Consider the following 57,671-nt stretch of genomic DNA (forward strand, 5'->3'; position numbering starts at 1 on the left):
TTCATTATTATTAACAATTTTTAATGTTGGAATCAAATTTTTATTTCTCACTTCTGTTATTACTTTTTCTTGAAAACCAGTTTGTTCATCTATTTCAACTTGAAAAGTAACACCTTGTTCTAAATGTTGATAAGATATGATACCAGAAAATTCTGAAACAATAACTGCATTATATAAATCCCATTTACAAATGACATCTCCTGACTTTAATTTATCTCCATGATGTACATATAAAGATGCTCCATAAGGAATATTATTTACCATTAGAATTGATGACCTATCTGTACTAAAAAGTTTCATTTCTGTAGATCTAGATACTACTATTCCAATCTCATTAGAATCTATTTTTTTTGTTTTTACAAATTTAAGATCTTCAAATTCTATAATACCATCATATTTTGCTCTTATTTGTGAAGATTCTGTTATATTTCCTGCCGTTCCTCCAACATGAAAAGTACGTAATGTCAATTGAGTACCAGGTTCTCCAATAGATTGCGCAGCAATAACTCCAACAGCTTCTCCCTTTTTTACTATCTTTCCTGTAGAAAGACTTCTACCATAACATTTAGAACAAATACCCATTTTAGCTTCACAAGTAAGAGGAGATCTTACTTCAACAGTTTCTATACCTGATTTTTCTATTATACCTGCTATTTTTTCATCAATCATTTCTCCAGATGAAACTATCAATTTTTCATTATTTTTTGCATAAAAAATATCATTCAATGATATACGACCTAAAATTCTATCAAATAAAGTTTCTACAATTTCTTCGTTTTTCTTTAAAGCTGATATTTTCAATCCACGTAATGTATTGCAATTATCAATTTTTATGATTACATCTTGTGCTGCATCTACTAAACGTCTTGTAAGATAACCAGCATCAGCTGTTTTTAAAGCTGTATCAGCTAGTCCTTTACGTGCACCATGAGTAGATATAAAATACTCTAAAATGGACAAACCCTCTCTAAAATTAGATAAAATAGGATTTTCAATAATTTCTCCTCCTGTGGATCCAGTTTTTTGTGGTTTTGCCATTAAACCTCGCATTCCAGAAAGTTGACGAATCTGTTCTTTAGAACCTCTAGAACCAGAATCTAACATCATATAAACCGGATTAAATCCTTCTCTATCCTCACGCATATGTTTCATTACTTTTTCTGTAAGCATAGTATTTGTATTTGTCCATACATCAATTACTTGATTATAACGTTCGTTATTTGTTATTAAACCCATGTTATAATTTATCTTGATATTGTCAACTTGTTTAATAGCATCATTCACCATTTCTTTTTTATCTTTCGGAATAATAATATCTCCTAAACCAAAAGATAATCCTCCTTTAAATGCATTATAAAAACCTAATTCCTTAATATCATCTAGAAATTTAGCTGTAGTGGGTACATCTGTAAGATATAATATTTTTCCTATGATTTCCCTTAATGATTTTTTTGTAAGAGATTTATTAATATAACCTACTTGTTTAGGTATAACTTGATTGAAAAGAACTCTACCTGTAGTTGTATCAACTAATTTTTCATAAAAATTATCTTCTTCCCGAATAGATACTTTGACCTTAATAACCGCATGTAAATCTAACATTTTTTGATTATATGCTATTTCAACTTCTTCTGAAGAATAAAATTTAAAACCTTCTCCTTTTACTTTTATACTTGAATTTGATAATAATGGTTTTGTCATATAATATAATCCCAATACCATATCTTGTGATGGTACAGTGATAGGAGATCCATTTGCAGGATTCAATATATTTTGAGAAGCTAGCATTAAAATTTGAGCCTCTAAAATTGCTCCATTAGATAATGGTAAATGAACTGCCATTTGATCCCCATCAAAATCAGCATTAAATGCAGCACATACTAAAGGGTGTAATTGAATTGCTTTTCCTTCTATTAACTTAGGTTGAAATGCTTGAATTCCTAACCTATGCAAAGTAGGTGCTCTATTTAATAATACAGGATGACCTTTTAGAACATTTTCAAGGATATCCCATATTATGGAATCTCTTTTATCTATTATTCTTTTAGAAGATTTTACTGTTTTTACTATTCCTCTTTCAATTAATTTTCTTATAATAAAAGGTTTATAAAGTTCAGCTGCCATATCTTTTGGTAATCCACATTCATGCAATTTTAAATGTGGTCCTACAACAATTACAGATCTTGCAGAATAATCCACTCTTTTTCCAAGAAGATTTTGTCTAAAACGTCCTTGTTTTCCTTTTAGTGAATCAGATAAAGATTTTAAAGGACGGTTAGCATCTGATTTTACCGCAGAAACTTTTCTAGAATTGTCAAAAAGAGAATCCACTGCTTCTTGTAACATTCTTTTTTCGTTTCGTAAAATAACTTCAGGAGCCTTTATTTCTATAAGACGTTTTAAACGATTATTTCGTATTAATACTCTACGATATAAATCTGTCATATCAGAGGCTGCATAACGTCCGCCATCCAAAGGAACTAATGGTCTTAACTCAGGTGGAATAACAGACAAAACATGAATAACCATCCATGAAATTTTTCCACCATTTTTTTTACCTTCTCTAAAAGATTCAACTACTTGCAATCGTTTTAATGCTTCAATACGTCTTTGTTTAGATGTTTCATTATTAGCTTGTTTTCTCAATTCAGATGATAATGTATCTAAGTCTAGAAGATTTAGTAAATCTTCTAGACTCTCAGCACCCATTTTAGCAATAAATTTATTAGGATCAGAATCTTCTAAATGTTGATTTTCTTTTGGAAGTCTATCTAAAATATGTAAATATTCTTCTTCCGTAAGAAAGTCTCCTATTTGAAATGGTAATCCATCTGATTTAATGGCTTTTCCTACTTGTATGACAACATATCTTTCATAATAAATAATCATTTCAAGTTTTTTAGAAGAAAGACCTAATAAATATCCAATTTTATTTGGAGATGTTCTAAAACACCAAATATGAACGACAGGAACTACAAGAGTAATATGCCCCATACGTTCTCTTCTTACTTTTTTTTCAGTTACTTCTACTCCACATCTATCACAAACAATTCCTTTATAACGGATTCTTTTATATTTACCACAAGCGCATTCATAATCTTTTACTGGACCAAAAATACGTTCACAAAAAAGACCATCTCTTTCTGGTTTATGTGTGCGATAGTTTATTGTCTCTGGTTTCAATACTTCTCCATGAGATTCTCTTAAAATTACTTCAGGAGAAGCTAATCTTATAGTTACTTTATTAAACTTAATATTTTTTTTTTTATTCATTTCTTTGATAAATAATGAATGAATTTATTCTTCTAACTTTATATCTAAACCTAATCCTTTCAATTCATAACATAGAACATTGAAAGATTCCGGATTATTAGGTTCAGGCATAGGATCTCCTTTGACTATAGCTTCATAAGTTCTAGCTCTACCAGTTACATCATCTGATTTAACAGTAAGAATTTCACGTAATAAATTAGATGCTCCAAAAGCTTCTAATGCCCAAACTTCCATTTCTCCAAACCGCTGCCCTCCAAATTGTGCTTTTCCGCCTAAAGGTTGTTGAGTAATTAAAGAATAAGGACCTATAGAACGTGCATGCATTTTATCATCTACCATATGTCCTAATTTTAACATATATATTACTCCTACCGTAGCAGGTTGATCAAACTTTTCTCCTGTTCCTCCATCAAATAAATGAGTAGATCCAAGACAAGGGATACCAGATTTATTTGTGTAAAATTCTATTTCTTTTATAGAAGCTCCATCAAATATAGGAGTTGAAAATTTTACGTTTAATTTATATCCAGCCCATCCTAATACTGTTTCATATATTTGACCTATATTCATCCTAGAAGGAACACCTAAAGGATTCAAAACAATATCAACTGGAGTTCCATCTTCTAAAAAAGGCATATCTTCTTGTCTAAGAATTCTTGCTACTACTCCTTTATTTCCATGTCTTCCTGCCATTTTATCTCCTACTTTTAATTTTCTTTTTTTAGCAATATATACTTTTGCCATTTTAATAATACCAGATGGTAACTCATCTCCAACAGTAATAGAAAACTTTTTATGTTTCATAATACTATTTAAATCATTAACCGCTATTTTATAATTATGTAATATTTCTGATACTAAATTATTAGTATCTTCACTATCTGTCCAACTATCAGAATAAATGCCTATATAATTTTGTATTGTATTTAGTAATTTTTCTGTAAATTTTTCACCACTTTTTATAATATTTTGTTTTTTTTCATTAAAAATAGGACTATGACATTTTTTATCAGATAAAATAATTTGTAATTTAGATACTAGTAAATTTCTTAAATTTGAAAATTTTTTTTCGTATTCTATTTCCAAATTTTCTATTCTTGTTTTATCTAAAATTCTAGTTGTTTTATTTTTGATACTTCTAGTAAAAAGTTTTGTATCTACTACAATTCCAAATAAAGAAGGTTCTGCTCTTAATGAAGCATCTTTTACATTTCCAGCTTTATCACCAAAAATAGCTCTTAATAATTTTTCTTCTGGAGTAGGATCAGATTCTCCTTTTGGAGTTATTTTACCTATAAGAATATCTCCTGGTTTCACTTCAGCACCTATTCTTATAATACCATTTTCATCCAAATCTTTAGTTGCTTCTTCGCTGACATTTGGAATATCATTTGTCAATTCTTCCATTCCTAATTTTGTATCTCGAACTTCCAAAGAGTATTCATCTATATGAATAGAAGTAAACCAATCTTCACTAACCACTTTTTCAGAAATTAAAACTGCATCTTCAAAATTATATCCATTACATGGAATAAAAGCAGCTTTTAAATTTCTACCCAAAGCTAAATCTCCTTTCTCTGTAGCATATCCTTCACATAAAATTTGTCCTTTGAATACTTGCATTCCTTTTTTTACAATAGGTTTCAAAGTAATACATGTATTTTGATTTGTTTTTCTGAATTTAATTAAATTATAAACTTTTCTTTCTGAATAAAAACTAACTAGAGATTCTCGATATGTTCTATTATAACAAATAATAATTTTTTTTGCATCTACATATTCCACTATCCCATTTTTTTCTGCATTAATTAGAATTCTAGAATCATTTGCTACTTGTTTTTCTAAACCTGTACCTACAATAGGAGATTCAGGTTTTAATAACGGTACTGCTTGACGCATCATATTGGATCCCATTAGTGCTCTATTCGCATCATCATGTTCCAAAAAAGGAATCAATGATGCAGATATCGAAGCAATTTGGTTGGGTGCTACATCAACATAATCCACTTGTTCTGGTTTAACTATTGGAAAATCTCCATCTTCACGAGCTATAATTCTATCTGAAAAAAAATTTCCTTTTTTATCAATAGCGTTTGCTTGTGCTATAATTTTTCCTTCTTCCTCTTCAGCACTTAAATATTGTACTTTAGATTTTAAATCAATTTTTCCATTTTTTACTTTTCGATATGGAGTTTCAACAAATCCCATATTATTAATTTTAGCAAATACAGACAAAGATGATATTAATCCTATATTAGGACCTTCTGGAGTTTCTATTGGACATAATCTTCCATAATGAGAATAATTAACATCTCTAACTTCAAATCCTGCTCTTTCTCTAGATAAACCACCAGGACCCAATGCTGAAAGTCTTCTTTTATGAGTAATTTCTGATAATGGATTGGTTTGATCCATAAATTGAGATAATTGGTTAGTACCAAAAAAAGTATTAATAACAGATGATAATGTTTTTGCATTGATAAGATCAACTGGCATAAATACTTCATTATCTCGTACGTTCATTCTTTCTCTTATAGTTCTTGCCATTCTAGCTAAACCAATACTAAATTGTGTATATAATTGTTCTCCTACTGTTCTAACTCTTCTGTTAGATAAATGATCAATATCATCTACTTCTCTTTTAGAATTGAATAAGGCATTTAAATGTTCTACTATTGCAATAATATCTTTTTTAGTTAAGACTAAATGTTCTAAATCTATATTTAATCCTAAACGTTTATTTAAACGATATCTTCCTACAGGCCCTAAACTATATCTTGTATCAGAAAAAAACAATTTATCTATAACTCCCCTAGCAGTTTCTTCATCTGGTGGTTCTGTATTTCTAAGCTGTCTATAAATATATTCTACAGCTTCTTTTTCAGAATTTGTAGGATCTTTTTGTAAAGTATTATATATTATAGAATAATCATTTTTTCTCCCCCCTCCTTTATGTAAAAGAATTATTTTTATTTCATGTTGAATAATTAAATCAATATGTTCTTCTTTTAGTAAAGTATCCCTATCTATAAGTATTTCATTTTTTTCTATAGAAATTACTTCTCCAGTATCTTCATCTACAAAGTCCTCATGCCATATTTTCAAAACCCTAGCAGCTAGAGTTCTATTGATAATATGTGAATATTCTTTTTTTTCTTTTATTTCTACTTCTTCAGCTAAATCAAATATTTCTAATATATCTTTATCTCTTTCATATCCTATAGCACGTAATAAAGTAGTCATAGGCAATTTTTTCTTTCTATCTATATATGCATACATAACATTATTAATATCCGTTGCAAATTCTATCCATGAACCTTTAAATGGAATTATTCTTGCTGAATATAATTTTGTTCCATTAGCATGATGAGATTGACCGAAAAAAACACCTGGAGAACGATGTAGTTGAGAAACAATTACTCTTTCTGCACCATTAAATATAAATGAACCAGAAGGCGTCATATATGGACATGTACCCAAGTATACATCCTGATATACCGTTTCAAAATCTTCATGTTCCGGATCTGTACAATATAGTTTTAATTTAGCCTTTAAAGGAACGCTATAAGTTACACCTCTTTCAATGCATTCTTCTATAGAGTATCTAGGAGAATCAATAGAATATCCTTTAAATTCTAAAACAAAAGAATTTCTAGCATCAGATATAGGAAAATTTTCCATAAAAGCTTTGAATAAACCTTCATTTTTTCTATCTTCTGGTTTTGTTTCTAATTGAAAAAATTCTTTAAAAGATTTTATTTGTATATCCAAAAAATCAGGATACTCTACTTGCTTTGCTACTGAAGAGAAAGTAATTCTTTCTGATGTATTATCTGTATTCACCAATTTATTTAATTGATATTTATTGTTTATTTTCAGTTTTAAAATGTATTTTTATTTCAATTCAATTTCTGCTCCTATTTGTTCAAATTTATTTTTGAAATCTTCTGCATCTTTCTTATTTACAGATTCTTTTATAACACTAGGTACATTATCTACTAAATCTTTAGACTCTTTAAGTCCTTTTCCAGTTACTTCTTTTACTAGTTTTACTACAGATAGTTTAGAATTTCCAGTAGATTTTAAAATAATATTGAATATACTTTTTTCCTCTTTTTCTGATTTTTTTTCTACATTTTTAGAATTATTATCACCTGGGCTTAATAATGATAAACCAGATGGCTCTATACCATATTTTTTTTTTAGAATATTAGCTAAATCAGTAACTTGTTTTACTGTTAGATTAACTAATTGTTCTGCTAATTTTTCTATCATTTTATTATTAATTATTTTTTTAATTATTATCTATTTTTTCATCAAAATTTCCAAAATATTATATATGTTATCCTTCAATGAATTTAAAGATAAAATCACATTCTTCATTGGAAATTGAAGTATATTTATAATTTCTATAATGATTTCTTCTTTGGATTTAATATTAATTAATAAATCCAAATCTTTATTGCCAAAATAAAAAGAATCTTGAAAATAAGCACATTTCATGTACGGTTTTTCTGATTTTTCTTCAATATGAAAATTCTTTATTATTCTAGAAATAATGTTTCCTTTACTTGGATTTGAATATAAAACAGTAGTATTTCCATTTAATACAGAGATAAATGTATTTAATTTATTATTTTTTTCCAAAGCTTTTTTTAAAAGAGTATTTTTTACTACTTTCATTTTGATATTTTCTTTATGAAAATTTTTTCTGATAGTAGATATTTGATTAGAATTTAAATTAGATATATCAACTAGATATATTGTATCATTATTATTATCATTCAATAATGAAATCAATTTTGATAATTCTTTTTTTTTTACTTCTTTATTATTATTTTTTTTACTCATTGATTTTTTAATCAAAGTTTTTTATATCTAGTGATACGCTACCACTACCCATTGTAGATGATAAACATACATTTTTTATATATGAACCTTTAGAAGATGATGGCTTACTTTGAATAATTTTTCTCATAAATTCCTTTATATTTTCTAATAAATGTTGATTTGAAAAAGATATTCTTCCTACCGAAGAATGAATAATACCATAACGATCAGATTTAAAAAATACTTTTCCATATTTAAATTCCTCTATAGATTTTTTTATATCTGTTGAAACAGTATCCATTTTAGGATTAGGCATTAATCCTTTTGGTCCTAGTATCTTTCCAAGAATACTTAATTTATTCATAACTGAAGGAGTAGCAACTATTACATCAATATTATCAGTCCATCCAGATTTTATTTTTTCAATATAATCTAATCCAACATAATCTGCTCCAGATTCTTTAGCTTCTAATTCTCTTTCTTGATCAACTAAAGCTAATACAATAGTATTTTTTCCTATTCCATTAGGAAGTTTTATTGATCCTCTAACCATTTGATCTGGTAAACGAGGATCTATTCCAAGACAAATAGCAATATCTACAGAAGCATTAAATTTAACAAAATTTGTTTTTTTAATGATTTCTATAGCTTTTTCTAAAGAATATTTCTTATTATGAGAAATTTTATCTCTATATTTTTTTTTATTTTTAGTTAATTTTTTTGACATATATCAATCTATCACTTCAATTCCCATAGATCTTGCTGTACCAGATATCATGGATATAGCAGATTCTATTGAAAAACAATTTAAATCTTCCATTTTTTCTTCTGCTATTTTTTTTATTTCATCTAAACTAATTTTTCCAATTTTTTGTCTATTAGATTCTTTCGATCCTTTCTCTTTTTTTAAAAAAGATAATAATTGTATCGATACTGGCGGTTTTTTTATTACAAAAGAAAAAGATTTATCTTCATATACTGTAATTAAAACAGGACATATTTTTCCTTGTTTTTCTTTAGTACGAAAATTATATTGTTTACAAAATTCCATAATATTCACTCCAACACTTCCTAAAATAGGACCTATTGGAGGTGCAGGAGTTGCCTTTCCTCCATTTATATTTTGAATTTTTATTTTTTTTATTACTTTTTTCATAAAATTCAAATTTTTTCTATTTGAGTAAAATTCAATTCTAAAGGAGTCTTCCTTCCAAAAATTAAAACTGCTAATTCTAATTTTCTTTTTTCCTCATTAATTTTTTCAATTGTTCCATTAAATCCACTGAAAGGTCCATCAATGACTTTTATTGTTTCTCCTACAACAAAAGGAATATTTATATCATAACTTTCGTATAATTTATCTATAGTGCCTAACATTTTATTGACCTCATCTTTTCTCATTGGAATAGGAACGGCAGAATTTCCTTTCCCTTCACTCAAAAAGTTAATAACTCCAGGTACGTTTTTAATTGCATGAACTGCTTCTCCATCTAAATTAGCTTCTACCATAACATATCCAGGATAATGAACTTTTTCTCTATGGACTTTTTTTCCTTTTCTCATTTGTATTACTTTTTCAATAGGAACTAATATTTTACCTATATATTTTTGAAATCCATTATCTCTAACTTCATTTTCAATATATGATTTTACTTTATTTTCTTGTCCACTAATGGTTTTAATAACATACCATTTTTTTTCTAAATCATTCATTATCCAATTTTTATAGAAAATAATTTTTTAATTATAAAAATTAAAAAACCATCTACCCCATATAAAAATATGGAGAAAAATATAGAAAAAAAAGTAACAATTATAGTTGACGTTTTCAAATTTTTCCATTTTGGCCAAGTTATATAATAAAAAAATTCTTTATAAATTTCTGTAAAAAAACTATAAATTCTATTATTTATCATAAATCCTAAAAGTATATTTGCACGGATGGTAAGAATCGAACTTACGACCTTCGGTTTTGGAGACCGATGCTCTACCAAACTAAGCTACATCCGTAAAATAAATTATTTATATGATAATATGAGTTACTTGTCCAGCTCCAACTGTTTTTCCACCTTCACGAATAGCAAAACGTAAATTTTCACTTAATGCAACAGGTTGATGTAAATCAACTTCCATTGACACATTATCACCCGGCATTACCATTTCTACTCCATCTGGAAGATGGACTTCTCCTGTAACATCTGTTGTTCTCAAATAAAATTGAGGACGATATTTATTATGAAAAGGAGTATGTCTACCACCTTCTTCTTTTGTAAGAACATAAACTTCTGCTTTAAATTTTTTATGTGGACTTATAGAACCTGGTTTTCCTATAACCATTCCTCTTCTAATATCTTTTTTTTCTATACCACGTAATAAAAGTCCAACATTATCTCCTGCTTGTCCTTTGTCTAATATTTTTCTAAACATCTCAACTCCTGTTACTGTAGAAGTTAATTTATTATTTCCCATTCCTATAATATCTACTAAATCTCCTGTATTAACAATTCCACTTTCTATACGACCTGTAGCCACAGTACCTCTACCAGTTATAGTAAAAACATCTTCCACTGGCATTAAAAATGGTTTATCTATTTCACGTACAGGTTCTGGAATATATTCGTCTAATATATTCATAAGATCTTTAATTTTTTCAATCCACTTTTTTTCACCATTAAGAGCTCCTAATGCAGATCCTTGTATAACAGGAATATTTTCTCCGTCATATTCATATTTTGTAAGAAGTTCTCTAATTTCCATTTCTACTAATTCTAATAATTCTATATCATCTACTTGATCTACTTTATTCATAAAAACTACAATTTTAGGAACTCCTACTTGACGTGCTAATAATATATGTTCTCTAGTTTGAGGCATAGGGCCGTCTGTAGCAGCAACAACTAATATTGCTCCATCCATTTGCGCAGCGCCAGTTATCATATTTTTAATATAATCGGCATGTCCAGGACAATCAACATGAGCATAATGTCTTTTTACAGTTTCATATTCTACATGAGATGTATTAATCGTAATACCTCTAGCTTTTTCTTCTGGAGCATTATCTATGGCATCAAAACTTTTTTCTTCTGCTAAACCTACCTCTGATAATACTTTTGTTATTGCAGCAGTAAGTGTTGTTTTTCCATGATCTACGTGACCAGTAGTTCCTATATTTAAATGTGGTTTATTTCTTTTAAATTTTTCTTTTGCCATGATAATAAATTAATAATAATTAATTAGTTTCTAAATTTTTTTATAGAAAAAAGCCAATGGCGGGAATTGAACCCGTGACCTCTTCCTTACCAAGGAAGTACTCTTCCACTGAGCTACATTGGCACTATTTTTATTCACTCGTATAATAGAGCGGAAGACGGGATTCGAACCCGCGACATTCAACTTGGAAGGCTGAAGCTCTACCAACTGAGCTACTTCCGCAAAAAAAATGGGGAGAGCAGGATTCGAACCTGCGAAGGCATAGCCAACAGATTTACAGTCTGTCCTCGTTAACCAAACTTGAGTATCTCCCCCCCATAAAGGAGCCGGCGGAGGGATTCGAACCCACGACCCCGAGATTACAAATCACGTGCTCTAACCAACTGAGCTACACCGGCAATAAAATTTGTTTAATTTTCGTTGATTAAAAAAATAATATTTCGTAACGATGAAAATCAGACGGATACAAATCTATAGAGATTTTTATAATTAAAAAAATAATAAATATCACAAAAATTTTATATTTTGAATTCTTTTTCTAAAGAATAACAATAAAACAACTCCTATAAATATAACCATATCAGATACATTAAAAACAGGTTTAAAAAATTGAAAATTTTTACCTCCAAAAAACGGAATGTAATTAGGAAAAAAAATATCTATTATAGGAAGATGAAATATATCTACTACACATCCTTCCATAAAAGAAGCATAACCATTATTAATACTATCGAAATTAATTTTTGATATTCCAGAATAAGGAATCCAATTTTTACATTCTTTACTATAAGTTGTTCCTGTATTAAATAAAAAACCATATAATGCACTATCTAAAAAATTTCCTATAGCTCCTGAAAAAATAAACATCATTGGAATAACTAAATAATTAGAAGATTTATTTTTTACATTTTTATAAATAAAAAATAATATGAAAGAAATTAAAAAAAATCGAAAAAAACTTAATAAAACTTTTCCAAAGTATCCAGGAGCAATATGAATTCCATAAGCCATTCCTGGGTTTTCAATCAATATAATGCAGAAAAAGGGAGATATACAAAAACCGTCTCCCAATCTAAAATGAGTTTTGATATAAATTTTTAAAAATTGGTCTATTAATAAAATAGGAAAAGTAATAAAAAATATTTTTTTCAAAAAATAAAATTTATTGTTGTTATTTTCTAATATTCAATATTATAACATGTAAAACAATGAAAAACATTATTTTCATATTTATTTCCTACTACTGACATATGTTTTATTTTTATATAGTTTCTTCTTTTACTTTACGAATTATCACATATAACCTATATTTTTTTTCAAAATTTATTTCGTATCCATTTTTTTTCTCTTGATGATCTTTTTTTATATCTAAAGCAAGTGTTTCTTGACAAATAAAATTTTTATATTTTTCTATGACAAATTGTATATTTTTATTAGCATTTATTATATATATAAATATTTTTTCAATAACATTACAATTATTTTGTTTTCTTAAAATTTGAATATTTCGAATAAATTCCCTAATAAATCCTTCTTCCCAAAGGGAATTTGTAATACGTAAATCTAATGCTATTGTTAATTGATTATCAGATAAAATATCCCAACCTTTTACAAATTCTGTCGTAATTTTTACATCATCTAAAAAAATGGATATTTTTTCACCTTTATTGTGAAAGATATACTTTTTTTTTCTCTCTATTTCTTTAATAATTTTTTGGTCAAATTTTTCTATTATTTCAGATATTTCTTTGGTTTTTTCTCTAAATTTAGACCCAATAGACTTATAATTAGGTTTAATATGTTTTACTAATTCTAAATTAGAATAAGAATTTGTAAATTTTATTTCTTTTACATTTGTTTCATTGATCAGGAGATTTTCCAATTTTTTCAATTGATCAACCATTTTTTTATCTGTAATAATCATTAATTTTTTTAAAGGTTGACGTATTTTTATTTTATTTTTTTTCCTTACAGAAAAAACCATTGTTGTTATTTTCTGAACAAAAGTCATTTTATCTTCTAATTTTTTGTTGATTAAATGTTTATCAACAATGGGAAAATTAGTAAAATGAATACTTTCAAAAAATTCCTTTTTTGTAACTGAATTTAGATCTAAATATAATTTTTCAGAAAAAAACGGAGCTATTGGAGAAATTAGTTTTGCTACATTAATTAAACATTTATAAAGTATTTGATATGCAACAATTTTATTAACAGTGTATTTATCTTTCCAAAATCTTCTACGACATAATCTTACATACCAATTGCTTAACTTATCTAAAACAAAAGACGATATTACACGAACTACTTTAGTAGGATTATAATTAATATAATATTTATCTGATTTTTCAATAAGAGAATTTAATTCGGAAATAATCCATAAATCTAATTCTGTATAATTATCTGTAGATAATTCTTTTTCTTTATAAGAAAATCCATCAATATTAGCATATAATGCAAAAAAAGCATATATATTATATAATGTTCCAAAAAATTTATTAATTATAACATTAATTCCATCTACATTAAACTTCAAATTATCCCAAGGTTCTGAATTAAATATAATGTACCAACGTATAGCATCAGGGCCATATTTATCTATTAATTCAAAAGGATTAATAGTATTTCCTTTACTTTTAGACATTTTTTGTCCATTTTTATCTAATACTAACCCAATAGATATTACATTTTTATATGCTATAGAATTGAATAAAATACTGCTAATTGTATGTAAAGTAAAAAACCACCCTCTTGTTTGATCGACTCCTTCTGCAATGAAATCAGCAGGAAATAGAAAATTTTTATCAATATTATCTTTATTTTCAAAAGGATAATGTAATTGAGCATATGGCATAGCTCCAGAATCGAACCAAACATCCACTAAATCTGGTTCTCTATTCATAGGTTCTCCTTGAGAAGAAACTAATATTACTTCATCTAAAATATGTTTATGTAAATCTATATTACTATAATTAGTATCACTCATATCGTCAATTACGAAATTATCAAATATATTATGAGACATAAAACCATATTTAATAGATTTTTTAATCTCCAAAATTAATTCTTTAATTGAACCTATTACTATTTCTTCATCTCCTTTTTTTGTTCTCCAAATAGGGAGTGGAGTTCCCCAATATCTAGAACGAGAAAAATTCCAATTTTTTGTGTTTTCTAACCAAGAAGAAAAACGTTTTTTACCAATAAAATTAGGATACCAGTTTATTTTTTCATTTAAAGAAATCATTTTATTTTTAACCTTTGTAGTTTTTATAAACCATGAATTTAAAGGGTAGTAAATAATAGGTTTATCTGTTCTCCAACAATGTGGATAAAAATGAAAATATTTTTCTACTCTTAATATTTTATTTTTTTTTTCTAAAAAAGAAATTATTTCCTTATCTACTAAAAATTTATCAACATTGGATGTTGTAAAATCACTTTTGATATATTTTCCTCCAAATCCATGAGGAAAACTACTAATATATTTTCCTTGCATATCTACTAAAGGAATAGGAATACCTTCTTTATTCAAAACTAAAATTGGAGGAATATCATATTTTTTAGCTATTATAAAATCTTCCGATCCAAATGTAGGAGATATATGAACAATTCCAGATCCTTCTTTTGTATTTACAAAAGATCCATCTATGACTTGAAAAGCATTTTCTTTTTTATAATAAGGTTTGAACCAAGGCAATAGTTGTTCATATTTGCTATACATTAAATCAATTCCTTTGAATTGATATATTATATAATATGGAATTTTATTTTTACATCTCTTTAAGTTTATAGAATAAAATTCATTTTTATCAAATATTTGATAATATTTTTCTTTGGGTAAAACATAGTCAATTAGTTTAGATGAAAAGATTATGATTTCTTTTTTGTAAGAAAAATTTTCAATATTATAAATACTGTAAATTTCAACTAAAACATAATCAATATTTTTTCCAATAGCTAAAGCTGTATTTGAAGGTAAAGTCCAAGGTGAAGTAGTCCATGATATAAAAAATACATCATCATTACCAAATATATTTCTTTTCAATTTATTTGATAAATAATCTTTTATAACTTTAAATTTAACAAAAGGAGAAATTTGTTCTACTTTTTTATAACATCCCGGCATATTTAATTCATGATAGCTTAAACCTGTATTAGCAGCGGGAGAATAAGGTTGAATATCGTAATCTTTATAAATAAATTTATTATCATATAGTTTTTTAATTAACCACCATACACTTTCTATGTATTTTGTATTATAAGTTATATAAGGTGATTTTAAATCTATCCAATACCCTATTTTTTTAGTGAAAAGAATCCATTTTTTCAATGCATTATGAACAAATTTTTTACAAATAGAATTATATTTTTTTATAGAAATTTTTTTACCTATATCATTTTTTTCAATTTTCATATATTTTTCTACATTTAATTCTATGGGTAAACCATGAGCATCCCACCCAGATTTTCTAAAAACTTTGTTTCCTTTTAGAGTATAATATCTACAAAAAATATCCTTTATAATTCTAGAAACTACATGATGAACTCCGGGGTTCCCATTTAAAGATGGGGGTCCTTCATATAGGATATATTTTTTTTTATAGGAATTCGTAGTACATTGAAAACTTTTTTTTAAAATATCATGATTTTTCCAATATTGAAATATCTCTTTAGTTACCTGATTAAGGTCCAACTTTTTATATTCTATAAACATTAATTTTATTTATGAATGATTCAATTTTAATTTAATAAATAAAAATCCTCTATTTTAATCAAAAAATTTCATTTTTTATTATGAATAAAGAAAAAATATTTTCAAATGAGAAAAAAAGAAGAAAAAGAAACACCGTTAATCAAGCAATATAATGATATAAAAAGTAAATATCCAGATACAATACTACTATTTCAAGTAGGAGATTTCTATGAAATTTTTGGTGAAGATGCAATAAAGTGTTCAGAAGTATTAAGTATTGTACTAACTAAAAGATCCAATATTTATTTAGCTGGATTTCCATGTCATTCTATAGATTCTTATCTACCAAAATTAATCCAATATGGATTACGTGTTGCTATTTGTGATCAATTAGAAGAGCCAAAAAAAGTAGGTACCCTCGTTAAAAGAGGGGTGACAGAACTAGTAACTCCAGGTTTAGCCATAAATGATAATTTTTTAAAAATAAAATCAAACAATTTTTTAGCTTCTATTCATATAGAAAAAAATTATTTAGGATTGAGTTTTTTAGATATTTCTACAGGAGAATTTTTCATAGTAGAAGATGATAAAAATAAAATATTGCAATATTTAACACATTTCAATCCTAGTGAAGTTTTATTTCAAAAAAATAAAAAAAATTTTTTCGATAAACTAATAAAAAATAAATATTATACTTTCTTGATAGAAGATTGGATATTTGATTATTCATTTGCTTATGAAAAATTAACATCACATTTTAAAACAAATTCTTTAAAAGGATTTGGAATAGAAAATTTAAAATTGGGTATTATTGCTTCAGGTGTTATATTATCATATTTACATAATACACATCATGTAAAAATACAACATATATCCAGTATAAAAAAAATAAAAAAAGAAGGATATATGTGGATTGATCATTTTACTTTCCGTAGTTTAGAGATATTTAATTCCATTAACAATGATGGAATTTCTTTAGTTGAAATCATGGATAAAACTATTACCCCAATGGGTGGTAGATTATTAAAAAACTGGATTTCTTTTCCTTTAATAGATATAGATCATATAGAGAAACGGCATCAAATAGTACAAGAGATATGCTGTAATGATGAAATACGAATTTTTATAAAGAAAAAACTGAAATACATTCAAGATATAGAAAGAGTAGTTTCTAAAATAGCTATTGGAAAAATAACTCCTCGTGAATTATTTATGTTACATAAATCTTTAGAAATTATTACTGAAATAAAAAAAATTTTTTTAATACAAAAATCAAATATATTTATAAGTATTGGAAATTCTATTGAAAATTGTGATTTTATATCTAATAAAATAACTAAAACTATTGAAAAAGATCCTCCAAATCAAATAGAGAAAGGAAAAGCGAATGTTATCGTTAAAGGAGTTTCCAAAGAATTAGATGAAATGCGAATGTTATATTTTTCACAAAAAGAGTATTTAGATCAACTTCTTTTACACGAAAAATTGCAAACGCAAATATCAAATATTAAAATAGGTTATAATAATATATTTGGATATTTTTTTGAAATAAAAAAAAATACAAAAAAATGTAATATTCCGTCTTATTGGATTCAAAAACAAACATTATCTAATTCAGAAAGATATATAACAGAAAAATTAAAAAATTTTGAATCAAAAATTTTTAATATTGAATCAAAAATATTTTTGCTAGAAAAAGAAATATTTTTTGAATTAATAAATCAAATTCTAAAAAATATAAAAATTTTACAAAAAAACTCAAAAATTATAGCAAAAATTGATGTTTTATTTTCATTTTCAACTATTTCATTAGAAAATAATTATGTCAAACCAACAATGAATAACTCCACAGAGTTATATATAAAAAGTGGAAGACATCCAGTTATTGAAAAAAAATTTCAATCTAAATCGTATTATATTCCTAATGATATTCTTTTAAATAAAAAGAATCAGCAAATTTTAATTATAACAGGACCTAATATGTCTGGTAAATCTGCTGTTTTACGTCAAACAGCTATTATTATACTTATGGCACATGTAGGGTGTTTTATTCCTGCAAAAGAAGCAAAAATAGGATTAATAGATAAAATATTTAGCAGAGTTGGAGCTTCTGATAATATTTCTTTAGGAGAATCTACATTCATGGTAGAAATGAATGAAACTGCCAATATATTAAATAATTTATCTGAAAGAAGTTTTTTAATTTTAGACGAAATAGGAAGAGGTACGAGTACGTATGATGGAGTTTCAATAGCAAAATCTGTTATTGAATTTTTACATAATCATCATTTACGTCCTATTACTATGTTTGCTACTCATTATCATGAATTAAATAATATGAATATCTCTTTCCAAAGAATCAAAAATTTACATGTTCTCGTTAAAAAAATCAATGATAATATTGTTTTTATGAGAAAACTAGTTCCTGGTATAAGTGAACATAGTTTTGGAATTTATGTAGCAAAAATATCCGGTATGCCAAAAAAAGTGATTTGTAGAGCAAAAACCTTACTAAAAAAAAATATAAATGAAAAAAAAAAAAAAGAAAAACTTTATTTTTATTTAAAAGAGATAGAAAAAATTAAAACATATCAAGATGATTTAATAAAAAAAATCAAAAATTTATTAAAAAATAAATGAATATATTATTCTTTATTTTATAAAAGTGTTTAGTTTTATATATTTTTGCGAGAATAGCTCAGTTGGTAGAGTACAACCTTGCCAAGGTTGGGGTCGCGGGTTCGAATCCCGTTTCTCGCTTGTTTTTTATTTTTTTAACCCGGGTGGTGGAATAGGTAGACACACAGGACTTAAAATCCTGTGATCATTTTGATCGTACGGGTTCAAATCCCGTCCCGGGTATTTTTTTTATTATTTATTACTATAATAATTGGGTGTTTCTTTTGTGATATTGACACTATGTGGATGATTTTCTCTCAACCCTGAATTTGTTATTCTAACAAATTTTGCATTTTTCATTAAATCCATGATATTAGATACTCCACAATATCCCATTCCAGAACGTATTCCTCCACAAATTTGATAAATCACATCTTTTATTCTTCCTTTGTAAGGAACCATAGCTTCTATTCCTTCTGGAACAGATTTTTCGTTAAATTGAAAATAACGATCTTTACTTCCTCTTTTCATAGCTATTAAAGATCCCATTCCTACATAAGTTTTAAATTTTCTTCCATGAAAAAGAACTTCTTCTCCTGGAGACTCATCTGTTCCAGCAAACAAACTTCCAATCATTACACAACATGCTCCAGATGCAATTGCTTTTACTACATCTCCAGAATATCTGATCCCTCCATCAGAAATCACACTGACATTTCTCTTTTTAGCATATTCACATACATCATTTATTGCAGTTATTTGCGGCATTCCTACACCAGATATAACTCTAGTCGTGCAAATAGAACCAGAACCTATTCCAACCTTTAAAACAGTAGATCCAGCATTTATAAGATCTTTTGCTCCTTTTTCTGTTACTACATTTCCTGTAATCAATGGAATTTTTGGAAAAGAATGTCTAATTGATTTTATTACATTTAACACCTTTAATGAATGACCATGAGCTGAATCTATAGCTATAATATCTACTCCCACTTTAATCAAAGAATCTACTCTTTTTAAAGTAGTATGGTCTATACCTACAGCTGCTCCAACCCTTAATTTTCCTCTATAATCTTTACATGCATTAGGATGTTTAATTAAATTATCAATATCTCTAATTGTAATTAATCCTATTAATATGTTATTGTTATCTACAATAGGTAGTTTTTCTATTCTTTCCTTCAAAAGAATATTTTTTGCTTTTTCTAAAGTTATATCTTTATTAGAAGTAATTAATTTTTCTTTTGTCATGACATCTTTTACTAAAGTGTCTAAGTCTGTACGGTATTTTATGTCTCTTCTAGTTATTATTCCTACTAATACATGATTTTCACTAATTACAGGAAAACCTGATATTTTATATTTCTTCATAAGTAATTGTGCATCTCTTAGAGTAGAATTTATAAAAAGAGTAATAGGTTCATCTATCATTCCACTTTCACTTCTTTTTACTTTATAAACTTCTTCTGATTGATTTTTTATATTCATATTTTTATGAATAATTCCCATACCACCTTCTCTAGCAATAGAAATTGCTAGAGAAGACTCAGTTACTGTATCCATAGCTGCGCTTAATATGGGAATATTCAGTGCAATATCAAATGTTAAATAAGTTTTCAAAGAAACTTCTGATGGTAGAATTTCTGAATAAGATGGAACTAATAAAACGTCATCAAAGGTTAAAGCTTCCTTTAAAATCTTTTTATTTAAAGACATAATTTTTTTTATTAGAAAGATAAAATTTTATTCTATAATTTTAATATAATTATGATAGTTTGTAATTATCTTATTTTCAAACTGAAAAATAAATAATCCAAGTATATTTTTTTTACAAAAAAAAAAATAGAGACAATGATATATTTTTTCATTCCAAATTTTTATATAAATTTGCCCAGAATATGTAATAACTGAAATATTTATCGACTATGATGAAAAAACTAAGAATTGCTGTTACTACATTACTTTTAGTAATGTTTTTATTTTCTGTAAGTTGTAACAATAAAAATAAAAACGATAATACTTCTTCTAATAATAATACAACAGAAGAAGATAAAGCAGCTAATAATAACAACAATAATAATAACAATGATCAAACAGATTCTAACTCTGCAACAACAAATAACCCTACTACAAATTCTAATGAAGAACCATCATCAAAAAGTAGTGAAGAGTCTTCTTCTGTAGAAAAAGGAAAAGATAAAGTTGAAGATAACGAAAAAAAGTAAAATAGTACCAGTTAATAAATAAGTAATAATAGAAGAAATAAGAGAAGAAGAAAAAGAGAGTTATTGATTACTCTCTTTCTTTTCAACTTTTTATTTTCGCTTTTTTTCCTTTTAGTTTTCTAAAATAATATATCCTAGATCTTCTTACTTTTCCTTTTTTATTTATTTCTATTTTTTTTATGTTTGGCTGACTGATAATAAATATTCGCTCTACTCCTATTCCTAGGCTTGTTTTTCTTATGGTGAAATTTTTCGTCAGTCCTATACCTTGTTTTTTAATAACTACTCCTTTAAAAGATTGTATTCTCTTTTTTTCTCCTTCTTTAATTTCAAAAAAAACAGTTATTGTATCTCCAGAATTAAATAATGGAAAATCATTTTTAACATAATATTTATCTTCTATATATTTTATCGTATTTTTTAACATATTTTATCGATATCTTTTAATATTTTTTTTACTAAAAACTCAGATTTTTTTCTTGAAGTACTTTCTGTATGTATTCTAACAACATTTTCTGTATTAGATTTTCTTATATGAATCCATTCATTATTTAATAAATAAATTTTAATTCCATCTTTAAAATCCATTTTATTTCCTTTATACTTTTTTTTTATTTTGCTTAATAAAATTTTATTATCATAAGAAAATTTTATTTTTCTTTTAGATATATAATACTTGGAGTATTTCTTTTTTAAAATAGATAATGGAATTTTATTTAGTTTAGCAATATGAGTTAAAAATAATGCTATTCCAACTAATGCATCTCTTCCATAACGAAGGTTTGGATAAATAACTCCTCCATTTCCTTCTCCACCTATAATAGCATTAACTTCTTTCATTTTTTTTACAACGTGTACTTCACCAACAGGTGTTGAATAATAAGGTGCTCCTATTTTTTCAGATAAGTCTTTTAAAGCTTGCGAAGAAGATAGTGTAGAAACTACAGGTCCAATTTTATTTTTTAGTATGAAATCTGCAATAGAAACTATTGTATATTCTTCTCCAAAAAAATTTCCATTTTCACAGATAAATACTACTCGATCTACATCAGGATCTACAGATATACCCATGTCTGCTTTATATTTAGGAACTTTTTTACATATTTCTATTAAATTTTTTTTAATAGGTTCAGGTTTATGAACAAAATCCCCATTAGGATTGCAATACATTTCTATTACAGAAACTCCTAAATTTTTTAAAAGAAGAGGAACAGCTATACCTCCAGCAGAATTTATTCCATCTACTACTATTTTAAATCTTGATTTTTTAATAATATTTTTATCTATAATTGGCAATGAAATAATTTTATCTACGTGTTTTTTTATACAATTTTTTTTTTGAAAAATATTTCCTATTCTTTTATAAGATACGAAATGAAAACGTTTTTTATTTACAATATTAAATAACATTTTATAATCGTTTTCTGATAAAAATTCTCCATTATGATTAAACATTTTTAAACCATTCCAATTCTTTGGATTATGACTAGCAGTTAACATTATTCCACCATCAGCCTTTTCATTAATAATGGAAATACCAACAGTAGGAGTCGTAGATAATCCAATGTAAATAACATTAATTCCTAAATTGATTAAACTGATAGACAGTAATTCTTGAAAAAATGTAGAAGTAATACGACCATCTCTTCCTAAAACAATGACATATTTTTTATGCTTTTTATATTTTTTTTTAATCCAAGAAATGTATGCATAAGATAATTCTATGATATCAATAGGCGAAAAACTATATCCATTTCTTCCACCTAATGTTCCTCTAATTCCAGATGAAGATTTTATAAGTATCAAAATAAAAATTTACCAATTTTTATTAACAAAAATACAAAAATAAATTTCTGAATACTATTCAAAATTTAATACTCTTTTTGGATAAATTTTATTAATAAAAAACAAAAAAATAAAAATAACCGTAAAAAAGCAAATAAAAATAATAGACAAATTAATCATAATAATATGAAAAAAGTTCAAGTCTACAGGAACGTAATCAATAAAATATTGTGTTTTATTTAATGATAAAATATGGAATATCTTTTGTATTTTTAATAAAGAAATACTAATTATATCACCTAAAATTAATGGAAAAACGAATAATCGTATTATATAAAATATAAATATGTTATATATGATTTTGTTTTTTGATCCTATAGTTTTTAAAATTCCTATAGTTTTTCTTCTTTCCAAAAGAAGTATTAAAAAAAACGTGATCATATTGATGATTAAAGTTATAAGAATAATAAAAACAATTATATTAATATTAGTACTAAATACGTTTATCCATGTAATAAAACTATTATAACATTGATAATTAGTATATTTTAATAAAAAATTGCTGGATTCTTTTTTCATAATAATATCTGATTGAAAAAAATCAGACATGAATATTTCACAACCTTCTGAAAATCCTTTCTTCCATCCATAAATAGATTGTATATATTTTATATTTCCAATAATATATAAATCATCAAATTCTGAAATACCTGTTTCGTATAATCCATTTACTCTAAAAATTTTAGAAACAATGATAGGAGCAGATAATTTTTTATGGAAAAAAATAAAATTAATTTTTACATTTGATCCAATATTTAATCCTAATAATAAAGAATTTTTACTAGATAAAATAATGTTATTATCAGATAATAAGTTATTCTTAATTTTACCAATTAAGAAATAGTGAAAAAAAATAGGATTATAATCTTCATATACACCTTTAAATATAAATCTTTCCGAAAGATGATCTTTTCCAATGATTATATCATTTTCAGCAAATGGATAAACATTCTTTATTTTTTTTTTTACATGATCATAATCATACAAAAAAAATTCTTTCAATAAAGAATTACTTTTTTCACAAATATTAATAGGAAACTTTTTTTTTGAAATTTTATTTACTACAGTAATTTGCCCTTTAATATTTAATAATTTATCTCGTATAATATTTTTAAATCCAAATCCTATGGAAAAAGTAAAAATTGTTATCAATAAACTAATAAATATTGTTATTTGTGTTACAAAAATTATTGTTTGAAAAGTTTTATTGCTACTTTTACAAACTGTTTTTCTAGAAAAAACCCATTCAAAATTCAATATTTTTTTATTATTTTTCTATTTTCAAATAATCTTCATCTAAAGAATTATTATTTTCATAATTACCATCATGATTAGTGTCATTATCTTCGATAAGACTATTATCTTCTTTATCCAGTATATTTTTTTTATAATCTTCCTCCCAAGCTAATAAAGGTTTTTTCGTTTCCTCTAAATTTGCAAATTTAGATTGATCACTAATAAATTTTAAACGGAATTTATCTAATACTCCATTTCTATGTTTAGCTATTATAATTTCTGCTTGACCTGCACAATAATCATTTCCCTCATCTGTATCCCATGTTTTAAAACCATAATATTCAGGTCTATAAATAAATAATACAATATCAGCATCTTGCTCTATAGCTCCTGATTCTCGTAAATCGGACAATAGTGGTCGTTTATTACCTCCTCTTGTTTCAACAGCTCTTGATAATTGTGATAAAGCTATTATAGGTATATCTAATTCTTTAGCAATGGATTTTAAATTCCGAGATATTACTGATATTTCTTGTTCTCTATTTTGAAATCTAAATCCATTGTTATTATTTATAGCCATTAATTGCATATAATCTATCAATACTAATTTAACATTATGTTGAGATATTAATCTACGACATTTTGTTCGTAAGTTAAATACAGATAAAGAAGGAGTATCATCTATGAATAGTGGAGCATTCATTAAATTTTTTGTTTTTTGATTTAAAGATTTCCAATCTGAATCAGATAAAGAAGCTCTTCTTATCTGATTTGAAGAAAGACCTGTTTCTGACGAAATTAATCTTGTTATTAATTGAATAGAAGACATCTCTAATGAAAAAATTAAAACAGGAATTTTCTTTTTTACAACAATATTTCTAACCATAGATAACATAAAAGTAGTTTTTCCCATACCAGGTCTAGATGCTAGAATAATTAAATCAGAATTTTGCCAACCAGAAGTTATATAATCCATTTTTTTAAAACCAGAAGGAATTCCACTTAATCCATCTATTGCAGTTTTTTTTATTTTATCTATAGCTTTTTTTATTAGAGATTGAGTATCTTCATATTTTTTTGTGATTAGATATTTTTTACTAATATCGAAAAGATTAGATTCTGCTTGATCTAAAAGATCAAAAACATCTGTTGTACTTTCATAACATTTTTTGATGATGTTTGAAGATATACTTATTAATTTTCTTAAAATAAATTTTTGTAAAATAATGCGACTATGATATTCTATATGAGCAGATGAAATAACTTTTTGAGTCAATTCTATTAAATAAACTTCTCCTCCCACTGAATCTAATTTTTCTAACTTTCTAAGTTCATTTGAAACTGTATATAAATCTATAGGTTCAGAACTATGATATAGTTTTTGAATGACACTAAATATGTCTTGGTGTTTTTTTTGATAAAAAACTTCAGGATAAAGAATATCAATGACTTCATCCAAACCTTTTTTATCTATCATCATAGCACCTATAACAGCTTGTTCTAAATCTAAAGATTGAGGAGGAATATTTGCTTTTTTTGAAAAATTTAAGTAATTAAAATAACCTCCTTCCTTGATATGATAATCCATAAAGTGGAATTTTAAATATTTTATTCATCAAAAAAACCTATAGAAATATACTTATTTTTTCTTTCTCTGATGAGAGAAACAATATCAATTTTTGATAATTTATTATAATATTTTATAATTTGTTTTTTTATAACTTTATAAGTTTTTTCCGGATAAAAATGAGCTCCTCCTAATGGTTCTTTAATAATATCATCTATAAGATTTAATTTATACATATCTTCCGCAGTTAGTTTTAATGCTTCCGCAGATTTTTCTTTTTTATCCCAATTTCCCCAAAGTATCGTAGAACAGCTCTCAGGAGATATAACAGAAAACCAAGAATTTTCCATCATAGAAACCATATCTCCTATTCCAATACCTAAAGCTCCTCCACTAGCTCCTTCTCCTATTATTAAAACAATAATAGGTACTTTTAAACACATCATTTCATAAATATTTCTACCAATAGCTTCTCCTTGTCCCCTTTCTTCTGCTTCTATTCCAGGAAATGCACCTGGCGTATCAACAAAAGTTACAACAGGTTTTTTAAATTTCTCCGCTAATTTCATTAAACGTAACGCTTTTCTATATCCTTCTGGATTAGGCATACCAAATCTTCTATATTGTCTATCCTTAGTATTTCTACCTTTTTGAGTTCCTATGAACATAAAAGTAACATCATCTATTTTTCCAAAACCTCCAACAATTGCTTTATCATCTCCAAAATTTCTATCTCCATGTAATTCTATAAAAGAATTTTTTTTTGTTATTGATTGAATATAATCTAAAGTATAAGGTCTATTCGGATGTCTAGACAATTGTATTCTTTGCCAAGGAGTTAAATTACTATGTATCTTTTTAATAGTTTCTTCCAACTTAAATTGTAATTTATCACAAACATCTTTCATATCAACTCCACTTTTTTTTTCTATAAGAATACAATTTAAATATTGGTCTTGAATTTCTTGTATCGGCTTTTCAAAATCTAAATACTCCATATAAATAAAAAAATTATGTAAATGAACTACTAATATATTCTTTGTTAACAAAAGAAATATATTCTGTAGATATTCCTTTTGGACACTCTATTTCACATGCTTTAGTGTTTGAACAACTTCCAAACCCTTCTTCGTCCATTTTATTAATCATATTTAATACTCTTTTTTTTCTTTCTATTGCTCCTTGAGGTAATAATGAAAATTGCGATATTTTTGCTGAAACAAATAACATTGCAGATCTATTCTTACATGCTGCTACACATGCTCCACAACCAATGCAAGTAGCTGCATCAAATGCTTTATCTGCTTTTTCTTTTGGAATAGGAATTATATTTCCGTCAATTGTTTTTCCAAATGTATCTACAGATATAAAACCTCCAGACATAATAATTCTATCAAAAGAAGACCGATCGACAATAAGATCTTTAATAATAGGAAATGATCTTGCTCTCCAAGGTTCAACATATATAGTTTCTCCATTACAAAAATTACGCATATACAATTGGCAAGTAGTAACTAAATTATCTGGACCATGTGCCCTACCATTTATGTAAAGAGAACACGTCCCACAAATTCCCTCTCTACAGTCATGATCAAATGATATAGTTTCTTCTTTTTCAAAAAGAATTTGGTTGTTCAAAACATCCAACATTTCCAAGAAGGAACTGTTTGGAGAGATATTATTAACTATATAAGTTTGAAAATATCCTTTATCATGGTTATTTTTTTGTCTCCAAATTTTTAATTTGAAACTCATAAGTTCTTTCATAAAATTTATATTATTATTTGTAAGAACGGGATTCTAGTTTCGCAAAACGAAAATCTAAATTTTCTTTATACATAATTTCATTACTGATATTATCTGTATTATATTTCCATGCAGAAACATGTTTATAATAAACATCATCACGAACGGCTTCACCTTCTTTTGTTTGATATTCTTCTCTAAAATGACTTCCACAAGATTCTTTTCTATGTAAAGCATCCATGGCCATTAATTCTCCTAATTCTAGAAAATCAGCAACACGTATAGCTTTTTCTAACTCTGAGTTTAATGCAACGTTTTTTGGAACAAAAACATCATTCCAAAAATAATCACGTAATTTTTGTATGTCATTTATTGCTTTTAATAATCCTGCATGATTTCTACTCATTCCAACATATTTCCACATTATATGTCCAAGCTTCTTATGAAAAAAATCTACAGATTTTTTACCATTATTTTTAATTATTCTATTTATTACATTTTTTATATGGTACTCTGATTTATCAAATTCCATATGATATGTGGTTAAATCCTTTTTTTTAGATGATGTTACATACTTAGATAAATAATCTGCCATAGTATATGGTAGTATAAAATATCCATCTGCTAATCCCTGCATGAGAGCAGAAGCACCTAGTCTGTTCGATCCATGATCAGAAAAATTTGCTTCTCCTATTACAAAACATCCAGGAATCGATGACATTAAATTATAGTCTACCCATAACCCCCCCATTGTATAATGAACCGCTGGATAAATTTTCATAGGAGTTTCATAAGGATTTTCTTCAGTTATTTTTTCATACATATGAAACAAATTTCCATATTTAGATTCTATTACTTTTTTTCCTAATTGTTTTTTCTTTTCTATAGAAGGATTTTTTATACCCAATTCATTTGCTTTTTCTTCTCCATATTTTTCTATAGAATAAGAAAAATCCAAAAATACTCCTTCTTTATTTTCATTATTTTCTATTCCAAATCCTCTATCACATCGTTCCTTTGCTGCTCTAGATGCTACATCTCTTGGGACAAGGTTCCCAAACGAAGGATAACGTCTTTCCAAATAATAATCTCTTTCGTTTTCATTTATATCCTCTGGTTTTTTAACAGAATCACGGATCATCTTTGCATCTTCCAATTTTTTTGGTACCCATATTCTACCATCATTTCTTAACGATTCGGACATTAATGTTAATTTAGATTGATATTCTCCATGTATCGGTATACATGTAGGATGTATTTGTGTATAACAAGGATTAGAAAATAATGCACCTTTTCTATGAACTTTCCATATAGCACTAGCGTTGGATCCCATAGCATTAGTAGATAGAAAAAAAACATTACCATATCCACCTGAGGCTATTACTACGGAATGTGCACTATGTCTTTCTAATTTTCCCGAAACTAAATCTCTAGCTATAATTCCTCTAGCAATACCATTTATTAAAACCAAATCCAACATTTCGTGACGATTATACATTTTGATTCTTCCTTTTCCAATTTGTCTACACAGTGCTGAATAACAACCCAACAACAATTGTTGTCCAGTTTGTCCTTTAGCATAAAATGTTCTAGAAACTTTTGTACCTCCAAAAGATCTTGTCTCTAAATATCCTGCATAATCTCTGGCAAATGGAACTCCCTGAGCTACACATTGATCAATAATATTAGAAGAAATTTCAGATAGACGATAAACATTAGCTTCTCTAGATCTATAGTCTCCTCCTTTTATTGTATCGTAAAAAAGCTGATATACAGAATCATTATCACATTTATAATTTTTAGAAGCATTAATACCACCTTGCGCTGCTACGGAATGTGCTCTTCTAGGTGAATCTTGATAACAGAAAATTTTTACTTTATAGCCTAATTCTGATAAAGAAGCTGCAGCAGAAGCTCCAGCAAGACCAGATCCTACAACAATAATACTAAAATAAGATCTATTATTAGGTGATATAAGTTTTAAAGTTGATTTATGATTATTCCATTTTTCATGTATTTCCCCTTTTGGAACTTTATTATTTAATTCTAAATTATATTTCATTTTAAAAAATTAATTTCTACTATTGAAAAAAAACCATATAGCAATAATAGAAAATCCAGAACAAATGATCCAAAAATAAAGAAAACCGAATCTCTTTATCCAAATAATTCTTTTTTTATTAGATAATCCTAATGATTGAAAAGAAGACTGAAATCCATGATGCAAATGAATCCCAAGAATAAAAAAAGATAAAACATATACAAATGTATATATTGGATTTTTAAATAAAGTAACAACTATGTTATAATCAGAAATTATATTACGATTATATTTCATAGGAATCATAAAATTCATCAAATGTAATACAATGAAACATAAAACTAAAATACCACTATATATCATGGTTCTGCTACTAAATGACGAAGTTACATAAGTACTTATAATATAATTTATCTCTCCTTTCGCATTACTATTTTTAAAATGTAATAAAATTCCAAGTAAAATATGAGTAATAAAACCAATAGCTAGCACATATTCTAAAATATGAATTAGAATATTATTTCTCATAAAATGAACAGCATTATTAAATTCTTTCTCTCCTATAAAAAGAAATAAATTAATACTTAAATGCAAGGATAAAAATATCATAAGAAATATACCAGTAATGGCCATTACCATTTTTTTCCCAACAGATAATTGAAAAAAACTACAGTTATTTCCCAAAATTTAAAAATATTGAATAAAATAAAAAAATAAACTAATAATCTCCACCAAAATATTATGGAAATATTTCTTGATATTTACTATCAAAGATAATTAATTTTTAGAAAAGTTTTTTACTTTATTGATATTATGTAAAGCTTCTATAAGTAAATCTATATCTTTTTTTTCATTAAAAACTCCAAAAGATATTCTTATTGGCATCATTTTTTTTAATAAGTATTCATTTGTAATAGACTGAATAACATGAGAAATATTTTTAATATTACTACTGTCACAAGAACTTCCTCTGGAAACAGAAACTCCCATCAAATCTAAATGAAAATATAACAAATGATCTTTTTTTGTTGGATATAAAAAATTTAGTATAGTTGGAGCACTTCTTTCAAAAGAAGAAGATAATCCATTAAAAATAATGTTTGGGATTATTTTCTCTAATTCTGAAATGCAATATGATTTTAACTTCTTCATTTTATTAAAATGATTTTCAAAATTACAAGATGCTAATTTTAAAGCTTTTGAAAGACCTATTATTCCATGAACATTTTCTGTACCAGAACGTAAACCATGTTCCTGTAATCCACCAGTAATGAAAGGTTTCATATTTTTAATAATTTTTTTTCTTGCAAAAAAAAAACCTACTCCTTTTGGTCCATAAAATTTATGAGCGCTAGCAGTAGCAAAATCAAACCCACTTTTTTTCATATCAATAGGAAAATTTCCAATAAATTGAATTGTATCTGAATGAAAATATGCGTTATATTTTTTACATAAAAAAAAAACATTTTCTACATTTAACAAATTACCAATTTCATTATTAACATACATTAAACTTACAAGTGTTTTTAAAGAAGAATTTTTTTTCAGTAATTCTTCCATATTATTAAAATCTATTTCTCCTTTTTCTTTTAATCGAATGTAATTGACTTTTATTTTAAACTTATAAGATAAGTACAATACTGTTTGTAAAACAGAAGAATGTTCTAATGGAGAAGTCAGAATGTGTTTTATTTTTAAATCTAATACAGAAGATCTGAGTATAATATTGTTAGCTTCTGTACCACCTGAAGTAAAAACTATTTCTGAAGGTTTAGCATTAATATTTTTTGCTATACTTATTCTAGATTCCTCTATTATAGAACGTGCTTGTCTACCATAACTATGATGTGTTGATGAAGGATTACCAAATGAATACTTTAATGTATTTACCATAACTTTTATTACTTCACTCCTTACTGGAGTTGTAGCTGCATTATCTAAATAAGATCGTACCATTGAATTTGAAAATAAATAAAATAATTTATTACAAATATATAATCTATTCAAATTCTGTTATTTAATACTATAACTACCCTTTAATTTTATATATTTATTATTATTTATCTTTCTTTGATAGAAGTCTTTATAACATAAAACTTTATAAAAACTTTTGATTCTTTTTTGGTTTTAAAAATGTTATTAAAATGTCTATTTTATTTTATATTTAAATTGAGTGAATATGAAAATAAATGTTGGGATTTCGGTATTAATGGGGTTTTTGATAGGAATTATTACATGTTATTTTTTTGGAAGAAAAACTATATTAAAAAAATATATTCAATTATTAGAACAAGCTAATGTTCAAGCAAAAAAAATCATAAGAAATGCAGAAAAAGAAGGGGAAAATTTAAAGAAAAAAAAAGTTTTACAAGCTAAAGAAAAATTTATAGAATTAAAATCTAAACATGATAAAAACATATATTTTAGAGAAAAAAATATAATTGATATAGAAAATAGAACAAAAGAAAAAGAAAGTAAATTATCCAAAGAAATAGAATTTTATTTGAAGAGTAATAATCTTTTAGAAATTAAAATGCATGATTATGAAAAAAAGTATAAAATTCTTCAGAATAAAGAAGAAGAATTTAAAAACATGCATAAAAAACAAGTAAAATTACTTGAAAAAATAAGCAACTATTCTTCTGAAATAGCTAAAAATGAATTAATTAAATTACTGAAAAACGAAGCAAAAATAAAAGTAAAATCATATATAAGAAATATTATAGAAGAATCACAATTAACTGCAAAAATGAAAGCTAAAAAAATAGTAATTCAGGCAATTCAAAGGATTGGTGCAGAACAATCTGCAGAAAATGCTGTATCTATTTTCAATATAGAATCAGACGATGTAAAAGGACGTATTATAGGAAAAGAAGGAAGAAATATAAGAGCTCTAGAAAGAGCGACAGGTGTCGATATCATTGTAGATGATACACCGGAATCTATTCTTTTATCTTGTTTTAATCCTGTTAGAAGAGAAATTGCTAGAATATCTCTCCAAAAATTAGTGGTCGACGGACGTATTCATCCAGCAAAAATAGAAGAAATAGTATTAAAAACAGAACAAAAAATAGAAGAAGAAATAATTGAAATAGGAAAAAAAAATCTAATTGATTTAGGAATTAACGGAGTTCACCCAGAATTAATTAAAATGATAGGAAGAATGAAATATAGATCATCTTATGGTCAAAATTTATTACAACACTCTCGTGAAGTTTCTCATTTATCAGGAATATTAGCTTCTGAATTAGGATTAAATGTAAAACTAGCAAAACGTGCAGGATTATTACATGATATTGGTAAAATTCCTGAAACAGAATCAGAATTACCTCATGCTATTTTAGGAATGCAATGGGCAGAAAAATATGGAGAAAATATTGATATATGTAACGCTATTGGATCTCATCATGACGAAATAGAAATGAAAACATTAATATCTCCTATTGTGCAAATATCAGATTCAATTAGTGGATCTCGTCCAGGAGTAAGAAAAAATTATTTCGAATCTTACTCAAAAAGGTTAAAAAATTTAGAAGATATAGCAATTAGTTTTGAAGGTGTGAATAAAGCGTTTGCTATACAAGCAGGAAGAGAATTACGTGTTTTAGTAAAAAGTGATAAAATAGATGATAAAAAAGCTTTTCAATTATCTTGCGATATTACAGAAAAAATAAAAAATGAAATAACATATCCTGGTCAAATAAAAGTAACAGTTATTAGAGAAACAAGAGCAGTACAAATAGCTAAATAAAAAAATATGAAAATATGAAAGAATCTCCCATTACTTCTTTTATCAAAAAATACTTCCTTCACTTTAACGCTTTGTCTTTATCAGAAGCAGCTAAATCATATAAATCTCATATTCAGAAAAATGGAAAAATGATGATAACTATAGCAGGCGCAATGAGTACTTCAGAATTGGGAAAAATATTAGCTGAAATGATAAGAAAAGATCAAGTGCATATTATTTCTTGTACAGGAGCTAATTTAGAAGAAGATATATTAAACCTAATAGCCAATTCTCATTATAAAATAATCCCTAATTATAGAGATCTTACACCGGATCAAGAAAAAAATATTCTAAAAGAAGGTTATTCTAGAGTAACAGATACTTGTATTCCAGAAGAACAAGCTTTTAAAAAGCTTCAAAAACATATTTTAAATATATGGAAAATTGCTCATCAAAAAAAAGAACGTTATTTTCCTCATGAATATATTTATCAATTATTATTAAAAGATATTTTAAAACCATACTATAATATAGATCCAAAAAATAGTTGGGTATTAGCTGCTGCAAAAAAGAACCTACCGATAATAGTTCCGGGATGGGAAGATAGTACAATAGGTAATATATATGCTTCATGTTGTATAAAAAAAATGTTCTCCCCTTCTCTAGTTAAAAGTGGTATTGAATACATGATATACTTAGCAAAATGGTATCAAAAAGAATCTAATAAACATAAAATAGGTTTTTTTCAAATTGGTGGAGGAATATCAGGAGATTTTCCTATTTGCGTAGTACCTATGTTATCTCAAGATATAGGTTATAAATCTATTCCTCATTGGTCTTATTTCTGTCAAATATCAGATTCTACCACAAGTTATGGATCTTATTCTGGAGCAATTCCCAATGAAAAAATAACATGGGGAAAATTAGAAAAAGATACTCCAAAATTTGTTATTGAATCAGATGCAACTATTGTTGCACCATTAATTTTTGCATATGTATTAAATATGTAATTATGTAACTTTATTATTATAAATAAAAATTAACATGAGTAATCATCATTATGATATTGTAGTTATTGGTGCTGGTCCAGGAGGATATATATCTGCCATTAGATCAAGTCAATTAGGATTTAAAACAGCAATTGTAGAAAAGTACGAAAATTTAGGAGGTACATGTTTAAATGTAGGTTGTATACCATCTAAATCTCTTTTAGATTCTTCTAAATATTTTTCATTAGCGAAAAAAGATTTCAATTTACACGGAATTTTTTTTAAAGAAATATATCTAGATTTTGAGAAAATGATGTATAGAAAAAATAATATAGTTAAAACTATAAATAATGGAATTAGATATTTATTGAATAAAAATAAGATCGATTTTTATCAAGGAATTGCATCATTTATAAATAGTAATACCATATCAATTAAATCTTTATCTAAAAAAAATAAACTTTATTTTAAATTTTGTATAATATCTACTGGATCTAAACCAGCATGTATACCAAATTTAAATTTTAGTAAAAAGAATAGAATCATTTCTTCTACAGAAGCTTTATCGTTAAAAGAAATACCAAAAAAACTAATAATAGTTGGAGGTGGAATTATTGGATTAGAAATAGGTTCCATATTTAATAGAATAGGTAGCGAAGTCATAATCATAGAAGGTATGAGTAGAATAATACCTGGTATGGATATATCTTTAAGTGAAGAAATGAAAAAAATACTAAAAAAATCCTACATAAAAATAGAAACTTCTTTAGTTATTAATAATATAGTTACAGAAAATAATAATAAAGTATCTATTTTTGCTCAACATAAAAAAAAAGGTGATAAAATAAAATTCACAGGAGATTACTGTCTTTTATCCATAGGGAGAATTCCAAATACATATAGCTTAAATTTGGAAAATATAGGAATAAAAAAAGATAAAAAAGGATTTATTGTAGTTAATACTCATCTACAAAGTAGTATAAAAAATATTTATGCTATTGGAGATGTTATAGGTGGAAAAATGTTAGCCCACAAAGCAGAAGATGAAGGATTATATGTAGCAGAACATATAGCAGGACAAAAACCTAATACTATCAATTATAATTTGATCCCTTCAATAATTTATACTCATCCAGAGGTCGCTAGTGTTGGAAAAACAGAGTGTGAAATAAAAAATGATAAAATAGAATATAATATTGGTTTATTTCCAATGAAAATATTAGGTAGGGCTAGAACCAGTGGATGTACAGAAGGTTTTTTGAAAATGATTACTGATAAAAAAACAGATAAAATATTAGGAATTCATATAATAGGAGATCATGCATCAGATATGATTATGGAAGCAACTGTTGCCATGGAATTTCACTCTTCTTCTGAAGATATATACAGAATATGTCATCCTCATCCTACTTATAGCGAATCTTTTAAAGAAGCAGCATTATTAAGTTTTGAAAATAGATCTATACATATGTAATATTTATTATTCGTGTTGTTATATTATATCAATTATTATTGGTTGGTTAATAATAATTTATGTTCCTATGTATGATGATGATGGGTAGGTAGTTTTCCTTTTTTATATAAAAAATTGGTCTTGATAAAGTAAGTTAAGTGTTTAGAACCGATAATCCTATGATGATATGCAGAAAGTGGATCAGGGTGCGATATTTGTTTCTAAAATATAGTAAATAATATTGATGAATGCGGATTTCATTCTTGTATTCTTTCCCCATAAAAAAAATACAATATTTTTTTTATATTATTTTTTTAAAAAAATTATAGTTTAATTCCATATTAATTATATAAAAAATTCTTTTTTTTAATAAGTTCTTCTTTAGTTTCAGATATATTTATCACACAACAATTCACTGGACATACCATAATACATTGTGGTTCCTCATAAAAACCAATACATTCAGTACATTTTTCTGGAACAATAAAATATGTATTTTTTTTTATTGGTTCTTGTAAATTATTAAAAATTTCATTATTTTTTTTATTTCCATCTGACATTCTCCATTTTTTACCTCCTTCATAAATTGCATGATTAGGACATTCTAGTTCACAAGCTCCACAATTAATGCATTCTTCTGTTATCTTTATAGACATATGTTGTTGTTATTAAAATAAATAAAAAATGATTGATACTTTTGACAAATTAGGCCAAATTTTAAGAGAATTTAAAAAATTTTACATAAATAAAAAATTTGAATATTTATTTCTGAATAGGAAATTTTTTTATTCTATGAAAAAAGTAATTCAAAAAACTATTATAAAAAATAACTGGTTCCAAATAGAAGACTTACTTCTAAGCATAGAACAATGGGGTTTAACACTAACAAAAGAAAATCTAGAATATTGGATAAATAAAGAATATTTAAAAAAAAATAAAAAAATAAAAAATGTTCTCGTAATTATGCCGGGAAATATTCCAATAGCAGGATTTCATGATTTTTTATGTGTTCTTATATCTGGTCATAATATAATAATAAAATTATCTCAAAAAGATAATGTGATGCTTCCTTTTTTATGTAACATTATAAAACAAGAAAATATAACATTAAAATATAGAATTAAATTCACTAAAAATATTTTCAAGGAAAAATATGATTGTGTTATAGCTACTGGAAATAATAATACAGCTCGTTATTTTGAATATTATTTTCGAAATAAACATCTTTTGTTACGTAAGAATAGAACTTCAATAGGAGTTTTGAGAGGTAATGAAAATGATGAAGATTTAATTTCTTTGAATAAAGATATACTTTCTTATTCTGGAAGAGGATGCAGAAATGTAGGAAAAATATTTATACCTTATAAATACAATATCAATTCTATTTTTGAAAAATCATTTTTATATCAAAATATTCTTAAAAAGAATAAAAAATATATGGACAATTACAAATACTATTTATCTATATATAATATGAATAGAGTAAATATAAAAAATAATTCCTTTATGATTTTTTTAGAAAAAAAAAATCACTATTATAGTCCTATATCAGTTATTTATTATGAATATTATAAAGATTTAAAAAAACTTAGAGATAATATCATGAATGACAAAAAAGAATATATACAATGCATTGTATCTAAAAATTTTTTAAAAGGAGAAACATCATTTGGTAAAACACAATATCCGAAATTAGATGATTATGCAGATGGAATGAATACAATTAAATTCTTATCTTAAAAAATAACATATTTTGATCAATATTTAAACATTTTAATGTTTTCCCTTTGATTTTAGGTGCTTCTATCCCATTTTTTAATATGATATTATTAGATACAAATATTCTACATTCATCCCATATATCTTTTTTTATGAAATTTTCCAATGTATTCCTATCACCTTCTACAATTAAAGATTGTATGCATTTTTTATATAAATGATTTAATATATTTTTTTTTTCTGTAAAAATAATACTTTCTTGATTACCATTTTCTATATAAAAATTTGGGATGTTTAATTTTTTATCAATAAAAATTTTAATTGGATTTTTTCCATACCATTTTCTAACATTTAATTTTGTATTTTCATTGAATACAGTTTTTTTTTTTATTAAAATGCTATCTTCCTCAGATCTCCATTTATGATTTAATTGACTAGAAATAATTCCACATTTATTATTCGAAGAGTACATAATAAATCCATCATTACTTTGAACCCATTTTAATATTACATAAGGTCTTTTTTTTTCATGAAAAGTAAAAAAACGTTTATTTAAAATTAAGCACTGATCACTTAAAAAATTTTCTATTACTTTTACTCCATTTTTTACTAGTTTTTTTATTCCTATGCCATTTAACTTTTTATTTGGATTTTTCATACCTATTACAACTCTTGGTATTTTTTTTTTAATGATTAAATCTATAACGCAATGAGTTGTTTTTCTGAAATGAACACATGGTTCTAATGTGACATAAAGTGTAGAGTCTACAAATATATTTTTATTTTTAATTTGATTGATAGCTATTTTTTCTGCATGATTTTTCCTATTCCATGCTTCCGATATTACTAATCCATTTTTCACTATAACACATCCTACCATAGGATTGGGAGAAACTATACCTAGTCCATTTTTTGCCAATTGTATAGCCCTTTTCATAAAAATTTCTTCTTTTTTTTCAATTAATAACATTTGTTATTATTGTTATGACTGATTCCATATTTTCCATGATTCATTTGCTTGAATGTATAACATTTTTAGTCCATTTCTGATAATAGCACCTTTTTTTTCTGCTTTTTTTAAAAATAAACTTTTACTTGGATTATATACTAAATCATAAAAATAATGTTTTTTAGAAACAAACTGATAAGGAATAGGTGGACAAAAATTGGTATTGGGATATGTACCAACTGGTGTACAGTTTATGATAATTTTATAATATTCTAGGATATCTTGATTTAAATCATCATAGGATAAAAAACATTTTTTTTTATTTCTAGATACGAATTTATATGAAAAATTTAAGTTTTTTAAAACAAAGGACACTGCTTTTGCAGCTCCTCCAGTTCCTAAAATCAAAACTTTGGTACTTTTTTCACGAATAAATTGAATATCTTTTTTAAAAGATAATTCAAATCCAATAACATCAGTATTATATCCAATAATATTTTTCTTATCAAGAATTTTTATTACATTTACAGATCCTACTTTTTTTGCTTTTTCATCGACTTTTGTTAAAAATTTAATTATGTTAGTTTTATAAGGAATAGTCACATTACATCCTTTTAAATAAGGAATTTTAAAAATATGTGAAACTTTATCTATTTGGTTAATATCAAAAATTTTATAATCCACATTATATAATGATTCTTTTTTAAATTTTTCCAAAAAAAAATTTCTTGAAAAAGAATAAACTATATTTTTACCAATTAATCCAAATAAAATTTGATTATTTATCATAAAGTAATATTGTATTATTCATCTTTTTTTGATTTCATACGTTCTCTATACTTAGCTCTTAAAATTTCATTCCTCCTACCTTCAGAAGGTTTTATATATTGTTGTTTTTCTCTAAATTCTTTTAAAACACGAGTTTTATCAAATTTTTTTTTACACTTTTTTAAAGCTTTATCAATAGATTCTCCTTCTCTAACTATAGTGATTAAGATCATGTTGTTATTTTATTTAAAAGTAAAATTAAAATAATTGAAAATATATTATTTATTTAAATGAAATGGACATTATCGGATTTGAACCGATGACCTCTACTCTGTCAAAGTAGTGCTCTAAACCAACTGAGCTAAATGTCCTAGTTTTTTTATATTATCAATTAACAAAATTAAGTATTTTCTAAAAAAAACTATTTATTTCTAGTAATATGTTCTATAATGTTTTAAAAAAGTCCATAAAAGATTTAAATATATTAAGTTCAAAAAAAATTTCTTTACTGAATTCGGAATTAAATATCTATACATATGAAGATTTACTATTCTATTTTCCAAAAAAATATATTCAATTACCTAAATCAAAAAATATATCAGAATTGTTGATAAATAATACAAAAAATTTCAACAATTTTGTAAAAATATTAGGAAAGATTACCAGCTTCAAAGAAGTAAAAACTAAAAAAAAAAAGAAAGTATTAATCGCTCGTTTTGAAGATAATACAGGATACGTCGAATTAATATGGTTTCATAAGATTAACTTTTATAAAAAAATAAGAATAAATACTACAATCATAGTTTGTGGAAAAATGAATTTTTTCCAAAAAAAAATACAAATTATTCATCCAAATATTGAATATGAAAATTTTTCTTTAAAAAAAGAGTATTCCATATATCCCATATATCTTATTCCAAAAAAATTAAAAAATGTAGGATTTAGTAATTTATTATTAATTAATATATTAAAAAATTTAATTAAAGAATCAAAAGATTATATAGAAGATTTTTTTTTTCAAAAATTTTTAAAAAAAAAATTGACGACAAAAAAAGAAGCTTTAACACAAATTCACTTTCCAAAATCTTTTAAAAAAGTATTGGAAGCAAAATATTCTTTAAAATTTGAAGAACTTTTTTTTATGAAACTATTTCTTTTATCAAAAAAAAGTATTACATGCAGTAATGCGTTTATAAAAATAGGAGAAAATTTTCAAAATTTTTATAAAAACTTTCTTCCTTTTTCCTTAACAGAAGAACAAAAAAAAGTATTTAAAGAAATATGGAACGATTTAAAAAAACCTATTAGAATGAATAGATTATTACAAGGAGAAGTAGGTTCTGGTAAAACCATAATAGCTTTATTAGCTATTTTAGCTGCTATAGATAATGGATTTCAATCATGTATAATGGCACCTACAGAGGTTTTAGCTATTCAACATTATCAATATATAATGAAAATGTTTTCAAAAATTGGAGTAAAAGTTTCTTTGCTAACTAGATCAACTTCTATTTCTGTTAGAAAAAAAATTTATAATGATATATTAAAGGGAATAATCCATGTGATAATTGGAACACATACATTAATTCAAAAAAAAGTTCAATTCAATAATTTAGGATTAGCTATTATAGATGAACAACAACGTTTTGGAGTTAGGCAAAGATCTTATCTTTGTGATAAAAATGATAAAAAATTACTTCCTCATACTCTAATCATGACTGCAACACCTATTCCTAGAACATTAGCTAAAATCATATATCATGATTTGAATATATCTATAATAAAAAAAACACCCTCAGGGAGGAAACCTATCAAAACAATTCATTTTCTAGATAAAAATAGGAAAAATGCTTTTGAAATAATAAGAAATCAAATATTAAAAGGAAGACAAATATATATTGTTTATCCATGTATTACAAATGGATATAAATGTAAAAGCCTCATAGAGGGATATAAAGAAATAAAAAATATATTTCGATCCTTTGAATATCAAATAGGAATTTTACATGGTCAAATGAATTCTCAAGAAAAAAAAACACAAATTAATCTTTTTTTTCATGGAAAAACAAAAATAATGATATGTACTTCTGTGATAGAAGTTGGAATAAATGTTCCAAACGCAACAGTTATTTTAATAGAAAATGCAAACTTTTTTGGATTATCTCAACTTCATCAGTTAAGAGGAAGGGTAGGAAGAGGAATACATCAAAGTTATTGCATACTTACTACAAATGAAAATATTGGATTAAAAGGAAAATCTAAAATAGAAATAATGTGCAAAACAAATAATGGATTAGAAATAGCGAAAAAAGACCTTCAACAAAGAGGATGTGGAGATATAATAGGAACAAAACAAAGTGGAAAAAATTATTTTCATATTGTTAATCCTATAAAAGATTATGAAATATTAAAAGAAGTTTTTCCTATTGCTGAAAAATTTTTTCAGAAAAATCCAAATTTTATAAAAGAAAAAAAAAATCTTTGGAATTATCAGTGGATGAAAAATAGATTTAAAAGTCTATGTCTCTAAATAGAGATCAAGAAAATATAATAAAAAATATTAATGGACCTATACTAGTTATTGCTGGTGCAGGTTCCGGAAAAACTCGTGTTATTACATATCGTATTGCTCACATGATTAAAGAAATAGGAATAGATCCATCTAAAATATTGGCTTTAACCTTTACTAAAAAAGCAGCTAGAGAAATGAAAGAAAGAATATCTAAAATGATTTCTATCGATGAACTTGAAAAAATAACATTAGGTACTTTTCATTCAACATTTTCTAGAATTTTAAGAAAGGAATCTCACTGGTTAGGTTACAATCCTAATTATACTATTTATGATCAACAAGATTCAGAGAATGTTATAAAAAAAATACTAAAAGATATCAATGTAGATATTAATAAAACTCCTAGAGAAATCATAAGAGAAATATCAGAATGTAAAAATAATTTGTACAGTAAATCGTTAATTAAAAAAAAAAAATCAGATTCTTTTGCAAAAATTTATGAAATTTATACGAAGCGTTGTTTTCAATCAAATGCTTTAGATTTTGATGATATATTACTTTACACTAATCATTTATTTTTAAATTTTCCTAATATTTTAAAAAAATATCAAGAAAAATTTCAATATATATTAATAGATGAATATCAGGATACCAATTTCGCTCAAAATGTTATAATAAAGAATCTATCTTCCAAAAATAAAAATGTTTTTGTAGTTGGAGATGATGCTCAAAGCATTTATGCTTTTCGTGGTGCAAATATAAAAAATATATTAAATTTTCATGTTGATTATAGTGAAGCAAAAATATTTCGTCTTGAGCAAAATTACCGTTCTACTAATCATATAGTACAAGCATCTAATAATATTATTTCTTTCAATAAAAATCAAATAACAAAAAAAATATGGACTAAAAATGAAAATGGAGAAATAATAAAAATATATTCTGCCTTATCTGATAAAGATGAGGCAGAATATATTGCTAATTATATATTTTCAGTAATAAAAAAAAATAAATCTTTTCAATATAAAAACATTGCTATTCTTTACAGAACAAATAAACAATCATATATAATCGAATATTATCTAAAAAAAAAGAATATACCATATAAGATTTATGGATCAATTTCATTTTTTAAAAGAAAAGAAATCAGACATTTATTATATTATTTTAGAGTCATAATAAATCCAAATGATGAAGAATCTATTTTATATATTACCAATAAAATAATAAAAAATAAAAATACTGTAAAACAGTTAATAAAACTTTCAAATAAAAAAAATATATATGATGTAATAAAAAAAATAGATAATTATGAAATTTTTACGAAAAAAACAAAAGAAAAACTGAAAAAAAATTTTCTAGAAATAGAAAAATTCAGAATAAAATCAAAAATACTAGATGCTTATACAATAGCAAAACATATTGTTTATTTTTTACTAGAATTAGAAAAAAACTATCATTATACGGATTTTCAATATATACTACGTAATATATTTTATTATACAGAAGAACAAAAAAAACTAAAAAAAAGTGAAGACAATAGTTTATCAGGTTTTGTACAATATTTGTATGTAGAAAAAGATATTGATGAATTTAATAATGAAAATTATGAAGATAAAGTTTCTTTAATGACTGTTCATTTATCTAAAGGATTAGAATTTTCTATTGTTTTCATTACAGGATTAGAAGAAAATCTATTTCCATCAAGATCTAGTATTAGCTATCAGTATAAAATAGAAGAAGAAAGAAGATTATTTTATGTTGCTTTAACTAGAGCACAAAAAATAGCTATATTAACTTATACGAAATACAGATTTTTATGGGGAAAAAAAACAAAAAATATTCCTAGCCGTTTTATTAATGAACTACATAAAAAATTCATTCATATAGAAAATGAAAAAGTTAAACATATTTCTACTCTATTAGAAAATAAAAAATTTTTACCTGAAAATTCAGGGGTTATCAAAAAAGGAATAATTGTATTTCACAAAAATTTTGGAATTGGAACCGTTATAAAGTTAGAAAATTTTAATAAAATTGCTATAGTAAATTTTATGAAAGTTGGAAAGAAAAGAATTTTATTGCAACTAAATAAACTTATTATTTATCGAAAATAATATTATTATTTATGTATGATGAATAATTCAACAAAATAAGTAAAATTAAATTTTAATATACAAAAAATAATATGTATTTCGTCTATTATTATTTTTTTTATGAAATTGATTAGTTGGTGTATGATTCTTGCACTTTCTATATTTAACGATTGCATGTACAGTTTAGTTAATATTATTATAATAATAAGTGGGGTCATTGCTTTAATCAGTATATTATTATTAATATTATTATATTCTTCTTTACCTAATAAAGATTATAATCATCCATATGGTGGTCATAAAATAGAATTTATATCTACTGCAATAAAAGTGCTTATAACAGCTTTTGTTAATTATTTTTTAGGATTTTTATTCTGTAAAATTGTAAAAAAAAATAAATATTTAATTTTAATAGCTAGTGGTAAACATCTTCAAATAGATACATATTCGGTATTATTATTATAGGATTATTTTTTTTAAATAAAACAAAATTTATATGGATGCAATTATTTCTATTATTTTTTCATTTATGTATACAGGTTTGTAATTATTGAGGAATGCAACAGTAGGAATTATGGATGAATATGATAAAAATCTTTTGAAGAATTTATTTTATTATTTTAATAAAAAAAGAAATATCTATTGGATAGATATTCATCATTTGAAAATTATTAAATATGGTAAAGATCTACATGTAGATTGTCACTTAACTATTCCATGGTATTTTATTACTATAAAAAAAGCTAATGAAGAAGTAAATAATTTAACTAAACTCACCAAAAAAAACTTTGGTTCTAAAGTAGAATTGTATGTACATGTAGATACATGTTCTAAAAATCATTGTATATTTTGTTTTAATAAATTATGTCAAGTAATACATAATATTTTTCAAAAAAAATCTTTTGGAATTTATTAGATAGTACATAAAAAATAAAAAATATATTAATATGGAATATAATACTAATCGTTTTAAATTAATTATCCCAGAATATGGAAGAAATATTCATAAAATGATATACTATGCTATAAAAATAAAAAATAGAAAAAAAAGAAATCGTTGTGCATTAAGTATTATAAAACTGATGATATATTATACTTCGATCAATGATATCGGTATTAAAAAAAAATTGAATAAATCAATTTTTCAACACAAATTAATATGGAATCAATTATTCATAATATCTAAATACCAATTAGATATTGATACTCCATTTCCTAAACCAAACCCAAATAAAATGGATTTTATATCATCATATAAAAAAGTGATTTATCCAAAATCATTAACTAATTTTCGATATTATGGAAAAATTATAAGGAATATGATTCATGTAGCAATTCATTGTAAAGATGAACAAAAAAAAGAAGGATTATCTTATGCTATAGCAAATACAATGAAAAAAAATTATTTAAGATGGAATAAAAATGTAGTAGAAGACGATATTATTTTTAAGGATTTAAAGAAACTTTCTAACGGAAAAATTTGTTTAACGGAAAAAACAGATACATTATTACAATGTTCTCATATTTTAAATCCAAATAAAATATTAAAAAAAAATAAAGGGAAGAGAGTCAAAGAATAATGGAAAGTTTTAAAATAAAAGGAGGCAATATTTTAAAAGGAGAAATAACTCCTCAAGGAGCGAAAAACGAAGCTTTACAGGTTTTATGTGCAGTTTTATTAACATCTGAAAAATTAAGAATCAAGAATATACCAGAAATAGGAGATATTAAGTGTTTGATGAAAATACTTGTGAATCTCGGAGTAAAAATAGAAAAAAATGGAATTGGAGATTATAGTTTTCAAGCTAATGATATAAATATTGAATATCTCAATACCAGTCAATTTCTTAAATATGGGAAGTCTATCAGAGGTTCTATTATGATTGCTGGCCCTTTATTAACAAGATTTGGAAAAGTAAAAATACCAGTACCTGGAGGTGATAGAATTGGAAGAAGACGTTTAGATGCTCATTTAATGGGGTTAAATTCGTTAGGAAGCTCGATTGATTATCATGCTGAACAAAAGTATTTTCATTTACATTTAAATAAAAAAAAATGTTTAATTGGAAATTATATTCTTATGGAAGAAGCTTCTATTACTGGAACAGCTAATATCATCATGGCAGCTACCTTAGCAAAAGGGAAAACTGTTATTTATAATGCTGCATGTGAACCATATATTCAGCAACTATGTAAACTATTGAATAAAATGGGTGCGAAAATAAAAGGTATCGGATCTAATTTAATAGAAATCATTGGAGTTTCTGATTTAGGAGGATGCGTTCATATTATATTACCTGATATGATAGAAATAGGTAGTTGGATTGGGTTATCAGCAATTACTTGTTCTGAGATAAAAATTAAAAATGTAAGTTGGAAAAATTTGGGGATAATACCAAAAGTATTCCAAAAAATGGGAATAAAACTAGAAAAACGACAAGATGATATATATATACCATCGCAAAAATATTACAAAATTAATAAATTATTAAATAACGCAATATTAACAATATCTGATGCCCCATGGCCAGGTTTAACACCAGATTTATTGAGTATTTTAACTGTTGTAGCAACTCAAGCGGAAGGTAGTGTTTTAATTCATCAAAAAATGTTTGAAAGTAGACTATTTTTTGTAGATAAACTCATTGAAATGGGGGCACAAATAATATTATGTGATCCACATAGAGCAACAGTAATTGGGTTGAATCATAAATCATTTCTTAGAGGTTCTGTATTAAATTCTCCAGATATTAGAGCTGGAATATCGCTTCTTATAGCGGCTCTTTCTGCAAAAGGAACCAGCATCATTAACAATATAGAGCAAATAGATAGAGGATACGAAAATATAGATCATAGATTACGTATTTTAGGAGCAGATATTACAAGAGTATAATTATCATCTTTTTAAGAAAAATAGATTTTAAAAAAATGATTTTCTATAATTATTTTTATTATGTATGATATAAATTAATTAATAAAGAAAAACTATGGTAAAATTTGAGTATATAACTAAAAAAGGATTAAAAAAATTACAAAAAGAAATAGAAAGGTTAGAAAACGTAGAACGTCCAAAAATATCTATGCAAATAGCAGAAGCTAGAGATAAAGGAGATTTATCAGAAAACGCAGAATATGATGCGATAAAGGAAGCACAGGGTTTTTTAGAAATGAATATATCTAAACTAAAAAAAAAATTGTATAACGCTCGTATTATAGATGGTTCACAAATAAATAGAACAAGAGTTTCTATATTATCTACAGTTAGAGTAAAAAATTTAACCTATGGAGGAGAGCAAATATATACTCTAGTCCCAGAAGGTGAGGCTGATTTAAAATCAGGAAAAATATCTATTAATACTCCTATATCTACAGGATTACTTGGAAAACAAGTAGGACAAATAGCTCATATTAAACTTCCTAATAAAATGGTTCTTGATTATGAAATTTTAGAAATAGCATTTAGTGAATAAAAAAGATCATAATATATTCAAAGATATAATTGAAAATAAAACTTTTGCTTATAAAATTGCGGAAGATTTTCATCATTTAGCTTTTTTAGATATTTATCCAATGAAAATAGGACACACTTTAGTAATTCCTAAAAAAAGCATAAATAATATTTTTTCTATGACAGAAAAGCGTTTTCTTTCTATTATGTCTTTTTGTAGAAAAGTAGGTATAGCATTAGAAAAAACAGTTCCTTGCAATCGAATTGGAATATTTGTATTGGGTTTCGAAGTTCCTCATGTTCATATTCATTTAATTCCTATGGATACAGAAAATGATGGTAATTTTTCTAAGAAAAGAATTTTTTTATCGAAAAAAAATTTCGTAATTCTATCAAAGAAAATAAAAGAACATATTATTGATTGATTACCTATTATAATTTGAAGCGTAAATAATTTTTTACGTTATTTATTATTCCAATGAAATAATATTTTTAATCCTTTTATTGTGTGCAATTTATCTTTAATATGAATTTCCTTTGTTAAAGGTGCATATATATGAGATAAACCTCCTGTTGCTACAACAAAACAATTTGTTCTTAATTCTTTATTAATGCGACTAATTAATCCTTCAACCATTCCTAAATATCCATATATTATTCCACTTTGTATACAGGATTCTGTTGTATACTTTCCAAGTATTTGAGAAGGTTTTTTTAATTCAATTTGTGATAATTGGGCTGTATTTTCAATTAATGCAGATAAAGAACTGTTAATTCCTGGTGCAATAATAATACCTTTAATAAATCCATATTCGTCAACACATGTTAAACTTAAAGCAGTTCCAAAATCTACCACTAATATGGTGTGTTTTTTTTTATATAAGGTATATGCAGCTATAGCATTGGCATATAAATCTGTTCCTAATTGATGAGAATAGTGTTTTACAGGAGAATATGAATATCCATCCACTATAATTGGTTTTATCTTATGTATTTCATATAAAGATTGTTCTATAATATCTGTTAAAGTAGGAACAACAGATCCAATGACAATATTTTTTACTAATTTTGAAATAACTCCATATTGCTGATATATATTTTTAAATAAAATAATATATTCATCCAATGATCTATGTGGATTGCTATTAATAATCCAAGAGGAATTACATTTTAAACTATAATTATTATTAAATAGTCCAAAATGAATACTTGAATTTCCAATATTTATAGTTAATAACATTATTATTTTAGTATTTATTTAATAATAATGAAGAATCTAATTATTAAAGAAATATGACTATTTTTTAAATAAAAAAAATTATTTATTTACTGATTTGTGCTATACTAATAAATAACAGAATAATAATATGACATTAATAGATGATTTTTATCAAAAAATAAATTATAAAATAGAAGGAGAAGGTATTCCTATAGTATTATTACATGGGTTTATGGAAAGTTTAGAAGTATGGAATCTTATTCTTCCTTACTTTCGTAACAAAAAAAAATATAAAATTATTTTAATTGATCTTCCTGGTCATGGAAAAAGCTTTTTTCCAAATAGAATGGATATAATAACCTCTATGGAAAAAACATCTGTTATTGTATTAAAAATATTAGAAAAAGAATATATTAACAAAGCAATTTTTATAGGTCATTCTATGGGTGGTTACATATCATTATCTATTGCTGAAAAAAATCCCAATCTTTTTCTAGGTTTATGTTTACTTCATTCTACTGCATATTCTGATTCGTATCAAAAGAAAAAAATACGTATAAAATCCATAAAACTAGTAAAAAACAATTTTCCACTATTTGTTGATAATAATATCAATAAATTATTTGATCCAAGAAAATTAAATATATTACAAAAACAAATATTTTTCGTAAAACGGATAGCTTTATCTACATCTATTTATAGTGTTATTTCTTTTTTAAAGGGAATGTCTATAAGAAAAAATAAAATACATATAATAAAAAATACAAGTTTTCCAAAATTATATATTATAGGGTTACATGATTTAATTCTACCTCCAAAAAAAATGAAAAAAGAAGTAAAATATATCAATTCAATAACAACAAAATATTTTGACCTTAATGTAGGTCATATGGCTCATGTAGAAGATCCAAATGGATTAATAAAAATTCTTTCTAATTTTGATAGAATCATCAGTTAAGGTTAAACAAAATAATTTGAATAAATGAATAAAAAAGAATTACGCAAAAAATATCTTTCGTATAGAAAAAGAATATCTCAAGAAAAATTAATTGTAAAGAGTCATGAAATTTTATCTAAAATGAAAAAAGTATTTTTTTCTTATAAAATATTTCAAAAAAAATATTACCATATATTTTTACCTATACAAAAAAATAATGAAATTAATACATTTATTATTATTGATTTTCTTTTAAGTCAAAAAAAATACATTACTGTTCCATATTCAAATTTTAATCAATTATCGATTGTTAATTGTTGCTTTGATAAAAATACTTTACTAAAAGTAAACAGATATGGAATTTATGAACCTATATATAAACATATAGTTTCTATATCACTTATTGATGTCATATTCATTCCATTATTCATATTTGATATGAGAGGTTATCGTGTAGGATATGGAAAAGGTTTTTATGATAGATTTATAAATTTATGTAAGAAAGATATCATAAAAATAGGAATGAGTTTTTTTCATCCTATAAAAAAAATTATAGATATACATGATCATGATTTATTAATTGACATTGGAATTACTACAAATAAAATATTTATTTTCAATAAAAAAATATTGAATCATTTTAATACAATAAAACTTTGAAAATATCCCAAATAATAATGAAAATCATAATTACACTAATTATTAAAAAACCTAACACCGTACATTTTTCAGTAATGCTTTCATTGATTCTTTTTTTTGTTATCATTTCTATGATAATGAATAAAATATATCCACCATCTAATGATGGTATTGGAAATAAATTTAAAAAAGCTAACCAAATTGATAAAGTAGCAGTAAAAGTCCAAAAAATGTTCCAATTCCATGTAGAAGGAAATTCTTTAGCCATAGAAAACAAACTTCCTATTTGTTTGTAAGCCTTAGTTTGTATATGAAAAACATTTTTAAAAAAAAATATTTGATTTTTTAAAACATTCCAAGATTTTTTTGTTCCATGAAAAAAACTTTCAATCAACGAATATTTCTTTTTTTCGAATAAAAAAATGTTATCCATATCCATGAAACTTTTTAGATTTATACTACCTAATAAACCTTTATTATCTACATATACATTTTTATGTATAATGGTTCCTTCTCTATTTATAGTAATTAGTATATTCTCATTTTTATATTTCGATACAAAATTTTTTAATTGATCTGAAAATAAAACAAATTTTGAATTTATTGCCAATATTTCATCATTCTTTTTTAATCCATCAACGCCTGTTGATGAACTATTATAATCATCTATAATGATAGGAATACGAGGTCTAATGAAAAAACTAAATTTTTTTCTATCAAAAAGATACCTTTTTTTATTATTATCTAATGACAAATGAACAATTTTACCCATACGATCTATAGTAATAGAATCACCTAGAATAATAGCTTTTGGAATTTCATTAAAATACTGAATATATTGACCGTTAACAAATAAAATTTTATCTCCATTTTTTAATCCTATATTTTTTCCTAAATCATCTACTTCAATACCATATGGTATATTTTTTGTTGGAAGATAAATCTCTCCATACTGAAACAGTAAACAAGTAAAAATGATAATTGATAATAATATATTTGATATTATACCTCCTGATATAATTAATAGTTTTTTTATAGATGATTTTGAACGGAATTCCCAATCATTTTTTTTTGTATTATTATGATGATTTACATCCTCTGTTGTTATTATTCCAGATATTTTTACATAACCACCTAAAGGTAACCAGCCTAATCCATATATAGTATCACCTATTTTTTTACTGAAAATAGAAAACCAAGGATTAAAAAATAAGAAAAATTTTTCAACTCTTACTTTGAATATTTTAGCTAAAATAAAATGACCTAGTTCATGAACTATGATTAGTGTAGAAATACTAAGAAGTAATTGTATAGATCTAATAATAGTAGATGTCATTATTAATATTTGAGATAAAAAAGATAAATTTAAACCTTTATTTCATTTTTTCATTATTTTACATCTTATGAAAAAAATATAATTTTGTACTTATCTAATCTTAAAAAAGGAGACAAAGGTATTATAAAAGGATATAAAAATGAAGATTATCCAATAAAATTACTAGAATTAGGAATCCTACCGGGAGTTCAATTTGAAGTTGTTTTTGTTTCTATTTTCTATGATCCATTATGTATAAGTTATGATAAATCTTTTTTAGCTTTACGTAGAAAAGAAGCAGAAAATATTATAGTAGAACCTATTATTAATGAATAATAAAATAAGATTTGTTAAACTAGCACTTATCGGAAATCCAAATGTAGGAAAGACTTGTTTATTTAATAATTTAACTGGATTAAATCAAAAAGTTGGAAATTATTCAGGGGTTACAGTAGAAAAAAAAGTAGGATATTTTTCCTTTGAAAAAGTTCAATATCAAGTAATTGATTTACCAGGGACATATAGTATCTATCCTTCATCTGAAGATGAAGAAATTGTATGTCATTTATTAAATGATGAAAAGAACCATGTTGATTCTCCCGATAAAATAATTGTAGTAGCAGATTCTTCTAACATAAGAAAAAGCATTTTTCTTTTCAGTCAAATACAAGATTTAGGATTTCCTGTATTATTCATATTAAACATGATGGATCAAGCGAAAAAAAAGGGGGTTTATATTAACGTAAAAAAACTTAAAAATATTCTATCATCGGAAATTATTTGTATTGATGCGAGAAAAAGAATTGGATTAGAAAAATTAAAAAATAAAATAAAAAATTTAAAAAAAAAAGAAAGTACATCTTTATTTTTTTGTCCAAGAAAAATTTACTATGATCCAATTCATGAAGTAAAAAATATTTACAATATAAATAATACATATAAAGCTTGGCTTTATTTATCAAATAATAAAATTATTTTAAATAATAATATTCATCATTTAAAAGAAATAAAAAAAAAGTACAATATTTCTTCTAGAAAATTACAAATAAAAGAAACATTAGATAGATATGAAAAAATAGGAGAAATATTATCAAAATCAGTTTTAAATATTGTATCAAATCATAAAAAAAATATATTAGAATTTTCTAAAAAATTAGATAATTATGTAATTTTACATCCATTTTGGGGTTATTTTATTTTTTTATTTATTTTGTTTTTTATTTTCCAATGTATTTTTTTTTGGTCAGATCATCCGAAAATACTTATAGAATATTATTTTTCTATTATTAGAAAAAAATTGGAGAATATATATCCAGGACCTTTAAATGATTTCTTATTACAAGGAATATTACCTGGAATTAGTGCTGTAATTTCTTTTATTCCACAAATATTCATTCTTTTATTTTTTTTACTTATTATGGAAGAAAGTGGATATATCAGTAGAGTTATTTTTTTAATGGATAGAATTATGCGTCCATTTGGACTTAATGGAAAAAGTATAGTTCCACTCATTTCCAGCATAGCTTGTGCTATACCCGCAATAATGTCTGCTAGACATATTGAAAATTCAAGAGATCGTTTAATTACTATTTTAGCAACTCCTTTTATAACGTGTTCAGCTAGATTGCCTGTTTACACATTAATTATATCTCTAATCATTCCGAATAAAAAATGGTATTTTATTCAATTGAAAGGAATAGTTCTAATGGGAATGTATCTTATAGGAATTTTATCTGCATTGACGGTCTCTATGTTACTACATAAATTATTAAGAAAAAATTATAGAAGTCATCTCATTATGGAAATGCCTACATATAAAATTCCAATATTTAGAAATATATGGATACCAATATGGATAAATCTTAAATCATTTATTATAAATGTAGGAAAAATGATATTGTTAGTTAATATAATAATTTGGGTTTTAGGAAATTTTGGTCCTTCTAATAATAATGTTGTAAATAATAATAATAAATGGATAATCATACAAAAAAGCAATCTACCCAATTCTTATTTGGGCATATTAGGAAAAAATATAGAACCTTTACTTCATCCGTTGGGATATAATTGGAAAATAGGAATAGGAATATTATCTTCTCTTGTAGCAAGAGAGGTATTTGTTAGCACTATGACTTCTGTTTATAATATAGAGAAAAAAGAAAATGTTTCTTTAAATGAAAAGATGAAAAATGATTCTTTTTCGGAAACAAAAAAACCTATAGCTACAGGATTATCTATATTGTCTTTTTATGCATTTTCTATGCAATGTATGAGTACTTTATCTATAATAAAAAAAGAAACAAAATCTTGGAAATGGCCTGTAATACAATTCGTATTTATGACTATATTAGCATATGTTACTTCTTTTATTATATACCAAACATTAAAATAATATTATGTGGTGGCAATACTTAATAATTGGAATATTTTTCTTTGTTTCTATTTTTTTTTTGTTAAAAAAATTAGTTTCTTTTTTTTATCAAAAAAATTTTTGTAAAAAAAAGTGTAATTGCAAAATATAATTATTCTTCTATTGAAGAATATATCATTTTTCTAAAAAAAGAAGATAAAGATATACCAGCAGATTCTAACTGTTTTGGGAAAATACTATCTTTTGATAAACCTGGTATCGTATTTATTTCTAAAAAGTACGGTTCACCATTGACTATTATATATTCTGATCTTGACATTCCAGATAAATTGAAAATTTCATATACTTTTTTGGCAATATCATGTACTTTTTTTTCTATATCAGGTAGTAATTTTGCTGGTGTTATTTCTTTAGATTTACCAGAATATTTTGATTCAAAATCAAAGAAATCATTCTGACTGATTATTTCTGTTATAGGTAAAACAAAAATTTCCCCTTTATAGGAAAAAACACCTACAGAAATCTCTTTTCCATCAAGAAAAGATTCTACAATAATTTCTTCATCTTCCTGAAAAGCTTTTTCTATTGCAAATAATAATTCATTTTCTTTATAAACTTTACTTATACCTATACTAGATCCAGATCTATTAGGTTTGATAAAACATGGAAGACCTATTTTTTTTATAATTTTTTTTTTATCAAAAATTTTTTTCTTATTTATAAATAAAAACTTTGCTGTATGAATATCAAAATTTTTCAAAAAAGTTAGACAATATTTTTTGTTGAAAGTTACATTAGAATGATGAAAAATAGATCCAGTGCAAGGAATTTTTAATAATTTAAAATAAGCTTGTAATATTCCATCTTCTCCTGGAGTTCCATGAATGACATTAAATACACAATCAAATTTAATAGTTTTATTTCCTATTTTTACTGAAAAATCATGTTTATTAATATGATATTCCTTGTTATTATCATCTTTTAATAACCATTTATTATCATTAAAAATATAAACCCGATAAGGTTCAAATTCCGATCTACTTAAATGATTGTAAACAGCTGTCCCGCTTTTAATAGAAATAAGACATTCTTTTGTATAACCCCCCATCACAACAGCTATTTTTTTCATTATTTTTATATTTGAATAAATAATATACATATGAATTCTGTAAAAAAAAACATAAAAAGTTTTTTATGAACTATTCAAAATATATATTAATATTCATTTTCAATTTATTAGCTGCAATATTTATATTATATAAAATTACTCAATTTGCATTAAAATGGGTCGATGTCTATACAAAACATGGATCTCATGTTGAGGTTCCAGAATTACGGTATATGACATTAACAGAATCTATATTAATTTTAAAGAAGTTAGGATTGAAATATAATATAGATAAATCATATTACGATCCATCATTAGATAATGATAAAATTATTTCTTTTTTTCCAAAAGTTGGATCTCATGTCAAACAAGGAAGATTTATATACATGAAAATAAATTCAAAACCAAATAAATATTGTAATGTTTTGCCGGATATTTTTAATAAAAAAAAAAATATAGCTATAAAATTATTACATAAAAATAATCTATTTATTAAAGAAATAAGATATATAGAAGATGATGATATTTATAAAGATAAGATTATAAAAGTATTTTATAATAATCAATCTATTACATCAGGATATGTATTTTGTAAAAAAAACGATGGAATTACTCTACTGATAGGAAAAAGTTTTCATAATAATCATAATATAGTTCCAAATGTTACTGGAATGCCGATAAAAATAGCTATTTCTATTTTAAAAAATAAATTTTTTAATACTGTTAATTTTTACTATGATTATCAAAATACGAATGATCATAATGCAAAAGTATATCGTCAAAAACCTGATCCTGGTACAATTTATGATAAAAATAAACCTATTGATTTATGGTTATCATTAGAAGAACCTACTACTCCTCCATTACCAATTGGAAATAATAATCCCGTCATTAATACTCCTTTAGATAAAAAACCTGTAAAAACAACTATTCTAAAAAAAAAATCAAAAAATGAAAGAAACAAAAATAAAAATCATAGTTGATAAAAATGAAAAAAAAATACGTATTGATACATTTTTAGCAAATAGAATACAAAATATTAGTAGAAATCAAATTCAAAAAGCTATGAATTCAAGTCAAGTATTAATCAATAAAAAAACTATTAAAAAAAAAACCACAAAATTAAACCTCTAGATTCTATTGAATTATCAATTGATTCATTATTATACAATAATAATAATATCGATAATTTAGAGTATGATAATATCATAAAAGAAAAAATGAATCTTAATATTGTTCATGAAGATGAAGATGTTATCGTAATTAATAAACCATCAGGTATTGTTGTACATCCTGGTTACGGAAATAAAAAAGGTACATTAATTAATGGAGTAAAATATCACTTAGAAAAATATTCTAACTATAATGAAAATTTATATAGATGTGGTTTGATTCATAGACTAGATAAATATACATCAGGTTTATTGATTTTTGCAAAAAATGAATTATCTCAAAAATATTTATTAAAACAATTCCACAAAAAAATTATCAAAAGAAAATATATAGCTTTAGCATGGGGCGATATCAATGAAAAAAAAGGAATTATAAATGGATTTATAGGAAGAGATTTGAATAATAGGAAAAGAATGATGATATTAAAAGAAAATAAACAAAAAGGAAAGTTTTCTGTTACTCATTATAAAGTAATAAAAAGATTTCAATATATAACATATATATCTTGTGAATTAGAAACTGGAAGAACACATCAGATAAGAGCTCATTTAAAATATATAGGACATCCATTATTTAATGATTCAACATATGGAGGCAATAGAATTTTTTTCAAAAAAAAATTATCCAAAAATAATATAGATTTTTTTCATAAATGTTTAAAAATATTACAAGGACAAGCATTACATGCCATATCTATTTCTTTTATTCATCCAAAAAAAGGAAGTTGTAACTTCTATAGTCCTATTCCTAAAGATTTTGAAACAGTATTAAATAAATGTAAAAACCAATTTTATAATAATGTTCCATGTAATAATATATAAGAAATAGAAAAATATATCATTAATCCAATAACATCAACCAATGTTGCTACGAAAGGAGCTGATGAACTAGCTGGATCTCCATTGAATTTTTTTATTATAAAAGGTAACATAGATCCGCTAAATGTACCCCATAAAACTACTCCTATCAATGATAAAAATACTGTTAAACCCACTAATATCCAATGTGGACCATAGTTAAAAAAATTAATTTTATGCCATGCAATAACACGTATAAAACCCGTTATACCCAAAATACTCCCTAAGAAAAAACCACAAATAATCTCTCTTTGCATAACGGTCCACCAATCTTTTATTTTAACTTCTCCTAAAGCCATTGCTTGAATAATTAAACTTGCTGCTTGAGATCCACTATTCCCTCCACTTGAAACAACTAAAGGAATAAACAAAGCGAGAACTATAGCTTTTTCCATAAATCCTGAAAATTGTTGCATAACTGTAGTTGTCATCATTTCTCCAATAAATAACAAAATTAACCAACCTGCTCTTTTCTTTATTAATTGATATAAAGAAATTTTCATATAGGATTGATTTGAAGTATTTTTTTTAGAATTATTGATAGACCATACTATATCTTCTATAGTTACTATACCTAATAAAAATTTTTTATCATCTATTACAGGAAATGACGCCCTATTACTATTTAGAGAAAATAGTTGAAAAGCTTCTTTTTCTGTATCAGTAAGATTTAAAGCTGCAGTATATTTACCATCCATTAAATCATATAACTTTGTATTTGGATCAACAAGTAAAAAATCTCGTATTTTGAGATCATCTATTAATTTTCCTTCTTCATTGACTATATAAATAATTTCTATAATGTCGCTATTTTTTACTTTTTTTCGAATATAGTCTAATACATCCTGTATTTTCCAATTTTTTTGAACTGCAATATAATATGGAATCATTAGACATCCTACACTATTTTTAGGATATCCTAAATATACTAAGGTATTACGCTTATCTTCTTTTTTTTTTAAATATTTAATTAAACATTTTAAATCATTTTTAGATAAATTTTTAAAAAAAGAAATACGATCATTTACAGATAGATGATTCAATAGTTCTATTTTTTTTTTAATAGGTAGTTTTTCTACAATTTTTTTTTTTGTATAAAA

50 protein-coding genes and 8 tRNA genes (2 of these 58 only partly in view) are annotated in these 57,671 nt (G+C 24.8%); 23 read left to right on the forward strand and 35 right to left on the reverse strand.

Translation table 11 applies throughout. The features are described from left to right. From rpoC to ileS, 16 genes are all read right to left on the reverse strand, one after another. A protein-coding gene (gene rpoC, locus H0H49_RS02230) for a DNA-directed RNA polymerase subunit beta' (RefSeq protein WP_185864339.1) crosses the window boundary here: on the reverse strand, positions 1-3,273 show its 5' portion. It extends 966 nt beyond the left edge of the window; only the first 3,273 of its 4,239 coding nucleotides appear in the window; the start codon lies at positions 3,271-3,273; the stop codon falls past the left edge of the window. A gap of 24 nt (positions 3,274-3,297) precedes the next feature. Continuing rightward, positions 3,298-7,119, reverse strand: a complete 3,822-nt coding sequence (gene rpoB / locus H0H49_RS02235) for a DNA-directed RNA polymerase subunit beta (RefSeq protein ID WP_185864340.1) — start codon at positions 7,117-7,119, stop codon at positions 3,298-3,300. A gap of 48 nt (positions 7,120-7,167) precedes the next feature. Then, a complete protein-coding gene (gene rplL / locus H0H49_RS02240; RefSeq protein ID WP_185864341.1) occupies positions 7,168-7,548 on the reverse strand; it encodes a 50S ribosomal protein L7/L12 in 381 nt (126 codons plus the stop codon). Between the two features lie 30 nt (positions 7,549-7,578). Continuing rightward, the gene (gene rplJ, locus H0H49_RS02245; protein ID WP_185864342.1) at positions 7,579-8,124 is read right to left on the reverse strand and encodes a 50S ribosomal protein L10; all 546 of its coding nucleotides are present in this window, start codon (positions 8,122-8,124) and stop codon (positions 7,579-7,581) included. Between the two features lie 7 nt (positions 8,125-8,131). After that, positions 8,132-8,830: a 50S ribosomal protein L1 gene (rplA, locus tag H0H49_RS02250; protein WP_185864343.1), complete on the reverse strand. Its 699-nt coding sequence runs from the start codon at positions 8,828-8,830 to the stop codon at positions 8,132-8,134. 3 nt (positions 8,831-8,833) lie between these two features. Further along, positions 8,834-9,259 (reverse strand): 50S ribosomal protein L11, encoded by a 426-nt coding sequence (rplK, locus tag H0H49_RS02255; RefSeq protein ID WP_185864344.1) that lies wholly within the window; start codon positions 9,257-9,259, stop codon positions 8,834-8,836. Positions 9,260-9,264: 5 nt separating this feature from the next. Then, positions 9,265-9,816, reverse strand: a complete 552-nt coding sequence (gene nusG / locus H0H49_RS02260) for a transcription termination/antitermination protein NusG (protein WP_185864345.1) — start codon at positions 9,814-9,816, stop codon at positions 9,265-9,267. Further along, positions 9,816-10,019 carry a preprotein translocase subunit SecE gene (gene secE, locus H0H49_RS03110; RefSeq protein WP_185864346.1) on the reverse strand — a complete coding sequence of 68 codons (204 nt, stop codon included), beginning with the start codon at positions 10,017-10,019 and terminating at the stop codon, positions 9,816-9,818. The genes nusG and secE overlap by 1 nt, the downstream gene beginning before the upstream one ends. Positions 10,020-10,039: 20 nt before the next feature. Continuing rightward, positions 10,040-10,113 (reverse strand) — tRNA-Trp (locus H0H49_RS02270). Positions 10,114-10,125: 12 nt separating this feature from the next. Further along, positions 10,126-11,313 carry an elongation factor Tu gene (gene tuf / locus H0H49_RS02275; RefSeq protein ID WP_185864347.1) on the reverse strand — a complete coding sequence of 396 codons (1,188 nt, stop codon included), beginning with the start codon at positions 11,311-11,313 and terminating at the stop codon, positions 10,126-10,128. A 51-nt stretch (positions 11,314-11,364) separates the two neighbouring features. Next, positions 11,365-11,436, reverse strand: a tRNA-Thr gene (locus H0H49_RS02280). A 26-nt stretch (positions 11,437-11,462) separates the two neighbouring features. Beyond that, positions 11,463-11,535, reverse strand: a tRNA-Gly gene (locus H0H49_RS02285). 8 nt (positions 11,536-11,543) lie between these two features. After that, positions 11,544-11,627: transfer RNA gene (locus H0H49_RS02290), tRNA-Tyr, on the reverse strand. Positions 11,628-11,637: 10 nt separating this feature from the next. Further along, positions 11,638-11,711: transfer RNA gene (locus H0H49_RS02295), tRNA-Thr, on the reverse strand. A gap of 109 nt (positions 11,712-11,820) precedes the next feature. Further along, positions 11,821-12,465 (reverse strand): lipoprotein signal peptidase, encoded by a 645-nt coding sequence (locus H0H49_RS02300; RefSeq protein ID WP_185864348.1) that lies wholly within the window; start codon positions 12,463-12,465, stop codon positions 11,821-11,823. A 109-nt stretch (positions 12,466-12,574) separates the two neighbouring features. Then, positions 12,575-16,030 carry an isoleucine--tRNA ligase gene (ileS, locus tag H0H49_RS02305; protein ID WP_317168694.1) on the reverse strand — a complete coding sequence of 1,152 codons (3,456 nt, stop codon included), beginning with the start codon at positions 16,028-16,030 and terminating at the stop codon, positions 12,575-12,577. Between the two features lie 105 nt (positions 16,031-16,135). Here ileS and mutS point away from each other — a divergent pair, with 105 nt between their 5' ends. The 3 genes from mutS (at position 16,136) to H0H49_RS02320 (ending at position 18,871) form a co-directional block, all read left to right on the forward strand. Further along, entirely contained in the window at positions 16,136-18,649 is a 2,514-nt protein-coding gene (gene mutS / locus H0H49_RS02310; protein ID WP_185864349.1) for a DNA mismatch repair protein MutS, read from the forward strand. Between the two features lie 47 nt (positions 18,650-18,696). Then, positions 18,697-18,769, forward strand: a tRNA-Gly gene (locus H0H49_RS02315). Between the two features lie 17 nt (positions 18,770-18,786). Then, positions 18,787-18,871: transfer RNA gene (locus tag H0H49_RS02320), tRNA-Leu, on the forward strand. Positions 18,872-18,880: 9 nt separating this feature from the next. On the opposite strand, the gene guaB is transcribed toward H0H49_RS02320, so the two are convergent. Further along, on the reverse strand, positions 18,881-20,344 hold the full coding sequence (guaB, locus tag H0H49_RS02325) for an IMP dehydrogenase (protein ID WP_185864350.1): 1,464 nt from the start codon (positions 20,342-20,344) through the stop codon (positions 18,881-18,883). A 209-nt stretch (positions 20,345-20,553) separates the two neighbouring features. Between guaB and H0H49_RS02330 the strand changes: the two genes are divergently transcribed. Continuing rightward, positions 20,554-20,853 (forward strand): hypothetical protein, encoded by a 300-nt coding sequence (locus H0H49_RS02330; RefSeq protein ID WP_185864351.1) that lies wholly within the window; start codon positions 20,554-20,556, stop codon positions 20,851-20,853. 82 nt (positions 20,854-20,935) lie between these two features. Here H0H49_RS02330 and rplS read toward each other — a convergent pair whose 3' ends face one another. The 9 genes from rplS to H0H49_RS02375 all read right to left on the reverse strand — a co-directional run bounded on the left by rplS (position 20,936) and on the right by H0H49_RS02375 (position 31,244). Then, positions 20,936-21,280 (reverse strand): 50S ribosomal protein L19, encoded by a 345-nt coding sequence (gene rplS, locus H0H49_RS02335; protein WP_185864352.1) that lies wholly within the window; start codon positions 21,278-21,280, stop codon positions 20,936-20,938. Then, positions 21,274-22,659, reverse strand: coding sequence for a phosphoglucosamine mutase (glmM, locus tag H0H49_RS02340; protein WP_185864353.1), 1,386 nt, complete (start codon positions 22,657-22,659; stop codon positions 21,274-21,276). The genes rplS and glmM overlap by 7 nt, the downstream gene beginning before the upstream one ends. A gap of 54 nt (positions 22,660-22,713) precedes the next feature. Beyond that, positions 22,714-23,955 carry an ABC transporter permease gene (locus tag H0H49_RS02345; RefSeq protein ID WP_185864354.1) on the reverse strand — a complete coding sequence of 414 codons (1,242 nt, stop codon included), beginning with the start codon at positions 23,953-23,955 and terminating at the stop codon, positions 22,714-22,716. Between the two features lie 10 nt (positions 23,956-23,965). Further along, a complete protein-coding gene (gene dnaB, locus H0H49_RS02350) occupies positions 23,966-25,522 on the reverse strand; it encodes a replicative DNA helicase (RefSeq protein WP_185864355.1) in 1,557 nt (518 codons plus the stop codon). A 20-nt stretch (positions 25,523-25,542) separates the two neighbouring features. Then, entirely contained in the window at positions 25,543-26,499 is a 957-nt protein-coding gene (locus H0H49_RS02355; RefSeq protein ID WP_185864356.1) for an acetyl-CoA carboxylase carboxyltransferase subunit alpha, read from the reverse strand. Positions 26,500-26,512: 13 nt separating this feature from the next. Further along, positions 26,513-27,268 carry a succinate dehydrogenase/fumarate reductase iron-sulfur subunit gene (locus H0H49_RS02360; protein ID WP_185864357.1) on the reverse strand — a complete coding sequence of 252 codons (756 nt, stop codon included), beginning with the start codon at positions 27,266-27,268 and terminating at the stop codon, positions 26,513-26,515. 13 nt (positions 27,269-27,281) lie between these two features. Further along, positions 27,282-29,309, reverse strand: coding sequence for a fumarate reductase/succinate dehydrogenase flavoprotein subunit (locus tag H0H49_RS02365; protein WP_185864358.1), 2,028 nt, complete (start codon positions 29,307-29,309; stop codon positions 27,282-27,284). A gap of 9 nt (positions 29,310-29,318) precedes the next feature. Then, complete coding sequence (locus tag H0H49_RS02370; protein WP_185864359.1) at positions 29,319-29,927, reverse strand: succinate dehydrogenase cytochrome b subunit; 609 nt, start codon at positions 29,925-29,927, stop codon at positions 29,319-29,321. Between the two features lie 138 nt (positions 29,928-30,065). Next, a complete protein-coding gene (locus H0H49_RS02375) occupies positions 30,066-31,244 on the reverse strand; it encodes a cysteine desulfurase family protein (protein ID WP_185864360.1) in 1,179 nt (392 codons plus the stop codon). 223 nt (positions 31,245-31,467) lie between these two features. Between H0H49_RS02375 and rny the strand changes: the two genes are divergently transcribed. The 3 genes from rny to lpdA are packed head-to-tail and all read left to right on the forward strand — an operon-like array spanning position 31,468 to position 35,481. Then, positions 31,468-33,039 (forward strand): ribonuclease Y, encoded by a 1,572-nt coding sequence (rny, locus tag H0H49_RS02380; protein ID WP_185864361.1) that lies wholly within the window; start codon positions 31,468-31,470, stop codon positions 33,037-33,039. A gap of 14 nt (positions 33,040-33,053) precedes the next feature. Next, complete coding sequence (locus H0H49_RS02385; RefSeq protein WP_185864362.1) at positions 33,054-34,028, forward strand: deoxyhypusine synthase family protein; 975 nt, start codon at positions 33,054-33,056, stop codon at positions 34,026-34,028. A 34-nt stretch (positions 34,029-34,062) separates the two neighbouring features. Further along, a complete protein-coding gene (lpdA, locus tag H0H49_RS02390) occupies positions 34,063-35,481 on the forward strand; it encodes a dihydrolipoyl dehydrogenase (protein WP_185864363.1) in 1,419 nt (472 codons plus the stop codon). Positions 35,482-35,801: 320 nt separating this feature from the next. Here the strand turns inward: lpdA and H0H49_RS02395 are convergent, their stop codons facing one another. Then, positions 35,802-36,116: a 4Fe-4S dicluster domain-containing protein gene (locus tag H0H49_RS02395; RefSeq protein ID WP_185864364.1), complete on the reverse strand. Its 315-nt coding sequence runs from the start codon at positions 36,114-36,116 to the stop codon at positions 35,802-35,804. A 136-nt stretch (positions 36,117-36,252) separates the two neighbouring features. On the opposite strand from H0H49_RS02395, the gene H0H49_RS02400 reads away from it, so the two are divergent. Beyond that, positions 36,253-37,200: a phosphoserine aminotransferase gene (locus H0H49_RS02400; protein WP_238784937.1), complete on the forward strand. Its 948-nt coding sequence runs from the start codon at positions 36,253-36,255 to the stop codon at positions 37,198-37,200. On the opposite strand, the gene ribD is transcribed toward H0H49_RS02400, so the two are convergent. The 4 genes from ribD to H0H49_RS02420 form a co-directional block, all read right to left on the reverse strand. Further along, positions 37,184-38,149 carry a bifunctional diaminohydroxyphosphoribosylaminopyrimidine deaminase/5-amino-6-(5-phosphoribosylamino)uracil reductase RibD gene (ribD, locus tag H0H49_RS02405; protein ID WP_185864366.1) on the reverse strand — a complete coding sequence of 322 codons (966 nt, stop codon included), beginning with the start codon at positions 38,147-38,149 and terminating at the stop codon, positions 37,184-37,186. The genes H0H49_RS02400 and ribD overlap by 17 nt on opposite strands. Positions 38,150-38,161: 12 nt before the next feature. Continuing rightward, a complete protein-coding gene (locus tag H0H49_RS02410) occupies positions 38,162-38,917 on the reverse strand; it encodes a shikimate dehydrogenase family protein (protein ID WP_185864367.1) in 756 nt (251 codons plus the stop codon). 14 nt (positions 38,918-38,931) lie between these two features. After that, positions 38,932-39,129 (reverse strand): 30S ribosomal protein S21, encoded by a 198-nt coding sequence (gene rpsU, locus H0H49_RS02415; protein ID WP_185864368.1) that lies wholly within the window; start codon positions 39,127-39,129, stop codon positions 38,932-38,934. Between the two features lie 63 nt (positions 39,130-39,192). Beyond that, positions 39,193-39,267, reverse strand: a tRNA-Val gene (locus tag H0H49_RS02420). A 68-nt stretch (positions 39,268-39,335) separates the two neighbouring features. Here H0H49_RS02420 and recG point away from each other — a divergent pair. The 8 genes from recG (at position 39,336) to H0H49_RS02455 (ending at position 47,377) form a co-directional block, all read left to right on the forward strand. Then, the gene (gene recG, locus H0H49_RS02425; RefSeq protein ID WP_185864369.1) at positions 39,336-41,426 is read left to right on the forward strand and encodes an ATP-dependent DNA helicase RecG; all 2,091 of its coding nucleotides are present in this window, start codon (positions 39,336-39,338) and stop codon (positions 41,424-41,426) included. After that, positions 41,417-43,525, forward strand: a complete 2,109-nt coding sequence (locus H0H49_RS02430) for an ATP-dependent helicase (RefSeq protein ID WP_185864370.1) — start codon at positions 41,417-41,419, stop codon at positions 43,523-43,525. Before recG ends, H0H49_RS02430 begins: the two co-directional genes overlap by 10 nt. 99 nt (positions 43,526-43,624) lie before the next feature. Next, positions 43,625-43,969: a hypothetical protein gene (locus H0H49_RS03065; RefSeq protein ID WP_238784938.1), complete on the forward strand. Its 345-nt coding sequence runs from the start codon at positions 43,625-43,627 to the stop codon at positions 43,967-43,969. Between the two features lie 85 nt (positions 43,970-44,054). Then, positions 44,055-44,420: a cation transporter dimerization domain-containing protein gene (locus tag H0H49_RS03070; RefSeq protein WP_238784939.1), complete on the forward strand. Its 366-nt coding sequence runs from the start codon at positions 44,055-44,057 to the stop codon at positions 44,418-44,420. Between the two features lie 31 nt (positions 44,421-44,451). Next, complete coding sequence (locus tag H0H49_RS02440) at positions 44,452-45,084, forward strand: DUF4290 domain-containing protein (protein WP_185864371.1); 633 nt, start codon at positions 44,452-44,454, stop codon at positions 45,082-45,084. Continuing rightward, positions 45,084-46,397 (forward strand): UDP-N-acetylglucosamine 1-carboxyvinyltransferase, encoded by a 1,314-nt coding sequence (murA, locus tag H0H49_RS02445; protein WP_185864372.1) that lies wholly within the window; start codon positions 45,084-45,086, stop codon positions 46,395-46,397. The genes H0H49_RS02440 and murA overlap by 1 nt, the downstream gene beginning before the upstream one ends. Before the next feature lie 94 nt (positions 46,398-46,491). Beyond that, the gene (gene greA / locus H0H49_RS02450) at positions 46,492-46,974 is read left to right on the forward strand and encodes a transcription elongation factor GreA (RefSeq protein ID WP_185864373.1); all 483 of its coding nucleotides are present in this window, start codon (positions 46,492-46,494) and stop codon (positions 46,972-46,974) included. Further along, positions 46,967-47,377, forward strand: a complete 411-nt coding sequence (locus H0H49_RS02455) for an HIT family protein (RefSeq protein WP_185864374.1) — start codon at positions 46,967-46,969, stop codon at positions 47,375-47,377. Before greA ends, H0H49_RS02455 begins: the two co-directional genes overlap by 8 nt. 38 nt (positions 47,378-47,415) lie before the next feature. Here H0H49_RS02455 and H0H49_RS02460 read toward each other — a convergent pair whose 3' ends face one another. Then, positions 47,416-48,192: a type III pantothenate kinase gene (locus H0H49_RS02460; RefSeq protein ID WP_185864375.1), complete on the reverse strand. Its 777-nt coding sequence runs from the start codon at positions 48,190-48,192 to the stop codon at positions 47,416-47,418. Between the two features lie 127 nt (positions 48,193-48,319). Between H0H49_RS02460 and H0H49_RS02465 the strand changes: the two genes are divergently transcribed. Beyond that, on the forward strand, positions 48,320-49,129 hold the full coding sequence (locus H0H49_RS02465) for an alpha/beta fold hydrolase (protein WP_185864376.1): 810 nt from the start codon (positions 48,320-48,322) through the stop codon (positions 49,127-49,129). A 24-nt stretch (positions 49,130-49,153) separates the two neighbouring features. After that, entirely contained in the window at positions 49,154-49,768 is a 615-nt protein-coding gene (locus tag H0H49_RS02470; RefSeq protein WP_185864377.1) for a 5-formyltetrahydrofolate cyclo-ligase, read from the forward strand. Here the strand turns inward: H0H49_RS02470 and rseP are convergent. Next, positions 49,749-51,083: an RIP metalloprotease RseP gene (rseP, locus tag H0H49_RS02475; protein WP_185864378.1), complete on the reverse strand. Its 1,335-nt coding sequence runs from the start codon at positions 51,081-51,083 to the stop codon at positions 49,749-49,751. The genes H0H49_RS02470 and rseP overlap by 20 nt on opposite strands. A gap of 84 nt (positions 51,084-51,167) precedes the next feature. On the opposite strand from rseP, the gene H0H49_RS02480 reads away from it, so the two are divergent. Beyond that, positions 51,168-51,398: a FeoA family protein gene (locus H0H49_RS02480; protein WP_185864379.1), complete on the forward strand. Its 231-nt coding sequence runs from the start codon at positions 51,168-51,170 to the stop codon at positions 51,396-51,398. Further along, positions 51,391-53,454, forward strand: coding sequence for a ferrous iron transport protein B (feoB, locus tag H0H49_RS02485; RefSeq protein ID WP_185864380.1), 2,064 nt, complete (start codon positions 51,391-51,393; stop codon positions 53,452-53,454). Before H0H49_RS02480 ends, feoB begins: the two co-directional genes overlap by 8 nt. 130 nt (positions 53,455-53,584) lie before the next feature. On the opposite strand, the gene H0H49_RS02490 is transcribed toward feoB, so the two are convergent. Further along, positions 53,585-54,562, reverse strand: a complete 978-nt coding sequence (locus H0H49_RS02490; protein ID WP_185864381.1) for a D-alanine--D-alanine ligase — start codon at positions 54,560-54,562, stop codon at positions 53,585-53,587. A 65-nt stretch (positions 54,563-54,627) separates the two neighbouring features. Between H0H49_RS02490 and H0H49_RS02495 the strand changes: the two genes are divergently transcribed. The 3 genes from H0H49_RS02495 to H0H49_RS02500 all read left to right on the forward strand — a co-directional run bounded on the left by H0H49_RS02495 (position 54,628) and on the right by H0H49_RS02500 (position 56,535). After that, the gene (locus H0H49_RS02495; protein WP_185864382.1) at positions 54,628-55,524 is read left to right on the forward strand and encodes a PASTA domain-containing protein; all 897 of its coding nucleotides are present in this window, start codon (positions 54,628-54,630) and stop codon (positions 55,522-55,524) included. Next, entirely contained in the window at positions 55,493-55,675 is a 183-nt protein-coding gene (locus tag H0H49_RS03075) for a S4 domain-containing protein (RefSeq protein ID WP_238784940.1), read from the forward strand. Before H0H49_RS02495 ends, H0H49_RS03075 begins: the two co-directional genes overlap by 32 nt. Positions 55,676-55,761: 86 nt before the next feature. Beyond that, the gene (locus H0H49_RS02500) at positions 55,762-56,535 is read left to right on the forward strand and encodes an RluA family pseudouridine synthase (RefSeq protein ID WP_238784941.1); all 774 of its coding nucleotides are present in this window, start codon (positions 55,762-55,764) and stop codon (positions 56,533-56,535) included. On the opposite strand, the gene mgtE is transcribed toward H0H49_RS02500, so the two are convergent. Next, positions 56,505-57,671, reverse strand: the 3' portion of a protein-coding gene (mgtE, locus tag H0H49_RS02505) for a magnesium transporter (RefSeq protein WP_185864383.1). The gene runs 165 nt beyond the window's last position; the window shows 1,167 of its 1,332 coding nt (coding positions 166-1,332); its start codon lies off the right edge, out of view; the stop codon is at positions 56,505-56,507. The genes H0H49_RS02500 and mgtE overlap by 31 nt on opposite strands.

The organism is Blattabacterium cuenoti (assembly GCF_014252035.1).
In the GTDB taxonomy this organism is placed as follows: domain Bacteria; phylum Bacteroidota; class Bacteroidia; order Flavobacteriales; family Blattabacteriaceae; genus Blattabacterium; species Blattabacterium cuenoti_Z.

Coding starts and splice junctions, on each gene's coding strand:
- rplL (WP_185864341.1), bottom strand. CDS start 7,548: ATGATAGAAAAATTAGCAGAACAATTAGTTAATCTAACAGTAAAACAA.
- rplJ (WP_185864342.1), bottom strand. CDS start 8,124: ATGAGTAAAAAAAATAATAATAAAGAAGTAAAAAAAAAAGAATTATCA.
- rplA (WP_185864343.1), bottom strand. CDS start 8,830: ATGTCAAAAAAATTAACTAAAAATAAAAAAAAATATAGAGATAAAATT.
- rplK (WP_185864344.1), bottom strand. CDS start 9,259: ATGAAAAAAGTAATAAAAAAAATAAAAATTCAAAATATAAATGGAGGA.
- nusG (WP_185864345.1), bottom strand. CDS start 9,816: ATGAATGATTTAGAAAAAAAATGGTATGTTATTAAAACCATTAGTGGA.
- secE (WP_185864346.1), bottom strand. CDS start 10,019: ATGATAAATAATAGAATTTATAGTTTTTTTACAGAAATTTATAAAGAA.
- tuf (WP_185864347.1), bottom strand. CDS start 11,313: ATGGCAAAAGAAAAATTTAAAAGAAATAAACCACATTTAAATATAGGA.
- ileS (WP_317168694.1), bottom strand. CDS start 16,030: ATGTTTATAGAATATAAAAAGTTGGACCTTAATCAGGTAACTAAAGAG.
- mutS (WP_185864349.1), top strand. CDS start 16,136: ATGAGAAAAAAAGAAGAAAAAGAAACACCGTTAATCAAGCAATATAAT.
- guaB (WP_185864350.1), bottom strand. CDS start 20,344: ATGTCTTTAAATAAAAAGATTTTAAAGGAAGCTTTAACCTTTGATGAC.
- H0H49_RS02330 (WP_185864351.1), top strand. CDS start 20,554: ATGATGAAAAAACTAAGAATTGCTGTTACTACATTACTTTTAGTAATG.
- rplS (WP_185864352.1), bottom strand. CDS start 21,280: ATGTTAAAAAATACGATAAAATATATAGAAGATAAATATTATGTTAAA.
- dnaB (WP_185864355.1), bottom strand. CDS start 25,522: ATGGATTATCATATCAAGGAAGGAGGTTATTTTAATTACTTAAATTTT.
- H0H49_RS02355 (WP_185864356.1), bottom strand. CDS start 26,499: ATGGAGTATTTAGATTTTGAAAAGCCGATACAAGAAATTCAAGACCAA.
- H0H49_RS02360 (WP_185864357.1), bottom strand. CDS start 27,268: ATGAAAGAACTTATGAGTTTCAAATTAAAAATTTGGAGACAAAAAAAT.
- H0H49_RS02365 (WP_185864358.1), bottom strand. CDS start 29,309: ATGAAATATAATTTAGAATTAAATAATAAAGTTCCAAAAGGGGAAATA.
- H0H49_RS02370 (WP_185864359.1), bottom strand. CDS start 29,927: ATGGTAATGGCCATTACTGGTATATTTCTTATGATATTTTTATCCTTG.
- H0H49_RS02375 (WP_185864360.1), bottom strand. CDS start 31,244: ATGGTACGATCTTATTTAGATAATGCAGCTACAACTCCAGTAAGGAGT.
- rny (WP_185864361.1), top strand. CDS start 31,468: ATGAAAATAAATGTTGGGATTTCGGTATTAATGGGGTTTTTGATAGGA.
- H0H49_RS02385 (WP_185864362.1), top strand. CDS start 33,054: ATGAAAGAATCTCCCATTACTTCTTTTATCAAAAAATACTTCCTTCAC.
- lpdA (WP_185864363.1), top strand. CDS start 34,063: ATGAGTAATCATCATTATGATATTGTAGTTATTGGTGCTGGTCCAGGA.
- H0H49_RS02395 (WP_185864364.1), bottom strand. CDS start 36,116: ATGTCTATAAAGATAACAGAAGAATGCATTAATTGTGGAGCTTGTGAA.
- H0H49_RS02400 (WP_238784937.1), top strand. CDS start 36,253: ATGAAAAAAGTAATTCAAAAAACTATTATAAAAAATAACTGGTTCCAA.
- ribD (WP_185864366.1), bottom strand. CDS start 38,149: ATGTTATTAATTGAAAAAAAAGAAGAAATTTTTATGAAAAGGGCTATA.
- H0H49_RS02410 (WP_185864367.1), bottom strand. CDS start 38,917: ATGATAAATAATCAAATTTTATTTGGATTAATTGGTAAAAATATAGTT.
- rpsU (WP_185864368.1), bottom strand. CDS start 39,129: ATGATCTTAATCACTATAGTTAGAGAAGGAGAATCTATTGATAAAGCT.
- recG (WP_185864369.1), top strand. CDS start 39,336: ATGTTCTATAATGTTTTAAAAAAGTCCATAAAAGATTTAAATATATTA.
- H0H49_RS02430 (WP_185864370.1), top strand. CDS start 41,417: ATGTCTCTAAATAGAGATCAAGAAAATATAATAAAAAATATTAATGGA.
- H0H49_RS03065 (WP_238784938.1), top strand. CDS start 43,625: ATGAAATTGATTAGTTGGTGTATGATTCTTGCACTTTCTATATTTAAC.
- H0H49_RS02440 (WP_185864371.1), top strand. CDS start 44,452: ATGGAATATAATACTAATCGTTTTAAATTAATTATCCCAGAATATGGA.
- murA (WP_185864372.1), top strand. CDS start 45,084: ATGGAAAGTTTTAAAATAAAAGGAGGCAATATTTTAAAAGGAGAAATA.
- greA (WP_185864373.1), top strand. CDS start 46,492: ATGGTAAAATTTGAGTATATAACTAAAAAAGGATTAAAAAAATTACAA.
- H0H49_RS02460 (WP_185864375.1), bottom strand. CDS start 48,192: ATGTTATTAACTATAAATATTGGAAATTCAAGTATTCATTTTGGACTA.
- H0H49_RS02465 (WP_185864376.1), top strand. CDS start 48,320: ATGACATTAATAGATGATTTTTATCAAAAAATAAATTATAAAATAGAA.
- H0H49_RS02470 (WP_185864377.1), top strand. CDS start 49,154: ATGAATAAAAAAGAATTACGCAAAAAATATCTTTCGTATAGAAAAAGA.
- rseP (WP_185864378.1), bottom strand. CDS start 51,083: ATGACATCTACTATTATTAGATCTATACAATTACTTCTTAGTATTTCT.
- feoB (WP_185864380.1), top strand. CDS start 51,391: ATGAATAATAAAATAAGATTTGTTAAACTAGCACTTATCGGAAATCCA.
- H0H49_RS02490 (WP_185864381.1), bottom strand. CDS start 54,562: ATGAAAAAAATAGCTGTTGTGATGGGGGGTTATACAAAAGAATGTCTT.
- H0H49_RS02495 (WP_185864382.1), top strand. CDS start 54,628: ATGAACTATTCAAAATATATATTAATATTCATTTTCAATTTATTAGCT.
- H0H49_RS03075 (WP_238784940.1), top strand. CDS start 55,493: ATGAAAGAAACAAAAATAAAAATCATAGTTGATAAAAATGAAAAAAAA.
- H0H49_RS02500 (WP_238784941.1), top strand. CDS start 55,762: ATGAATCTTAATATTGTTCATGAAGATGAAGATGTTATCGTAATTAAT.